Annotated in this window: 54 protein-coding genes (1 of these 54 running past the window's edge); 42 read left to right on the top strand and 12 right to left on the bottom strand. The window is 68.8% G+C overall.

The genetic code is table 11. The features are described 5' to 3' along the window. Positions 1–196: 196 nt before the first annotated feature. Positions 197–1306: a hypothetical protein gene (locus tag RZE79_RS19940; protein ID WP_319356236.1), complete on the bottom strand. Its 1110-nt coding sequence runs from the start codon at positions 1304–1306 to the stop codon at positions 197–199. 133 nt (positions 1307–1439) lie between these two features. Continuing rightward, positions 1440–2072 (bottom strand): TetR family transcriptional regulator C-terminal domain-containing protein, encoded by a 633-nt coding sequence (locus RZE79_RS19935; RefSeq protein ID WP_153286029.1) that lies wholly within the window; start codon positions 2070–2072, stop codon positions 1440–1442. Between the two features lie 201 nt (positions 2073–2273). On the opposite strand from RZE79_RS19935, the gene RZE79_RS19930 reads away from it, so the two are divergent. Beyond that, positions 2274–4646, top strand: coding sequence for a DNA polymerase II (locus RZE79_RS19930; protein ID WP_319356235.1), 2373 nt, complete (start codon positions 2274–2276; stop codon positions 4644–4646). Here RZE79_RS19930 and prpR read toward each other — a convergent pair. Beyond that, a complete protein-coding gene (gene prpR / locus RZE79_RS19925; RefSeq protein WP_319356233.1) occupies positions 4643–6601 on the bottom strand; it encodes a propionate catabolism operon regulatory protein PrpR in 1959 nt (652 codons plus the stop codon). The genes RZE79_RS19930 and prpR overlap by 4 nt on opposite strands. A 165-nt stretch (positions 6602–6766) precedes the next feature. Here prpR and RZE79_RS19920 point away from each other — a divergent pair, with 165 nt between their 5' ends. The 19 genes from RZE79_RS19920 (at position 6767) to RZE79_RS19830 (ending at position 27201) form a co-directional block, all read left to right on the top strand. After that, positions 6767–7966, top strand: a complete 1200-nt coding sequence (locus RZE79_RS19920; RefSeq protein WP_319356231.1) for a CoA transferase — start codon at positions 6767–6769, stop codon at positions 7964–7966. After that, complete coding sequence (locus tag RZE79_RS19915) at positions 7963–8904, top strand: hydroxymethylglutaryl-CoA lyase (RefSeq protein ID WP_319356230.1); 942 nt, start codon at positions 7963–7965, stop codon at positions 8902–8904. Before RZE79_RS19920 ends, RZE79_RS19915 begins: the two co-directional genes overlap by 4 nt. Then, positions 8901–9893, top strand: coding sequence for a tripartite tricarboxylate transporter substrate binding protein (locus tag RZE79_RS19910; RefSeq protein WP_319356228.1), 993 nt, complete (start codon positions 8901–8903; stop codon positions 9891–9893). The genes RZE79_RS19915 and RZE79_RS19910 overlap by 4 nt, the downstream gene beginning before the upstream one ends. Before the next feature lie 6 nt (positions 9894–9899). Continuing rightward, on the top strand, positions 9900–10763 hold the full coding sequence (locus RZE79_RS19905) for an isocitrate lyase/PEP mutase family protein (RefSeq protein WP_319356227.1): 864 nt from the start codon (positions 9900–9902) through the stop codon (positions 10761–10763). A 34-nt stretch (positions 10764–10797) separates the two neighbouring features. After that, positions 10798–11808, top strand: coding sequence for a tripartite tricarboxylate transporter substrate binding protein (locus RZE79_RS19900; protein ID WP_319356225.1), 1011 nt, complete (start codon positions 10798–10800; stop codon positions 11806–11808). A 192-nt stretch (positions 11809–12000) separates the two neighbouring features. Then, positions 12001–13098, top strand: a complete 1098-nt coding sequence (locus tag RZE79_RS19895; RefSeq protein ID WP_319356223.1) for a Gfo/Idh/MocA family oxidoreductase — start codon at positions 12001–12003, stop codon at positions 13096–13098. Between the two features lie 55 nt (positions 13099–13153). Continuing rightward, positions 13154–14065, top strand: coding sequence for a sugar phosphate isomerase/epimerase (locus RZE79_RS19890; protein WP_319356221.1), 912 nt, complete (start codon positions 13154–13156; stop codon positions 14063–14065). Further along, positions 14062–15234 (top strand): aldose 1-epimerase family protein, encoded by a 1173-nt coding sequence (locus RZE79_RS19885; RefSeq protein ID WP_319356219.1) that lies wholly within the window; start codon positions 14062–14064, stop codon positions 15232–15234. The genes RZE79_RS19890 and RZE79_RS19885 overlap by 4 nt, the downstream gene beginning before the upstream one ends. Before the next feature lie 62 nt (positions 15235–15296). After that, the gene (locus tag RZE79_RS19880) at positions 15297–16355 is read left to right on the top strand and encodes a LacI family DNA-binding transcriptional regulator (protein WP_319356217.1); all 1059 of its coding nucleotides are present in this window, start codon (positions 15297–15299) and stop codon (positions 16353–16355) included. A 39-nt stretch (positions 16356–16394) separates the two neighbouring features. Next, entirely contained in the window at positions 16395–17165 is a 771-nt protein-coding gene (locus tag RZE79_RS19875; RefSeq protein ID WP_319356215.1) for an SDR family oxidoreductase, read from the top strand. A 194-nt stretch (positions 17166–17359) separates the two neighbouring features. Further along, positions 17360–18649, top strand: a complete 1290-nt coding sequence (locus RZE79_RS19870; protein ID WP_319356214.1) for a sugar ABC transporter substrate-binding protein — start codon at positions 17360–17362, stop codon at positions 18647–18649. Between the two features lies 1 nt (position 18650). Continuing rightward, on the top strand, positions 18651–19610 hold the full coding sequence (locus tag RZE79_RS19865; RefSeq protein ID WP_319356212.1) for a sugar ABC transporter permease: 960 nt from the start codon (positions 18651–18653) through the stop codon (positions 19608–19610). Continuing rightward, positions 19607–20464 carry a carbohydrate ABC transporter permease gene (locus RZE79_RS19860; protein ID WP_319356210.1) on the top strand — a complete coding sequence of 286 codons (858 nt, stop codon included), beginning with the start codon at positions 19607–19609 and terminating at the stop codon, positions 20462–20464. Before RZE79_RS19865 ends, RZE79_RS19860 begins: the two co-directional genes overlap by 4 nt. A gap of 50 nt (positions 20465–20514) precedes the next feature. Then, positions 20515–21693, top strand: coding sequence for an ABC transporter ATP-binding protein (locus RZE79_RS19855; RefSeq protein ID WP_319356209.1), 1179 nt, complete (start codon positions 20515–20517; stop codon positions 21691–21693). Positions 21694–21722: 29 nt separating this feature from the next. Beyond that, positions 21723–22928: a CoA transferase gene (locus RZE79_RS19850; protein ID WP_319356207.1), complete on the top strand. Its 1206-nt coding sequence runs from the start codon at positions 21723–21725 to the stop codon at positions 22926–22928. Continuing rightward, positions 22925–24073: a carbohydrate ABC transporter substrate-binding protein gene (locus RZE79_RS19845; RefSeq protein ID WP_319356205.1), complete on the top strand. Its 1149-nt coding sequence runs from the start codon at positions 22925–22927 to the stop codon at positions 24071–24073. The genes RZE79_RS19850 and RZE79_RS19845 overlap by 4 nt, the downstream gene beginning before the upstream one ends. A 34-nt stretch (positions 24074–24107) precedes the next feature. Next, the gene (locus RZE79_RS19840) at positions 24108–24875 is read left to right on the top strand and encodes an enoyl-CoA hydratase/isomerase family protein (protein ID WP_319356203.1); all 768 of its coding nucleotides are present in this window, start codon (positions 24108–24110) and stop codon (positions 24873–24875) included. A gap of 1 nt (position 24876) precedes the next feature. Further along, on the top strand, positions 24877–26100 hold the full coding sequence (locus RZE79_RS19835) for a fumarylacetoacetate hydrolase family protein (protein ID WP_319356201.1): 1224 nt from the start codon (positions 24877–24879) through the stop codon (positions 26098–26100). A gap of 54 nt (positions 26101–26154) precedes the next feature. Further along, positions 26155–27201 (top strand): LacI family DNA-binding transcriptional regulator, encoded by a 1047-nt coding sequence (locus RZE79_RS19830; RefSeq protein ID WP_319356200.1) that lies wholly within the window; start codon positions 26155–26157, stop codon positions 27199–27201. 59 nt (positions 27202–27260) lie between these two features. On the opposite strand, the gene fusA is transcribed toward RZE79_RS19830, so the two are convergent. Next, positions 27261–29321, bottom strand: a complete 2061-nt coding sequence (fusA, locus tag RZE79_RS19825; protein ID WP_319356198.1) for an elongation factor G — start codon at positions 29319–29321, stop codon at positions 27261–27263. A 244-nt stretch (positions 29322–29565) separates the two neighbouring features. On the opposite strand from fusA, the gene RZE79_RS19820 reads away from it, so the two are divergent. The 7 genes from RZE79_RS19820 (at position 29566) to RZE79_RS19790 (ending at position 36795) form a co-directional block, all read left to right on the top strand. Beyond that, on the top strand, positions 29566–30975 hold the full coding sequence (locus tag RZE79_RS19820; RefSeq protein WP_319356197.1) for a DUF2130 domain-containing protein: 1410 nt from the start codon (positions 29566–29568) through the stop codon (positions 30973–30975). Between the two features lie 141 nt (positions 30976–31116). After that, a complete protein-coding gene (locus RZE79_RS19815) occupies positions 31117–31302 on the top strand; it encodes a DUF3606 domain-containing protein (RefSeq protein ID WP_153283461.1) in 186 nt (61 codons plus the stop codon). A gap of 12 nt (positions 31303–31314) precedes the next feature. After that, positions 31315–32238 carry a cation diffusion facilitator family transporter gene (locus RZE79_RS19810; protein WP_319356194.1) on the top strand — a complete coding sequence of 308 codons (924 nt, stop codon included), beginning with the start codon at positions 31315–31317 and terminating at the stop codon, positions 32236–32238. Positions 32239–32342: 104 nt separating this feature from the next. Continuing rightward, positions 32343–32531, top strand: a complete 189-nt coding sequence (locus tag RZE79_RS19805; RefSeq protein WP_319356193.1) for a hypothetical protein — start codon at positions 32343–32345, stop codon at positions 32529–32531. A 240-nt stretch (positions 32532–32771) separates the two neighbouring features. Next, entirely contained in the window at positions 32772–34226 is a 1455-nt protein-coding gene (locus tag RZE79_RS19800; RefSeq protein ID WP_319361229.1) for an ATPase domain-containing protein, read from the top strand. Positions 34227–34273: 47 nt separating this feature from the next. Then, a complete protein-coding gene (locus RZE79_RS19795) occupies positions 34274–35785 on the top strand; it encodes a hybrid sensor histidine kinase/response regulator (RefSeq protein ID WP_319356191.1) in 1512 nt (503 codons plus the stop codon). Then, entirely contained in the window at positions 35782–36795 is a 1014-nt protein-coding gene (locus RZE79_RS19790) for a lysylphosphatidylglycerol synthase domain-containing protein (RefSeq protein WP_319356189.1), read from the top strand. Before RZE79_RS19795 ends, RZE79_RS19790 begins: the two co-directional genes overlap by 4 nt. A 37-nt stretch (positions 36796–36832) precedes the next feature. Here RZE79_RS19790 and RZE79_RS19785 read toward each other — a convergent pair whose 3' ends face one another. After that, positions 36833–37342, bottom strand: coding sequence for a hypothetical protein (locus RZE79_RS19785; RefSeq protein WP_319356187.1), 510 nt, complete (start codon positions 37340–37342; stop codon positions 36833–36835). Between the two features lie 187 nt (positions 37343–37529). Beyond that, a complete protein-coding gene (locus RZE79_RS19780; protein ID WP_319356185.1) occupies positions 37530–37742 on the bottom strand; it encodes a hypothetical protein in 213 nt (70 codons plus the stop codon). A gap of 191 nt (positions 37743–37933) precedes the next feature. On the opposite strand from RZE79_RS19780, the gene RZE79_RS19775 reads away from it, so the two are divergent. Then, complete coding sequence (locus tag RZE79_RS19775) at positions 37934–38350, top strand: OsmC family protein (protein ID WP_319356183.1); 417 nt, start codon at positions 37934–37936, stop codon at positions 38348–38350. Between the two features lie 195 nt (positions 38351–38545). On the opposite strand, the gene RZE79_RS19770 is transcribed toward RZE79_RS19775, so the two are convergent. Next, a complete protein-coding gene (locus RZE79_RS19770; protein WP_153283470.1) occupies positions 38546–38944 on the bottom strand; it encodes a hypothetical protein in 399 nt (132 codons plus the stop codon). Between the two features lie 792 nt (positions 38945–39736). Between RZE79_RS19770 and RZE79_RS19765 the strand changes: the two genes are divergently transcribed. Further along, positions 39737–40234 carry a protein tyrosine phosphatase gene (locus tag RZE79_RS19765; RefSeq protein WP_319356182.1) on the top strand — a complete coding sequence of 166 codons (498 nt, stop codon included), beginning with the start codon at positions 39737–39739 and terminating at the stop codon, positions 40232–40234. A 23-nt stretch (positions 40235–40257) separates the two neighbouring features. On the opposite strand, the gene RZE79_RS19760 is transcribed toward RZE79_RS19765, so the two are convergent. Continuing rightward, a complete protein-coding gene (locus RZE79_RS19760) occupies positions 40258–40578 on the bottom strand; it encodes a hypothetical protein (protein WP_319356180.1) in 321 nt (106 codons plus the stop codon). A 241-nt stretch (positions 40579–40819) separates the two neighbouring features. Here RZE79_RS19760 and RZE79_RS19755 point away from each other — a divergent pair, with 241 nt between their 5' ends. Continuing rightward, positions 40820–41077: a hypothetical protein gene (locus tag RZE79_RS19755; protein WP_153283473.1), complete on the top strand. Its 258-nt coding sequence runs from the start codon at positions 40820–40822 to the stop codon at positions 41075–41077. A gap of 223 nt (positions 41078–41300) precedes the next feature. On the opposite strand, the gene RZE79_RS19750 is transcribed toward RZE79_RS19755, so the two are convergent. Further along, the gene (locus RZE79_RS19750; protein WP_319356178.1) at positions 41301–41666 is read right to left on the bottom strand and encodes a hypothetical protein; all 366 of its coding nucleotides are present in this window, start codon (positions 41664–41666) and stop codon (positions 41301–41303) included. Between the two features lie 492 nt (positions 41667–42158). Between RZE79_RS19750 and RZE79_RS19745 the strand changes: the two genes are divergently transcribed. The 10 genes from RZE79_RS19745 to RZE79_RS19700 all read left to right on the top strand — a co-directional run bounded on the left by RZE79_RS19745 (position 42159) and on the right by RZE79_RS19700 (position 52384). Beyond that, positions 42159–43802, top strand: a complete 1644-nt coding sequence (locus RZE79_RS19745) for a ShlB/FhaC/HecB family hemolysin secretion/activation protein (RefSeq protein WP_319356177.1) — start codon at positions 42159–42161, stop codon at positions 43800–43802. A 61-nt stretch (positions 43803–43863) separates the two neighbouring features. Then, positions 43864–45669 (top strand): DUF2341 domain-containing protein, encoded by a 1806-nt coding sequence (locus RZE79_RS19740; RefSeq protein ID WP_319356175.1) that lies wholly within the window; start codon positions 43864–43866, stop codon positions 45667–45669. Between the two features lie 12 nt (positions 45670–45681). Continuing rightward, positions 45682–46095: a biopolymer transporter ExbD gene (locus tag RZE79_RS19735; protein WP_062474100.1), complete on the top strand. Its 414-nt coding sequence runs from the start codon at positions 45682–45684 to the stop codon at positions 46093–46095. Positions 46096–46105: 10 nt separating this feature from the next. Continuing rightward, positions 46106–46852: a hypothetical protein gene (locus RZE79_RS19730; RefSeq protein ID WP_319356172.1), complete on the top strand. Its 747-nt coding sequence runs from the start codon at positions 46106–46108 to the stop codon at positions 46850–46852. Between the two features lie 71 nt (positions 46853–46923). Next, complete coding sequence (locus RZE79_RS19725; protein WP_319356171.1) at positions 46924–48720, top strand: putative porin; 1797 nt, start codon at positions 46924–46926, stop codon at positions 48718–48720. 19 nt (positions 48721–48739) lie between these two features. Next, positions 48740–49477, top strand: coding sequence for a hypothetical protein (locus RZE79_RS19720; protein WP_319356169.1), 738 nt, complete (start codon positions 48740–48742; stop codon positions 49475–49477). Next, a complete protein-coding gene (locus RZE79_RS19715; protein WP_319356167.1) occupies positions 49474–50421 on the top strand; it encodes a peptidylprolyl isomerase in 948 nt (315 codons plus the stop codon). The genes RZE79_RS19720 and RZE79_RS19715 overlap by 4 nt, the downstream gene beginning before the upstream one ends. Before the next feature lie 36 nt (positions 50422–50457). Beyond that, complete coding sequence (locus RZE79_RS19710) at positions 50458–51000, top strand: YbjN domain-containing protein (protein ID WP_319356166.1); 543 nt, start codon at positions 50458–50460, stop codon at positions 50998–51000. Continuing rightward, positions 51000–51296 (top strand): hypothetical protein, encoded by a 297-nt coding sequence (locus RZE79_RS19705; protein ID WP_319356164.1) that lies wholly within the window; start codon positions 51000–51002, stop codon positions 51294–51296. Before RZE79_RS19710 ends, RZE79_RS19705 begins: the two co-directional genes overlap by 1 nt. A 71-nt stretch (positions 51297–51367) precedes the next feature. Next, positions 51368–52384 carry a phosphotransferase gene (locus tag RZE79_RS19700; protein ID WP_319356162.1) on the top strand — a complete coding sequence of 339 codons (1017 nt, stop codon included), beginning with the start codon at positions 51368–51370 and terminating at the stop codon, positions 52382–52384. A 9-nt stretch (positions 52385–52393) separates the two neighbouring features. On the opposite strand, the gene RZE79_RS19695 is transcribed toward RZE79_RS19700, so the two are convergent. Next, positions 52394–53080: a class I SAM-dependent methyltransferase gene (locus tag RZE79_RS19695; protein ID WP_319356159.1), complete on the bottom strand. Its 687-nt coding sequence runs from the start codon at positions 53078–53080 to the stop codon at positions 52394–52396. A gap of 110 nt (positions 53081–53190) precedes the next feature. Between RZE79_RS19695 and RZE79_RS19690 the strand changes: the two genes are divergently transcribed. Continuing rightward, positions 53191–53493, top strand: coding sequence for a DUF3658 domain-containing protein (locus RZE79_RS19690; RefSeq protein ID WP_319356158.1), 303 nt, complete (start codon positions 53191–53193; stop codon positions 53491–53493). 16 nt (positions 53494–53509) lie between these two features. Here the strand turns inward: RZE79_RS19690 and RZE79_RS19685 are convergent, their stop codons facing one another. After that, positions 53510–54712, bottom strand: coding sequence for an MFS transporter (locus RZE79_RS19685; protein WP_319356156.1), 1203 nt, complete (start codon positions 54710–54712; stop codon positions 53510–53512). 259 nt (positions 54713–54971) lie between these two features. On the opposite strand from RZE79_RS19685, the gene RZE79_RS19680 reads away from it, so the two are divergent. Then, positions 54972–55379, top strand: coding sequence for a GNAT family N-acetyltransferase (locus tag RZE79_RS19680; protein ID WP_101489841.1), 408 nt, complete (start codon positions 54972–54974; stop codon positions 55377–55379). A gap of 24 nt (positions 55380–55403) precedes the next feature. On the opposite strand, the gene RZE79_RS19675 is transcribed toward RZE79_RS19680, so the two are convergent. Beyond that, positions 55404–55519 carry the 3' portion of an Lrp/AsnC family transcriptional regulator gene (locus tag RZE79_RS19675; protein WP_319356154.1) on the bottom strand. The gene runs 406 nt beyond the window's last position, so only the last 116 of its 522 coding nucleotides appear in the window; its start codon lies beyond the right edge, outside the window; the stop codon is at positions 55404–55406.

The raw sequence follows: 55519 nt of genomic DNA, 5'->3' as shown, positions 1-55519 counted from the left end.
GAAACCGCCCCGGGGGTCTACTCGAACGCGCGGTCGATCACGTAGCGCCAGCCGCCGATGCGCCGGGGGAGGCGGCGTCGGCCTTTCCGCGCACCGTGCGCTACACGCGGACGCCGCGTTCGCGCGGGCTGCTGCCGTTGCTCGACGGACTCGAGCGCTGGTCGAAGCAGCCCGGCGGAGCGGCCGTCGTCCGGCCTCAGCTGCCGTCCGAGATTTCCTTGCCGTCCGGCGTCAGGCACAGCGGCCCGGTGCAGGACAGCGAGCGCAGGAACACGGGCGTGTCGGGCAGGCCGAAGTAGCGCAGGCCGAGCGCGGTCTGGCCGTTGGCCTGCGTCGCATTGGCTTCCTGCAGGCCGAAGATGCTGTCGGGGTTGTCGAGGAACTCGTACTCGAAGCGGCTCGACTGCGTCGTGTCCTTCACGTAGAAGATGAACTGCTTCGAGTCCTCCATGAAGCGCGCCTTCAGCAGCCGGTAGCCCGCCGCGCCCTGTTCGCGGATCTGCGCCTTGACGTCGTCCTCGTCCCCGTCGACCACGCTCAGCGGGCTCAGCACGGCCTTGAGTTCGTAGCGTGCGGCACTGCTCTGGTCCTTGACGAAGAACTGCTGCGTGTGCCCGCGCAGCAGCGGCGTGACCCACGGCCTGAAGCCCTGGGCGCCCATCGCGTTCGCAAGGTTCGCGAAGTCGCCCGAGGTCGGCGGAATGTCGGCCGCCGCGAAGTCGAAGGTGGCCGACGAGCCCGCGTCCTTGCGGTAGAGCATGCCGAACTCGCCGTTGTTGTTCGAGTTGATGTCGATCATGCCGAGCAGCTTCACGAACACCATGCCCTTGGCGCCCTGCTCCTTCATCTGCTGCAGCAGGCGCGGCAGCGCGTCGCTCGACATGATGTCCACCTCGAAGCGCTTGTACTCGTAGGTGTAGGTGGTTTCGGTGTCCTTCACCATCATGAAATGGTCCTGCAGCGACACGATGTTGCCGCTCGACAGGCCGTCGACATAGCGGTAGCCCGCGGCGCCTTCGCGGTTGAGCAGGGCGATGTAGTCGTCGTAGCGCTTCTCGGCCGGCTCGGTGGCCGGGTCCCGGTCCTGCTGGAAGTTCAGGAACTTGTAGTGGGCGCTGATCGCCGCCGGTGCTGGGGCGGGCGCGGGCGCCGGGGGCGGCGGCGGTGGAGGGGGCGGCGCAGGCGGCGGTGGGACCTGATCCGGCGGCGGCGGCAGCCCGAACGACGGGCCGCCTCCGCCGCCACCCCCGCAGGCCGCCAGCGCCACGGCGACACCTGCTGCGGCCAAGAACATTCGTGTATTCATGATCCTCTTCCTCCTGTGTACGGATGCACCAGGCCGGGACATCCGGCTGGGACCGTGCGAAGGTAGAGGCGCGGCACTGCGGCGAACAGTGTCGAAAGTCACTCGCCGAACAGGTGCTCCCCAGAGGGGATGACTACGCTTCGATGCCGCAGCCGCCCAGCACGAACGCCACCAGTTCCCGCGCGATCGGTTCGCGGTCGATGGGCGCGTCCGGCGGCAGGCCGAGCATCACGCGCGTCTGGATCGCGTAGTCGGCGTAGCTCTGGGTCATGGCCCAGATGTGCATCAGCAGCAGGCGCGCATCGAGCGGGCGCATCTGCCCGCGCGCGATCCAGCCGTTGATGATGTCGACCTTCTTCTGCGTCCAGGCCTGCGCGTTGGGCCAGTAGCGGTCGAGGTTGCGGCCGCCGTCGAGCACTTCGCGCGTGAAGATGCGCGAGATCTCGGGGTTGTCGAACGCGTGGTCGAGCTTCTTGCGGATGTAGTCGCCCAGCACCGTGGCCGGGCCGCTGGCGTCCTCGAACGAGAACACCACCTTCCAGGCATGCAGCACCTGCATCAGCAGCTCTTCGTAGAGCTCTTCCTTGCCGGCGATGTAGTAGTGCAGCTGGGGCTTGGTGAGGCCGGCGCGCGCGGCGATGGCCTGGGTGGAGGTGCCCTTCAGGCCGTGCAGGCTGAACTCGGTCACCGCCGCCGTGCGGATGGCCGCCATGATGCGTTCACGCCCCGGCCGCGCACGCGACAGCGGGCCGTCGGGGGCGGGCATTTCCTGGGCGATGGCAGGGGGCACGGAAGCGGTGTCGACGTTCATGGGCATGAGAGGGGCGGCGTGGCCCGGTCGATGGTAATCCTTGGGATGCAGTCGGACGCGTGCGTTGGAAGTTGCGGCGACAGCCGCCGACACGGCCGGGTGAAAATCTCCCCACCCCAAGTCCGCTTTCCCCTCGACCCGAATCCCCAAGCTCTCGTGACATCCACCGACCTCAACGGCTTCATCCTCACGCGCCACTGGCGTGATGCACACGCCGGCACCGAGATCGCGTACTGGCTGGCCACGGAGGCAGGGCCGAGGAAAGTGGTGCTGACCTCCCGCAGCAGCGTCGCGTTCGTTGCCGTCCGCCACCGGGCGGCGGTGGAAGCCCACCTCGCGGCCATGCCGGGCGTGCAGCTGCGCGAGCTCGAGCTCCAGAGCTTCCAGCAGGAACCCGTCCTCGGTGTCTATGCGACGCACTTCCGTCAGCTCGGCCGGCTGGCACGCGCGCTGCAGGCGCAGGGCATCCCTTTGCTCGAAGCCGACGTGCGCCCGCACGACCGCTACCTGATGGAGCGCTTCATCACCGCCGGCGTGCGGGTCGAAGGCGGGCGGGCAGAGGGCGCCGCGATCGTCGATTGCAAGCTCAAGCCCGCGCCCGAGTTCCGGCCGGTGCTGAAGGTCGTGTCGCTGGACATCGAGACGAGCCAGCATGAAGGGCTCTATTCGATCGCGCTGGACGGCATGCCGGAGCGTGTCGTCTTCATGCTCGGCGAACCGCCGTCCGCACCGGACGAGCCGATGGATTTTTCGCTCGTCTACTGCCCGACCCGCAAGGCCATGATCGAGCAGCTCAACGACTGGTTCGAGCGCAACGACCCCGACGTCGTCATTGGCTGGAACGTCATCCAGTTCGACCTGCGCGTGCTGCAGAAGACCGCCGACGATTGCGGCGTGCCGTTCCTCCTGGGGCGCGAGCGCCGCCCCATCGAGTGGCGCACCCATCCGGGCAAGCAGGGCTACCTGTTCGCGCCGACGCCGGGCCGCGTCATCCTCGACGGCATCGATGCGCTCAAGGCCGCGGTGTGGAGCTTTCCGTCGTTCAGCCTCGAGTCCGTCTCGCAAGCGCTGCTCGGCGAAGGCAAGGCCATCGGCGACGCGTACGACAAGATGGCGGAGATCGAGCGGCGGTATCAGGAAGACAAGCCTGCGCTGGCGCTCTACAACATCCGCGACTGCGAGCTGGTGCTGCGCATCTTCGACAAGGCGAAGCTGCTGCAGTTCATGATGGAGCGGGCCCAGGCTACGGGCCTGCAGGCCGACCACTTCGGCGGCTCCATCGCCGCGTTCAGCCACCACTACCTGCCGCGCATGCACCGCATGGGCTACGTGGCGCCGAGCGTGGGCGAGATCGCGAGCAAGGCCTATCCCGGCGGCTACGTGATGGACTCGAAGCCGGGCTTCTACGACTCCGTCGTGGTGCTGGACTACAAGAGCCTGTACCCCTCGATCATCCGGACCTTTCTCGTCGATCCGGTGGGGCTCGTCGAGGGCTCGAACGCCGCCGACCCGAGCGGGCTCATCCAGGGACCGCAGGGCACCGTCTTCTCGCGCGACCGGCACTGCCTGCCGGAGATCGTCACCACGCTGTGGCGCGCGCGGGACGAGGCCAAGCGCACGAAGAACGAGCCGCTGTCGCAGGCGCTGAAGCTGCTCATGAACTCCTTCGCCGGCGTGCTGGGCGCGTCCGAGTGCCGGTTCTTCAACCCCAAGCTGGTGTCCGCCGTGACCCTTCGCGGGCACGAGATGATGAAGCTCACGCGCGAGTTCGTGGAGCAGCGTGGCTACGAGGCCATCTACGGCGACACCGACTCCATCTTCATCTGGCTCAAGCGCACCCACACCAACGAAGAGGCGCATGCCGTCGCGGCCCGCCTTGCGGCCGACATCAACGCGTGGTGGGCGCGCACGCTGCGCGACGAGCAGGGCCTGGAGAGCTTTCTCGAGATCGAGGTCGACACGCACTACAAGAAGTTCTTCATGCCCACCATCCGCGGCTCGGAGGTCGGCAGCAAGAAGCGCTACGCGGGCCTGAGCGTGGACGCCGCGGGCAAGGAGGAGATGGTGTACCGCGGCCTCGAGATGGCGCGCAGCGACTGGACCCCGCTGGCGCGCCAGTTCCAGGAAGGCCTGCTGTCACGCATCTTCCAGGGCGAGCCGTACAAGGCGTTCGTGGCCGACTATGCAAGGTCGACGCTGGCAGGTGCCAAGGACGACCTGCTCATCTACCGCAAGCGCCTGCGCCACCAGCTCGATGCGTACCTGGTCAACGTGCCGCCGCAGGTGCGGGCCGCGCGCATTGCCGACGACCACAACGGCCGCGTCGGCCGGCCCCAGCAGTATCAGAAGGGCGGCTGGATTCAATACGTCATGACGCAGAACGGGCCGGAGCCGCTGGAAACCCGCCGCTCGCGCATCGACTACGAGCACTACCTGACGCGGCAGCTGCAGCCGATCGCCGATGCCATCCTTCAACCGATGGGGGACAGCTTCATGGCCTTGACGACTTCGCAACGCGGACTGTTCTAGCCCGCTGCCTCGGTGCCGTGTTCACGCATCCAGCGCCACAGCGTGGAGCGGCTCACGCCGAGTTGCCGGGCTGCGGCCTGGCGGTTGCCGCCCTGGGCCTGCAGTGCCGCAGCCACGCGCGCAGCGTTCAGCCCAGTGTCGTCGGCCATCTCGGCGGCGGCATCGGCGAACAGCTCCGGCAGGTCGTGCCGCAGCTCGTCGTAGCGAACGTCCTCGAGGCGGTCGAACTGCAGGAGGAACACGGCGATGCGCTCGCCGAGGTTTTCCAGCTCGCGGATGTTGCCGGGCCAGTCGTAGGCGCGCAGGCGCGGCAGCAGCGGCGCCAGCGCGCGCACCGGGTCCAGGCGCGTGCCCAGCCGCTGCAGGCAGCGGTCGACCTGCGCTTCGGCCAGCGGCGCGATGTCTTCGCGGCGCTCGCGCAAAGGCGGCAGCGGCAGGCGCAGCGTGTTGAGGCGGTAGAACAGGTCTTGCCGGAAGCGGCGCTCGGCAATCATGTCGTTCAGCGGCTGGTGCGTGGCGGCGATCACGCGCACGTCGACCGGAATGGCGGCCGTGGCGCCGAGCCGCGTGATCTCGCGCTCCTGCAGCACGCGCAGCAGGCGCGTCTGCAGCTGCAGCGGCATGTCGCCGATCTCGTCGAGGAAGAGGGTGCCCGTGTGCGCCGCCTCGAACAGGCCGCGCTTGCCGCCGCGGCGTGAGCCGGTGAAGGCGCCTTCCTCGTAGCCGAACAGCTCGCTTTCCAGCAGCGCTTCGGGAAAGGCCGCGCAATTGACGGCGACGAAGGGCCGCCCCGCGCGCACGCTTTCGTTGTGGATCGATTGCGCGAACAGCTCCTTGCCGACGCCGCTCTCGCCGGCGATCAGCACCGTGAGGTCGGTGCGCGCGAAGCGCCGCGCGGTCTGCACCGCACGCACGAAGGCCGGGCTCTGGCCGATGAGGTTGGCGAAGCGGTGGCGCGCCGCGCTCTGGCGCCGGCCCTGCTGGATGCGCAGGCTGGTGTCGGCTTCCTGGATGGTGCGCGCGTCGTACAGCGTGAGGGCGGCGCCGACGATCTCGCCGTGCTCGCGGATCGGCGTGCGGTTGACCACCCAGTCGCGCTGCGCAAAACGCTGCACCACGGCGCGCTCGACCTGTCCGCTGTCGAGCGTCGGCTGCAGCGACAGCTCGGGCTCGATCGCCTCCAGCGACTGGCCGATGAGCCGCGCGTGCGGCGGGCCGAGCAGCTGCTGCATCGGCGGGTTGACCGCGATCACGCGGTTGTCGCGGTTCACCGCGAGCACGGCCTCCTGCAGGTTGTGCAGCACGCCGTTGAGCTGCTCGTAGCGGCCGGCTTCGAGCCGCGCCACGCGCGCGAGTTCGAGCGCGTCTTCGAAACCCTTGCGCACGCTGCCCAGCGAGTAGGCGAGCAGCCCGTGCAGGCCGGCCTGTTCCGCGAGTTCGACGACGAGGCTGGAGCCGACGATCACCTCGAAGCCCTCGCGCCGCAGCTGCTCGAAACGCTGGCGCGCGTCGTCGGGCGTCTGGTAGGCGTGCTGCACCACCTCGATGTTGAGCAGGTCCTTCACCTCGTCGAGTTCGGGAATGGTCTGGCCGTACATGACGACGCCGACGCGGCTGGACATGCGCCGCGCCTTGATGAGCGCCTGCAGCAGATCGAAGCCGCTCAGCTGGATGGTGGCGACGGGCGCTTGCAGGCCGGCGCGCAGGATGCTCGCGTTCGAGCCCGCGCTCACGAAGGCATCGACGAGGCCGCGCTCGAGGCGATCGCGCGCGATGGCGAGCGCGTCGCCGAAGGTGCCGTCGACCACCTCGATCTCGGCGCGGCCGGTGTACTCCGCCACCACCGGCATCGCGAACCCGCGGATCTGCCGGTAGCTCAGGAAGCACAGGCGCGGCAGTTCACCGCTGCGCACGGAAGCCGGGAAAAAGTGAGGGGAAGCGCGGTCGCTGGGCATGTCGCATTGAAACATAGTGATGTTTCATCGATGTCGCAATGCAACGTCGATTGACAGTCGGCGGAACGCCAATCCCTTTCAAATCAATCACTTGCGCGCGTTCCGGGCGCTGGCACGCCCCCTGCGATAGCTGGGGCATTCGCCAACCTTTCGGAGACATTGAACGTGGCACTCGAACACATCACCGTGCTGGACCTGACGCACATGCTGTCCGGCCCCTACGGCACCATGCTGCTGGCCGACCTCGGTGCGCGCACCATCAAGGTCGAGCCGCCCGGCAGCGGCGAAGGCACCCGCCGCCTGCTGGAGAACGATCCGCACTATTCGCGCGACGGCATGGGCGCGTACTACCTCACGCTCAACCGCAACAAGCAGAGCGTGTGCGTCGACCTCAAGACGCCGGCCGGCAAGGCGGTGTTTCTGGACCTCGTGCGCAAGGCCGACGTGGTGTTCGACAACTTCAGCGTCGGCGTGACCGAACGGCTGGGCATCGACCACGCGTCGCTTGCCGCCGTGAACCCGCGCATCGTCACCTGCTCGGTCACCGGCTTCGGCCAGACCGGCCCGCACACGCAGCGCCCGGCCTTCGACCAGGTGGTGCAGGCGATGGGCGGCGGCATGTCGATCACCGGCACGCCCGAGACGGGCCCGACGCGCAGCGGCATCCCGATCGGCGACCTCGGCGGCGGCATGTTCGGCGCGATGGGCGTGCTGGCTGCATTGGTGGAGCGCGACCAGACCGGCAAGGGCCAGCACGTCGACGTGTCGATGCTCGATGCGCAGATCTCGCTGCTCAACTACATGGCGACGATGCACCTGCTGTCGGGCCACGTGCCCGAAGGCATCGGCAACGGCCACTTCGTGCATGTGCCGTACAACAGCTACCCGACGGCCGACGGGCACGTGATCATTGCCTGCATCGGCGATCCGTTCTTTGATCGCTTCGTCGAGTTCATCGACCTGCCGGCGCTGCGCAAGCCCGAATACCGCCAGCAGCCGGTGCGCTTCGCGGCCAAGGCCGAGATCGATGCGGTGGTCGGCGAAGCGATGCGCAAGCAACCGACGGCCCATTGGCTCGAACGCCTGCGCGAGGCGCGCATTCCGTGCGGCCCGGTCAACAACTTCGAGCAGGCGCTCAACGATGCGCAGGTGCTGGCGCGCGACATGGTGGTCGAGGTGCCGCTGAAGACCGGTGAGCGCGTGCGCATGCCGGGCAACCCGATCAAGCTGTCGGCGGCCGACCAGGGCAGGGCGTTCACCTGCCCGCCGGCGCTCGGTGAAAACACGCGACAGGTGCTGGTCGACCTCGTCGGCTACGCACCCGACAAGCTCGAAGCGCTGCGCGCCGAAGGGGCGATTGCATGAGCGCGAAGGAAGCGATTCACATCACCGACGTCGCGCCGCGCGACGGCTTGCAGAACCAGGCGGTCCACGTCGACACCGAAGGCAAGCTGCGACTCATCGAACTGCTGGTCGAGGCCGGCCTGCGCAGCATCGAGGCGACCAGTTTCGTCTCGCCGAAGGCCGTGCCGCAGATGGCCGACGCCGCCGAGCTCGTGCCGCTGGTGCAGGCGCGCTTCGCGGCGCTGCGCACCTCGGTGCTGGTGCCCAACCTCAAGGGGCTGGAGCGCGCGCACGCGGCCGGCGCGCAAGAGATCGCCGTCGTGCTCTCGGCCACCGAGACCATGAACCGCAAGAACATCAACATGGGGCTCGACCAGGCGACCGAGGTGAGCGAGCAGACGATCGCCGCCGCGCGTGCGCTGGGCCTGCGCACGCGCGCCTATGTGGCCGTGGCCTTCGACTGTCCCTTCGAGGGCGAGACGCCGCTGGACGACGTGCTGCGCCTGTCGGCCCGCATGCATGCGGCGGCGGCCGACGAGATCGTCATCGCCGACACCATCGGCTCGGCCTCGCCGGGCCAGGTGAAGGCGCGCGTGGCGGCGCTGCGCGGCGTGGTGCCGATCGAGCGCCTCGCGGTGCACCTGCACGACACGCGCGGCATGGGCGTGGCCAATGCATGGGCGGCGCTCGAAGCCGGCGTGCGCCGCTTCGATGCGAGCGTCGGCGGCATCGGCGGCTGTCCATTTGCGCCCGGCGCAGCCGGCAATGTGGCGACGGAAGACCTCGTGCTCATGGCCGAGCGCAGCGGCTTCGCCACCGGCATCTCGCTCGCCGGCCTGCTCGCGGCGGTCGACTTCGCACAGGACGCACTGCGCAAGCCGCTCGGCGGCCGCGCCATCACCTGGCTGCGCCGCCAGCGTGAGAAAGACACACAAGACAACACCCGGAGACTTGCATGAACCCCACCTTTCACCTTCCTCATCCCAACCGGCGCCAGATGCTCGCCGGCCTCGCGTCGCTCGCCGCCATCGGCTCGGGCGGCGGCGCCTTCGCGCAAGGCGCCAAGTACCCGAGCAAGGCCGTCACCCTCGTGGTGCCGTACTCGGCAGGCGGCGGCACCGACATCGTCGGCCGCCTCATGGCGCAGCGCCTGTCGGAGCTGTGGGGCCAGTCGGTGGTGGTCGACAACCGCACCGGCGCCAACGGCGTGATCGGCTCCAGCACCGTCGCGCGCGCGGCGCCCGACGGCCACACGCTGCTGCTCGTGGTGGGCTCGCACGCGGTCAACCCGGTGCTGATGAAGTCGCTGCCCTACGACACCGACAAGGCCTTCACGCCCATCACCAACATCGCGAATTCGCCCTCGGTGCTGGTGGTGCAGGCCAACGGTCCCTACAAGACGCTGGCCGACCTGCTGGCCGCGGCGCGAAAGGACGAGCTGGGCTGCGGCTACTCGGAAGGGCAGACGCGCCTGACCGGCGAACTGATCCGCCAGGTCGGCCACCTCAAGCTGACCGGCGTGCCCTACAAGGGCGGCGCGCCGATCATGGTCGACATCATCGGCGGCCACCTGCCGATGGGCGTGACCAGCGTGCTCACGGCGCTGCCGCACGTGCGCTCGGGCGCGCTGCGCGTGGTGGGCGTCGCGGCCGATCGCCGCATGCCGCTGTTCCCCGATGCGATGACCTTCAAGGAAGCGGGCCTGAACGGTGTCGAGTCGCTGAGCTGGTACGGCCTGTTCGGCCCGGCCGGCCTGCCGGCGCCGATCGTGGCGCAGATCAACCAGGACCTGAAGAAAGTCACGGCCGACCCCGCGGTGCAAAAGCAGATGCATGACCAGGGCGCCGACATCACGCTCACGCCACCGGCCGAGTTCCGCACCTTCCTGGCGAGCGAGACGAAGAAGTGGTCGCTCGTCGCGCAGCGCGGCGGCATCACGGCGGAGTAAGCGGGCATGGCGAACCCCATCCTGCGACAGAAGCTCGACCGCGGCGAGTTCATCGTCGCGCCCGGCCTGCACGACATGATTGCCGCGACTGTGGCGAACAAGGTCGGCTTCGACATCGTCTACGGCACGGGCTACTGGCTCACCGCCTCGAGCCTGGGCTTGCCCGACGCGGGCATTGCCACCTACACGCAGATGCTCGACCGCATGGCGACGCTGGTGCGCACGAGCCAGGGGGCAGTCATCGCCGATGCCGACACCGGCTACGGCGGGCTGCTCAACGTGCACCACACGGTGCGCGGCTACGAGGCGGCCGGCGTCACGGCCATCCAGCTCGAAGACCAGGAGTTTCCGAAGAAGTGCGGCCACACGCCCAACAAGCGCTGCGTGCCCACGCAAGACATGGTCGAGAAGATCCAGGTGGCCGCCGAGGCGCGCGAGGACAAGGACAACTTCCTCATCATCGCCCGGACCGACGCGCGCGCCTCGCTCGGGGTGGACGAGGCGATGCGCCGCCTGGAGGCGTACGCCGAAGCCGGGGCCGACATCCTGTTCTTCGAGGCGCCGCAGTCCGAAGAAGAGATGCGCCAGGCCTGCGCCGCATTCGACACGCCGATGCTGGCGAACATGGCGGATGGCGGCAAGACGCCGATCCTGCCCGCGACGGTGCTGGAAGAGATCGGCTTTGCGCTGGCCATCTATCCCTCGCTCACCAGCCTGTCGGCCGCCGCCGCGATGGAGCGCGCGCTGAGCCACCTCAAGCACAGCGGCGTCAGCCAGGCGCCCGAGGTGCCGCTGTTCGATTTCAACGAGTTCTGCGGTCTCATCGGCTTTCAGGACGTGTGGGATTTCGAAAAACGCTGGGCGCGCTGAAGATTCAATCAACAAAAGAACGGAGACAAGACCCATGACGAACATCTGCAAGATTCCCCGCCGCAGCGTGCTGGCGCTGGCCATGGCGGCCACGAGCGCGCTCGCGATCGGCATTGGCATCACCGCCACGCCGGCGCACGCGCAGCAGGACTACCCGAACAAGCCGATCCGCCTCGTCGTGCCCTTCACGCCCGGCGGCGTGACCGACACCGGCGCGCGCGTCGTGGCCGAGCGCCTCGGTGCGCGGCTGGGCCAGCAGGTGCTGGTCGACAACCGGCCCGGTGCCTCAGGCAACATCGGCACGCAGATGGTTGCGGCCGCGGCGCCCGACGGCTACACGCTGGTGCTGGGCTTCGACGGCACGCTGGTCATCAACCCGCACGTGTTCGCGAAAGTGCCGTTCGACACCGTGAAAGACTTCGTGCCCGTCAGCAAGATCGGCGATGCGGTGCTCGTCATCGTCACGCACCCTTCGGTGCCCGCGAAGACCTTGCCCGAGCTGATCGCGTACTCGAAGAGCAACCCGGGCGGCCTGTCGTACGGCAGCTCCGGCACGGGTGGCACGCCCCACATCGCCGCGGAAATGCTCAAAGTGAAGACCGGCGCCAACTTCATCCACGTGCCCTACAAGGGCGGCGGCCAGGCCCTGACCGACGTGGTCGGCGGCCAGCTGCCGATGCTCTACACCGCCGTGGCCGGCGCACTGCCATTCATCGAGAAAGGGCAGGTGCGCGCCATCGCGATCTCGAGCACGCAGCGGCTGCCGTCGCTGCCCAACGTGCCGACTGTGGATGAAACCGTGCCGGGCTTCGAGGCGAGTTCGTGGATCGGTCTGCTCGCGCCCGCCAAAACCCCCAAGCCCATCGTCGATCGCATTCAGCGCGAGCTGCACGCCGTGGTGAACGAGCCGGCGGTCAAGGAGCGCCTGGCCAAGCTCGGCATCACGTCGGTGGGCAACACGTCGGCGGAATTCGGCCAGCAAATCCAGGCGGACCTGAAGAAGTACGCCGATGTGGTGAAGGCGGCGGGGATCAAGATCGATTGAGGCGCCGATCCGGCCTCACCTCAAAACACCTCATGCCGCTGCGTTGAGCCGCGCAGCACCGTCCCTTAATCTTCGTCGCAGGGCAGCACAACGACTGCCTCGATCTGCGACAAAGAAGCTGGAGACAAGCATGAAGAATCGGGCGATGTGGTTGCCGTGTCGGCAAACGACTTTCCGTGTGGAGCGCACGCAATGAGCGGGCTCGAAGGCCTGGTGCCCGACGCGCCGATCCGCTGCCGCGAGTTCCGCATCGGGGCCGTGGGGGCCGGCTTCATCATGGCGGACGTGCAGCTCGCGGCCTACCGCGAGGCTGGTTTCCCGGTGGTGGCCATCGCCTCGCGCACGCGCGCCAAGGCCGCCGAGGTGGCGCAGCGCCACGGCATTGCCACCGTGCACGACGACCCCGAGGCGTTGATCCGCGACCCGCAGGTGCAGATCGTCGACATCGCCTACCCGCCCGACCTGCAGCCCGCGCTCATCCGCCTGGCGCTGGCGCAGCCGCACGTGAAGGCGGTGCTCGCGCAGAAGCCGCTGGCGCTCGACCTCGAGACGGCCAGCGCGCTCGCTGATGAGGCGCGCCGCGCCGGCAAGCTGCTGTCGGTCAACCAGAACATGCGCTTCGACCAGTCGATGCGCGTGCTCAAGCAACTGCTCGATCGGGGTGACCTCGGCACGCCGGTGCTCGCGACGATCGAGATGCGCGCCATTCCGCACTGGCAGGAGTTCCTGCGCGGCTACGGCCGGCTCACGCTGGCCAACATGAGCGTGCACCACCTGGACGTGCTGCGCTTCCTGTTCGGCGAGCCCGAAGACATCTACACCGCGGCGCGGCCCGACCCCCGCACCGGCTTCGCGCACCGCGACGGCATCGTGTGCTCGACCTTGCGTTTTCGCAGCGGCGTGATGGCGGTGAGCCTGGAAGACGTGTGGACCGGGCCGCACGGCGACGGCTTCGAATCGGACATCTACATCAAGTGGCGCGTCGAAGGCACCGAGGGCGTGGCCGAGGGCACCATCGGCTGGCCCGACTACCCCGAGGGCAGCCCGAGCACGCTGCGCTTTGCCTCGCGCCGGAGCACCGGCGGCGCCTGGGTGCAGCCGCAATGGAGCACGCGCTGGTTCCCGCAGGCCTTCGCCGGCGTGATGGAGCAGCTGCAATGGGCGCTGCACAGCGGCGAGCCGCCGCTGCTCGACGTGGCCGACAACGTGAAGACGATGGCACTGGTCGAGGCGGGCTACCGCTCGCTCGAAGAAAAGCGCGCCGTGGCGCTGTCCGACTACGGCGTGTGAGACCCCGGGCCGCCGACGGCGGCGTTTGCAGAACAACCCACAGGAGACAAGCGACATGATTCAAGTCGGAATTTTCAGCGGCTACTTTCCCTATGCACTCGAGGAATCGGCGCGCCGCATCAAGGCCCAGGGCTTCAACACGGTGCAGCTGGACCTCGCGTTCAAGGACATGGATTTCTCCACGCCCGAGGCGATCACGCGCGAGAAGTGCCACCGCGTGCGCGACACCTTCCGCGCGCACAACCTGCCGATCAGCTGCATCTCGGCGTACACCAACATCGTTCATCCCGACGCGGCGGAGCGCAAGCGCCGCAACGATTACCTCAAGGCCACGCTGCGCCATGCGCGCGACTGCGGAACGCCCTTCGTGATCAGCGAGACCGGCACGGTCAATCCCGAGAGCGACTGGTCTTCGCACCCCGACAACAAGACCGAGCGCGCCTACGAAGACTGCGTGAAGGTGGTGCGCGAGCTGTCGCAGGAGGCGTACGACCACGGCGCGGTGTTCCTGGTCGAGACCTACGTGAACAACATCATCGGCTCGGTGGAGGAAACGCTGCGCCTGTTCGCCGACGTGAACCACCCGGGCCTGGGCCTGCTGATGGACCCGACCAACTACTTCGAGACGCACAACATCGACCGCATGGACCAGGTGCTCAACCAGATGTTCGACGCGCTCGGCGACAAGGTGCGCATTGCACACGCCAAGGACGTCAAGCGCAGCAGCGGCACCGACAAGGGCGAAAAGTTCGCCGACATCGACGCCTCCGAGGCGCACCAGTTCCGCGGCGTGGGCGAGATCGAGCTGCCGGCGCCGGGCCTGGGCGCGCTCAACTACGACCTGTACCTGAAGCGGCTGTCGCAGCACCACCCGAACATCCCGATCATCATCGAGCACCTGGACGAGTCCGACGTGCCGCGCGCCAAGCAGTTCCTCGACACGCGCCTGCTGGAGGCGGGCGCGTGACGCAGCTGTACGGACGCCGCTGGACCCGGCAGTCGCTGCGCGAGCACGCGGGCACGCTGTCGCAGTTCGCGGGCGTGCGGCTGGTCACGCTCGGCGACGGCGTGGAGCGCGGCATCCGCTGCCTGGAGTTCCGCACCGGTGCGGGCTTTGCGTTCCATGTGCTGGTCGACCGCGCGATGGATGTGGGCGCCTGCGAGTACCGCGGCGCGGCCATCGGCTGGCAGTCGCCCACGGGCTTTCGCCACCCCGGCCTGCACGAGAACGCCGACGAGGGCGGGCTGGGCTGGCTGCGTTCGTTCTCGGGCCTGCTCGTGACCTGCGGGCTGGACCACACGCTGTTCATGGACCGCGACCCCGCCGGCCACTACCACTACGGCCCGCGCGAGGCGGTGAACAGCGGGCTGCACGGCCGCGTGGCGAACATCCCGGCGCGGCTCACGGGCTACGGCGAGCGCTGGGAAGGCGACGAATGCATCCTGTGGTGCGAGGGCGTGATCCAGCAGTCGACCGTGTTCGGCGAAGACCTGCACCTGGTGCGGCGCATCGAGGCGCGTGTCGGCGATCGCGCGTTCACGCTGCACGACCGCGTGGTGAACCACGGCTTCTATCGCACGCCGCACATGTTCTGCTATCACATCAACGTCGGGCATCCGGTGCTCGACGAGGGCAGCCGCTACATCGCGCCCGTGCGCCACACGCCGTGGGCCGCGCATGCCGAGGCACTGCAGCGCCAGTCGGCCGGCTACCGCACGCAGGTAGGCCCGCGCCACGATTTTCACGAGCAGGTGTACGAGCATGCGATGGCGGCCGATGCGCAGGGCCGCATTCCGGTCGCGCTGGTGAACGACCGCTTCGACGGCGGACGCGGCATCGGCCTGTCGGTCGAGGTGAACCGCGACGAGTTTCCCTGCCAGTTCCAGTGGCAGAACTTCCAGAAGGGGCAGTACGCCATGGGCATCGAGCCCAGCACCAACCACGTGCTGGGCAAGCCCTTTGCGCGCGAGCGTGGCGAGCTGATCTGGCTGGAACACGGCGACGAACGCCGCTACACCACGCGCTTCGCCGTGCTCGACGGGCAGGGCGACATCGAGGCCTTCGACGCGCGCGTGCGCGCCATCTGCACCCAGCCCGAGGCCGAATACCCGAAGGTCACGGGCCGGTGGGACTGAGCGGCGCCGCGATGGAACTGGAACGTGTGCGCGAGACGGCCGCAGCAGGAATACTCGGTGGCATGAAAGACCCGACCCCTGCGCCCGACGAGGGTTTCGGCCGCGCGCGGCTCGAAGACGTGGCCCGCGAGGCGGGCGTGTCCAAGGCCACCGTCGACCGCGTGCTGCATGCGCGCAAGGGCGTGCGCCCGGCCACCGTGCAGCGCGTCGTCAAGGCGGCGGCGCGGCTGCAGTACCTGCCCGAAGAAAACCTGCACCGCGTGATCCGCCCACGGCCGATGGCGCTGAGCTTCGTGCTGCCTGCGGGCACCAACCAGTTCATCCGCATGCTCGGCGACCACGTGGAGATCGTCGAGAAGCAGCTCGAACCTTTCAATGTGCGCTGCCGCCGCGTGGCGATCGAGGGCTTCGACGCCGAGGTGCTCGCGGCCCGGCTGCTGCGCCAGGGCCGCCAGTGCGACGGCATTGCCTTCGTGGCGCTGGAGCACCCGCGGGTGCGCGAGGCCGTGGACACGCTGGTGGCCGAGGGCGTGCACGTGCTCACGCTGCTGTCCGACCTGCCGGGCTCGCGTCGCGCCGCCTACGTGGGCATCGACAACCGCGCCGCGGGGCGCACCGCGGGTTACCTGCTCGGGCGCATGCTGGGGCGCGAGAGCGGCAAGGTCGGCCTGATCGCCGGCAGCCTGAGCTACCGCGGCCACGAAGAGCGCGAAGTCGGCTTTTTGCAGGTGCTGGCCGAACAGTTTCCCCGCCTGCAGGTGGTGGGCCTGCGCGAAGGCCAGGACGACGCGCAGCAGAACTACCTGCAGACGCGCACGCTGCTGCGCCAGCACACCGACCTCGTGGCGCTCTACAACATCGGTGGCGCCTCCGACGGCATCGGCCGCGCGCTGAAAGAGGCGCAGCTCGAACACAAGGTGGTGTTCGTGGGCCACGAGATCACGCCCGACACGCGCGCCCTGCTGATCGACGGCACGCTCGACGCCGTCATCAACCAGAACCCGCAGACCGAGGTGATGAACTGCGTGCGCATCTTCGCCAACCTGCGCGCCGGGCGCGATGCGCTGGCCGGCGTCGACCCGGTGCGCGCCGGCATCGCGGTGCGCGAGAACCTGCCCTGAGCGGCACCTTCCAACCCAACAAGCAGACAGACAGAAGACATGACGACCATGGACATGACAGGGCGCAAGGTGCTCATCACCGGCGCGGCCGGCGGACTCGGCAGCGCGATCACCTGGGCCTTCGCACGCGCCGGCGCGCAGGTGCACGCGCTGGACATCGACACGGCCAAGGGCGAGCGGCTGCTCGCGGCCGGCAGCGACGAGGCGGCGGCGGTGCGTGAGCGCGTGCGCTTCGTGCGCGCAGACCTGTCCGACGCGCGCGGCCTGGGCCTGCAGCTGGCGGCGCTGTTCGAGGAGATCGGCGGCATCGACGTGCTCATCAACAACGCGGCCATCTACCCGTCGCGCGCCATCGAGGACTACAGCGTCGAGGAGCACCGCCAGGTGCAGTGCGTGAACGTCGATGCGGCGCTGGTCTGCGTGCAGGCCGCGCTGCCGCACATGAAGCGCCAGCAGCACGGACGCATCATCAACGTCGTGAGCATCACGATGTACGGCGGCTGGCCGCTGTTGCTGCCGTATGTGACGTCGAAGGGCGCGCTGCTGGGCATGACGCGCGCCATGGCGCGCGAGCTCGGGCCGCACGGCATCACGGTGAACGCGGTGTCGCCGGGCGCGTTTCCGACCGACGCCGAGAAGATCCATCCCGACCCGCAGGGCTACGAGCGCTTCGTGCTCGAGCACCAGTCGGTCAAGCGCCGCGGCTCGCCCGACGACATCGCGAACGCCATGCTGTTCTTCGCCGCCGACGGCAGCGGTTTCGTCACCGGGCAGACGCTGAACGTCGACGGCGGCTGGGTCATGCAGTGACCGCCGTGACCGTCGGCACGGCCTTCTTCTTCACACCTTGATTTAGGGGAAATCCCGCAGGCGCCTGCGCCGATGTGAGACTACAGTTCTCAATGTTAGCGCTAACAGTTACCGCTAACAAGCAGCGCTAATCCAACTTTCCATCAACGCACAGACGTGACCGGCAGGCCCTGCCGACCAGGAGACAGAAAGACATGAACCCTCGCCAATTTCAAAGCCGCCAAGGCCAAGGCCAAGGCCACCCAGGTCGCCGTTCGGCCCTCGCGCGTTTGTCCGGGCTCGCCGGCCTGGCCGCACTCGCCTTGTCTGGTGTCGGCACCGTCCACGCGGCCGACAAGCAGGTCGTCACCTTCGCTGCAGCCAGCTTTGCCGAGCCCGCGCGCGGCGACAAGATGCGCGCCTGGATCGGCAAGTTCAACCAGAGCCAGGACAAGGTCGAGATCCAGCCGGTGACGATTCCGTTCTCGTCGTTCGCGAGCACGATCTTCACGCAGATGGGCGGCAACGCCGGCCCCGACCTCGTGCGCTTCGACCTGCCTGAGTTCTATGCCGCGGTGAACGCCAAGCGCCTGGCGCCCATCGACGACGTGATCGCCGACGGCGCGTTTCCGCTCACCGGTCCCGACAAGTACATGAAGGTCGGCGGCGCGCGCTACGGCGTGGTGTTCGAGGTGAGCAACTACGCCATGGTCTTCAACAAGGCCCTGCTCAAGGGCAAGGCGCCGGCGAACTTCGACGAGTTCCTGGCCGCGGCCAAGGCCGCCACCGCCGCCGGCAACTACGGCTACGCCTACCGAGCCACCATGGCCGAGCGCGGCGGCTTCTGGTATGACCTGTGCAACTACGTCTACGGCTTCGGCGGTCGCTGGTCCGACGAGCAGGGCAACCCGACGATCAACAGCGCCAAGGTGATCGAGGGCGTGACCGCGTACAAGAAGATGTACGACGCCGCCGCCACGCCCAAGGGCGCCGACGCGGCCACCTACCGGCGCATGTTCGCCGAGGGCAAGATCGCGATGCAGATCGACAACGGCGGCGTCGCGGCCAACCTGGCCACGCAGGCCAAGGGCTTCGAGGTGGGCGCCGGGCCGTCGCCGTTTCCCACGCGCGCGCAGGGCATGATCCTCGCGCCGATCAGCATCAACGCCAACAGCAAGAACAAGGCGGCTGCGGGCGCCTTCCTCAAGTGGATGCTCACGCCCGAGGCGCAGCGCGAGCTGCAGCTGATCCACGGCGCGTCCAGCGTGGCGATCAACGTGCCGCGCTCCGACGAAGAGGTCGCCAAGTGGCCCTGGATCACGGTGTACGACCAGCAGACCGCCAACAGCGTGCCTGCGCTGCCGCAGGGCCTGGAAGTGAAGGCGCCCGAGATCCAGCAGGTGGTGATCGAGCAGGTCATCCGCGTGCTGCAGGGCGGCGTCGATCCCGCCAAGGCGATGAACGATGCGCAGCAGACCGTGCTGACCCGCGTGCTGAAGCGCTGACATGGCGGCCGTGCTTTCTTCCACCGACAAGCCCGGGGCCCGCAAGCAGGTCCGCGCTGGCCGTCCGCATCGCCTCGAGGGCCATCCGCTGCTGCCCTACGCGCTGGTGCTGCCGGCCACGCTCTACCTGCTCGTGTTCCAGGGCTACCCGCTGCTGCGCGAGCTGATGCTGAGCTTCACCTCGACCTCGCTGCTCTCGCCGGCGCAGGGCGAGTGGGTCGGCCTTCAGAACTACGCCGACCTCTGGAGCGACCCCGACTTCCACCGCGTGATCTGGACCACGCTGCTCTACACGGTGGCCTGCGTGGCCTCGGCCATCGGCCTGGGCCTGGCCTCGGCGCTGCTGCTCGACGGGCCGTTTCGCGGCCGCGGCATCGCACGCGCGGCGGTCACCATTCCGTGGGCCGCACCGCCGGTGGCCGTGGCGCTGATCTTCATCTGGATCTACAACGCCCAGTACGGCGTGTTCGGCCACACGCTGCGCTTCTTCGGCATCGAGTCGGGCCACGAGAACTGGCTCGACAGCATGCAGCATGCAATGCCCGCGGTGCTGCTCACCACCATCTGGCAGATCTTTCCGTTCGCCTCGGTGGTGCTGCTGGCCGCGCTGCAGGGCGTGCCCTCCGAACTGCGCGAAGCCGCGGTGATGGACGGCGCCGACCGCCTGAGCGTGTTCAAGGCGGTGGTGTGGCCCACCATCCGCCCGTCGGTGGCGCTGCTGGCGCTGTTCTCCACCATCTGGTCGCTGCGGCGCTTCGACCTCATCTGGCTGCTCACGCAGGGCGGCCCGGTGGGCGCCACGAACACGCTGGTCATCGACCTGTACCGCCGCGCCTTCGTCAACCACCACCTCGGCCAGGCCGCGGCGGTGGGCATGGTGGGCGTGGTGGTCGCGCTGGCCGTGACGCTGGTGTACTTCCGCTACACCGCACGCGCCGAGAAGCAGGGGGCACGCGGATGAGCGCCGCCACGTCCATCTCCATGCCCGCGCCGATGTCCGGGCGCCATGCGCTGCGCATGCTGGCGGTGCTGGCCCTGCTCGGGGCCGCCGCGTTTCCCATCTACTGGATGCTCGTGACCTCGCTCACGCCGTCGGAGGCGCTGTTCGGCGACCGGCCGCAGCTGCTGCCTTCGCTCTCGCGGCTGCCGGTGTACGGCGAGGTGTTCGCGATCAAGCCGGTCGCGACCTGGCTGCTCAACAGCGCCTGGGTGGCCATCGGCACCACGGTGCTGAGCATTGCGCTGGCGGTGTTCCCGGCGTATGCGCTGTCGCGCTTTCGCTTCGGCGGCAAGGGCGCCATCGGCTTCGGGCTGTTCGCCACGCAGATGCTGCCCGAGGCGATGCTGGTGGTGCCGCTGTACGCGATCTTCTCGCAGATGTCGCTGCTGAACACGCTCTCGGGCCTGATCCTGGCGAACACGGCGTTCACCGTGCCGGTGATCACCTGGATCCTGAAGGGCGCCATCGACGGCGTGCCCATCGAGGTCGAGGAAGCCGCGCGCATCGACGGCTGCTCGCGCATCGGCATCGTGCTGCAGGTGGTGGTGCCGCTGATTGCGCCCACGCTGGCGGCGGCCGCGGTGATCTCGTTCTTCCACGGCTGGAACGAGTACGTGTTCGCGCAGACCTTGATCACCGAGGAGCGGCTGCACACCGCGTCGGTCGGCCTGGCCGGCTTCATCGGCGAGCTCAGCACGCCGCTCGACGCGGTCATGGCTGTGGGCGTGATGTACACGCTGCCCGCGGTCATCTTCTACCTGGTCGTTCAGCGCCACGTCGTTTCCGGCATGACCGCCGGCAGCGTCAAGGGCTGAGCCGCGACCTCTTCACAGCACACAGACACACACAGAAAAGGAGAAGCCCCATGGCCTCCATCAAGCTCCAGGACATCACCAAGGACTTCGCCGACAAGCACGTGGTGAAGGGCGTTTCGCTCGACGTGCCCGACGGCGAGTTTCTCGTGCTGCTCGGTCCCTCGGGCTGCGGCAAGTCGACGCTGCTGCGCATGCTCGCGGGGCTCGAGAGCGTCAGCGGCGGCGAGATCCACATCAACGAACGCCGCGTGGACGCGCTGCCGCCCACCGAGCGCGACATTGCGTTCGTGTTCCAGTCGTATGCGCTGTATCCGCACATGACGGTGCGGCGCAACATCGCGTTCCCGCTCATCATGCGAAAGCACCGCTGGTGGTTCCATATTCCGCTGCTCGGCGGCATGGCCAAGCGGCGCATCGAGCGCTCGCCCGAGGTCTCGCAGTTGGTGGAGCGCACCGCCCGCACGCTGGCGCTGACCGAGTGGCTCGACAAGTTCCCGCGCACGCTCTCCGGCGGCCAGCGCCAGCGCGTGGCGCTGGGCCGCGCGATGGTGCGCGAGCCGCAGGTGTTTCTCATGGACGAGCCGCTGTCCAACCTCGACGCCAAGCTGCGCACCACCATGCGCTCCGAAATCTCCAAGCTGCACCAGCGCGTGGGCGGCACCTTCGTCTACGTGACGCATGACCAGGTCGAGGCCATGACGATGGGCACGCGCATCGCGCTGCTCAAGGATGGCGTGGTGCAGCAGTTCGGCAGCCCGCGCGACATCTACGAGCAGCCAGCCAACCTGTACGTGGCGCGCTTCATCGGCACGCCGCCCATGAACCTGCTGCGCGTGCAGGCCGATGCGCAGGTGCTCGCGGTCGGCGACGTGCGCATGGCCATGCCGGCGCAACTGCAGGGCCTGGCGAACGGGCAGGGCGGCGACGCTGTGCTCGGCGTGCGACCGAACGCCATGTCGGTGTCGCGCAGCGGACCGGGCCTGGCCGGCACGGTCTCGCTGGTCGAGCACGTGGGCGCCGAGTCGCTCGTGGCGGTGAGCCTGAGCCACGCGCAGACGCTGCACGACGAAGAAGGCAACGCCGGCGCCGACGTGATGGTGACCGTGCCCGGCTACACCGACCTGCGCGCCGGCGATGCGGTGACGGTCGACCTCGACCTCGCGCAGGCCGTGCTGTTCGACGCCGCCACCGGCCGCAACCTGGCGCAGACGCCGCGCCAGGTGCAGTGAATCGATTCCCCCAACCCGTCAACCATTCCATGACCAAACCATCCAGCATCCTCGAGGGCTTTCGCGTTCTCGACTGTTCCATCGCCATGGCCGGCCCGTTCGCCGCGCAGCGGCTGGGCGACCTCGGCGCCGACGTCATCAAGGTCGAGCCCGTCACCGGCGAATGGCAGCGCCACGTGTCGGCCGGCGGCGCGCGCGGCAACCGCATCAACGTGTCGTTCCTCTCGCTGAACCGCAACAAGCGCAGCCTGGCGGTCGACCTGAAGAACGAGGAGGGCCGCGACGCCCTGTACGAGCTGGTGCGCACGTCCGACGTGTTCCTGCAGAACTACCGCCCCGGCGTGGCGCAGCGCCTGGGCGTGGACTACGAGACGCTCTCGAAGATCAACCCGAAGCTGGTCTATGTGTCGATGTCGGGCTACGGTGAAGACGGCCCCTACAAGCTCTGGCCCGGCCAGGACCTGCTGCTGCAGGCCATGAGCGGCGCGATGCTGTCGACCGGCCGCGCCGGCGAACCGCCCACACCCGCGGGCCAGTACCTGGTGGACGCCATCACGGCCTCGACCGCCTTCGAAGCCGTGATTGCCGCGCTGCTGCACCGCGAGCGCACCGGCGAGGGCCAGCTGGTGAAGGTGAACATGCTCGACGCCATCGTGGCGTTGCAGATGCAGGAGCTGTCGGTCTTCAGCGTGGCCGGAAAGCCGCAGGAGCGCACGGCCGAGCCGCATGCGCACGTGTACATCCGCGCGCCGTACGGCGTGTTCGCCACGCAGGACGGCTTCCTGGCGCTGGCGTTCCCGAAGATGGCGGCGCTGGCGCAGGTGATCGAGGCGCCCGAACTGGCCGGCTTCGACGACGAGCGCGACACCTTCGCGCGGCGCGACGAGATCTTCGCCATCACGCGCGACCGCCTGCGCCACCGCCCGACGGCCGACTGGCTCGAGGCCTTCCGTGCGGCCGATATCTGGGCCGGCCCGGTGTACGGCTATGCCGACGTGATGAACGACCCGCAGGTCGTGCACAACGGCACCTTCGTCGAGTACGAGCATCCGACCGAGGGCAAGGTGAAGACGCCGGGCTTTCCGATCCAGTTCACGCGCACGCCCTCCAGCGTGCGCCGCGGCGCGCCGCTCGCGGGGCAGCACACGCGCGAAATCCTCGGCGAGCTGGGCTGGGGCGCTGAGCGCATCGACGCGCTGATGAGCGCCAAGGTGATCGGGGAAGACACGCTGTGAGCGCCCCCCGTGCCTACCGAGGCCTGACCTGGGACCACCCGCGCGGCTACGTCGCGCTGGAGCGCGCCGCGCAACGCGCGCGCGCCGACGGGCTCGACCTCCGCTGGGAGCGCCAGCCGCTCGAAGGTTTCGAATCGCACCCGATCGAAGACCTGGCCGAGCGCTACGACCTGATCGTGCTCGACCATCCGCACATCGGCGACGCGGTGGCCGGCGACTGCCTGCAGCCGCTCGAATCGCTGTTCGACGCTGCGACGCTCGCCGGCTGGCGCGCGCAGAGCATCGGCCGTTCATTCGAAAGCTACTGTTACGGCGGCACGCAGTGGGCGTTGCCGTTGGACGCCGCCACGCAGGTGGCCGCGGCGCGCGAAGACCGGCTCGACGGCCCGCTGCCGCAGCAGTGGAGCGAGGTGCTCGCACTCGCGCGGCGCCAGCCGGTGTGCCTGTCGCTGGCGGGGCCGCACGCCGCGCTCAGCCTGTTCAGCATGGCGGCCGCGCACGGCGACGCACCGGCGGCCAGCGAACCCGGCCGCCTGTTCGCGGGCAAGGGCGCCGTGGCCGCGTGGGAACTGCTGAGCGAACTGAATGCGCTGGCGTTTCGCGGCTGGGCGGCACTGAACCCGATCGGCATCCTCGACGCGATGGCGCGCAACGCCGAGGCGGTGTATTGCCCGCTGGTGTACGGCTACGTCAACTACGCGGTGGCGGGCGAAGGCCGGCAGCCGCTGCGCTTCGGCGATGTGCCGGCGGGGCCCGGCGGCAGCCTGGGCTCCACGCTCGGCGGCACCGGCCTGGCCGTGAGCCGCCGCGCCACGGTGGACGACACGCTGCGCGCCCATCTCGCCGCGCTCATGGGCCCGGCGATGCAGCGCGATTTCATTCCCTTTGCCGACGGCCAGCCGAGTGCGCGAGAGGCCTGGGCCGACGCGCGCGTCAACGCGGCCTGGAACGGCTTCTATGCGCAGACGCAGGCCACGCTCGAGCAGGCCATCGTGCGGCCGCGCCACCCGGGCTACATCCCGTTCCAGACCGAGGCCTCGGCGCTGGTGCGCAACGCCTTGGCCGACCGCCTGGCCGCCGCGCCGGCACTGGCCGCGCTGCAGTCGCTGTATGCGAGCCGCCGTCCCGCGGGCAGCGAAGTCTGAACGTCACCTCCTTGTTCTCTCGAAAGCATCCGCCATGAACCACATCCTGTTCGAGGTGCGCGAGCACATCGCCACGCTGACCCTCAACCGCCCCGAGAAGCTCAACGCCGTCACGCCCGAGATGGCCGATGCGCTGGTGGCGCACGTGAACGACTGCAACACCCGCGCCGACGTGCGGGCCGTGGTCATCACCGGCGCGGGCGAAAAAGCCTTCTGCGCCGGCAGCGACATCGCCGAGCTCGACGGCTACGACTCGCCCTGGACCTTCCGCAACCGGCCCGACTACTGCGACGCGATCCGCGCGCTGCGCAAGCCCGTGGTGTGCGCCATCAACGGCTATGCGCTGGGCGGCGGGCTGGAGACGGCGATGTCCTGCGACATCCGCATCGCGGCCGACCACGCCAGGCTCGGCGCACCCGAAGTCAAGCTCGGCTGGATCGGCGGCGGCGGCATGTCGTACATGCTGGCGCACAGCATCGGGCCCTCGAACGCCTCGCTCATGCTGATGGGCGGCGACCCCATCAGCGCGCGGCAGGCGCTGCAATGGGGCCTGGTGAGCGAGCTGGTGCCGGCTGCCGAGTTGCTCGCGCGCGCGCAAGCGATTGCGGCCACGCTCGCCAGCCGCCCGCCGATCGCGGTCGAAACGGCCAAGGCCAACGTGCGCGCCGCTTATGCCATGCCGCTCGAAATGGCGATCCAGTACGAACGCGACCTGCAGACCGTGTGCTTCGCCACCGACGACGCGCACGAAGGCCGCGCGGCCTTCAAGGCGCGCCGCCCCGCACAGTTCAAGGGGCGCTGAGATGCAGGCCTGGCAAGACGCTCTGAGCGTGGCGGCGACGCTGCCGCACGACGCCGACCGCGCGCTGCTGGTCGGCCGCGTGTGGGTGCCCGGCCCCGGCGGCGGGCCCACGCTGGTGACAGTGCGCGACGGGCAGCTGTTCGACATCGGCGCGCTGGCGCCCACGATGTCGGCGCTGCTCGACCGCACGGATGCTGTGCAGGCTGTGCAGGCGGCGACGGGTCGCACCCTCGGCCCGCTGTCCGACTGGCTGGCCGAGACCGCCGAGTACGGGCCGGACATCGCCCGTCGCCATCTGCTCGCTCCGAACGACCTGCAGGTGGTGAAGGCGGCCGGCGTGACCTTTGCGGCCAGCATGGTCGAGCGCGTGATCGAGGAGCAGGCGCGCGGCGACGCGGGCCGTGCCGAGGCGGTGCGCCGCCAGGTGGTGGCCGTGGTGGGCGACGACCTCTCGGGCATCCGCCCCGGCTCGCCCGCGGCCGACCGGCTCAAGGCGGTGCTGCTGGCGCAGGGCCTGTGGTCGCAGTACCTCGAGGTCGGCATCGGCCCCGACGCCGAAATCTTCACCAAGGCGGCGCCGCTGGCCTCGGTCGGCACCGGCGTGCAGGTCGGCCTGCATCCGGGCTCGACCTGGAACAACCCCGAGCCCGAGGTGGTGCTGGTGGTCGATGCGCGCGGCGCCGTGGTGGGCGCCACCCTGGGCAACGACGTCAACCTGCGCGACTTCGAAGGCCGCAGCGCGCTGCTGCTCGGCAAGGCCAAGGACAACAACGGCGCCTGCGCCATCGGCCCATTCATCCGCCTGTTCGATGCGCACTTCGGCATCGACGACGTGCGCGCCACCGTGGTGTCGCTGCGCGTGGAAGGCGAGGACGACGGCTTCGTGCTCGAAGGCGCGAGCTCCATGGCGCGCATCAGCCGCGACCCGCTGGAGCTGGTGCGCCATGCCATGGGTGCGCACCACCAGTACCCCGACGGCATCCTGCTGTTCTGCGGCACGATGTTCGCGCCCATCCAGGACCGCGACGCGCCGGGCGCGGGCTTCACCCACCACGTGGGCGACCGCGTGGCGATTCATGCCGAGCGGCTGGGCACGCTGGTCAACCGGGTCGGGCGCAGCGATGCGATCCCGCCGTGGACCTTCGGCATCGGCGCGCTGATGCACAACCTGGCCGGGCGCGCCTTGCTGGCCGCTGCGGGAACGGGCACGCGCGCCGGCGCATGACGACGCCGCCTGCCGGACAATGCGCCGGTTGACGGCAGAATGCGGAGCCTGCCCATGAACGACACCGACAAACGCCAGATCCGCCGCCGCTTCGGCACCAACTCGATCACCATGGCCGACGTGGCGCGCGTGGCCGGCGTGTCGGCGCAGACGGTTTCGCGCGTGCTGCGCGAACCCGACGGCTGTTCGCCGCAGACGGTGGAGCGCGTGCGCGAGGCGATCCGCAGCACGCAGTACGTGCAGAACCACGCGGCCAGCCACCTGGCGTCCAACCGCAGCATGACGGTGGCGGCGGTGATCCCGCAGATTGCTGCCTCCATCTTCGCGGAGACGCTGCAGGGCCTGTCGAACGTGCTGCTGCAGGCGGGCTACCAGGTCATCATCGGCCACACCGACTACAGCCACGAGCGCGAAGAGGCCGTGGTGCGCAACCTGCTCGGGCGCCGCCCCGACGCCTTCTTTCTCGTCGGCACCCACCACACCGACGCCGTGCGCGACATGCTCGTGCGCGCCGCGATCCCGGTGGTGGAAAGCTGGGCCTGGACCGACGCGCCCATCGACCAGCTCGTGGGCTTTTCGAACCAGGCGGCGCTGGCCGAAGCCGTCGCCTACGCGCGGCGACGCGGCTATGCACGCCCGACCTTCGTGGGCTCGCTGCGCGCCGGCGACGACCGCGCGCGCGAACGGATGGACGGCTACCTTGCCGGCGTGGCGCAGCACTACCCGGGCTTTGCGCCGCGCACCGTGGTGGCCGACGAACTGCCCTACACCATGGCCAGCGGCAGGGCGCTGCTGGACATCGCCCGCGCCCGCCATCCCGACAGCGACCTGCTGCTGTTCTCCAGCGACTTGCTGGCCGCGGGCGCGCTGCTGGCGTGCCAGCGCCAGGGTATCGCGGTGCCTCGGTCGCTGGCCGTCATGGGCTTCGGCGACTACGAGGTCGCCAGCGAACTGAACCCCGGCCTCACGACCATTGCCGTGCCGACCGTGCGCATGGGCGAGGAAGCGGCGCGCATCCTGGTGCGGCGCCTGCGCAACGAGACGCCCGACACGCGAACGCTCGACCTGGGCTTCGAGCTGGTCGCACGCGGCAGCGCGTGATGAGGCGCGCGGCCTGACCGTGGCGAAGCTGAAATGACGCGACACCCGCCGCGCTGATGTCAGTCCTCCTCGTGCCCCCGGTACTCACCCATCAGCGTTTTCTGAACCGCCGGCGGCACGGCCTCGTAGTGCGACAACGCGATGGTGTAGCGGCCCTGGCCGGCGGTCATCGCATGCAGCCGCGACTGGTAGTTGGCCAGCTCGACCTCGGGCACCTGCCCGCCGATGGCCACCGTGCCGCCGCCCTGGCCCGTGGTGCCGGTGACCAGGCCGCGCCGTGACGACAGGTCGCTCGTCACATCGCCCACAGAGTGCTCGGGCACGGCGATCTCGATCTGCACGATCGGCTCGAGCACCGCCGGGCGGGCCTCGCGGATTGCGGCCATGAAGGCCTTGCGGCCGGCGGTCGCGAAGGCGATGTCCTTGCTGTCGACGCTGTGGTGCTTGCCGTCGTAGACCACGACGCGCACGTCGACCACCGGGTAGCCGGCGATCGCGCCGTACGCCAGCACCTCGCGCACGCCTTTCTCGACCGCGGGGATGAACTGGTTCGGAATCGCGCCGCCCCTGACTTCGTCGGCGAACTCGAAGCCTGCGCCGCGCGCCAGCGGCTCGATGCGCAGGAAGACTTCGGCGAACTGGCCGGCACCGCCGGACTGCTTCTTGTGGCGGTGGTGGCCCTCGGCCGGCGCGGTCACGGTCTCGCGGTAGGCGATGCGCGGCGGCCGCGTCAGCACCTCGAAGTGGTACACCTCGCGCAGGCGTTCGAGCGCGATGCGCAGGTGCAGCTCGCCGAGTCCGTAGAGCACCGTCTCGTTGGTCGCGGCCACGTGCTCGATGCGCAGGCACGGGTCTTCGGCCGCGAGCTTGCCGAGGATTTCCCAGGCGCGCTGTTCGTCGCCGTGGCGCTTGGGCTCGATGGCCAGGCCGTACACCGGCACCGGGAACGGCAGCGGCGCCAGGTGCACGTGGCTGTCTTCGGCGGCATCGTGCAGCACGGCATCGAAATGGATTTCGTCGACCTTGGCCACCGCCACGATGTCGCCGGGCAGCGCGCGCGACACCTCGACATGGTCCTTGCCCTGGAGCATGAACAGGTGCCCCACCTTGAAGGGCTTGCGGCCGTCGCCGATGTAGAGCTGGCTGTCACGCGTGAGCGTGCCCTGGTGCACGCGGAAGATGCCCATCTTGCCCACATAGGGGTCGATCGTGACCTTGAACACATGCGCCAGCACGTGCAGCGACGGGTCGGGCCGGGCCTGCATGGGCTGGGCCTGCGCGCCTTCGCCGACGATGAACTCCGGCGGGTTGCCCTCGGTCGGGTCGGGCAGGAGCTTGACGATCACGTCCAGCAGCTCCGCCACGCCGGCGCCGCTGCGCGACGAGGTGAAGCACACCGGGATCAGGTGGCCTTCGCGCAGCGCCTGCTCGAGCGGCGCATGCAGCTCGGACGGGTCCACGTCGCCTTCCTCGAGGTAGCGGTCGACAAAGGCCGCATCGACCTCGACCACCTGCTCGACCAGCGCGCGGTGCGATGCTTCGACGGGGCCGAAGTCGGAGCGGCCAAAGCGGTTGAAGAAGCAGTCGATCACCTGCCGGTTGACCCCGTCGGGCAGGTTCAGCGGCAGGCATTCGCGGCCGAAGGTGGCCTGGATGTCGGCCAGCAGGCCCGCCAGCGAAACGCCCTGCGAGTCGATCTTGGTGACGACGATCATGCGGGCGAGGTGGCGCGAGGCCGCGTAGTCCATCATGCGCACCGCCATCGGCTCGATGCCGGTGGCGGCATTGATGACCACCGCCACAGTTTCGACGGCCTCCAGCGCCGGCAGGCTCTGGCCGAGGAAGTCGGGGCCGCCGGGCGTGTCGATGAGGTGGATGCGCGTGGCGGCATGCGTGAGGTGCAGCACCGACGCGTTGAGCGAATGCAGCATGCGGCGCTCGAGCGGGTCGTGGTCGCTGACGGTGCTGCCGCGCTCGATGCTGCCGCACGCCCCGATGGCACCTGCCTTGAACAACAAGGCCTCGGCGAGAGAGGTTTTGCCGGAAGCCGCGGCGCCCACGAGCGCCAGGGTTCGCACGGCTTGCACTTCGGCCGCGAGGCCGTTCGATCGGCTTGGCATGGCTGGACTCCTTTGCGCCTTCGCAAGGGCGGCCCGGCGGCCCGCAGGGGCTCGGGTGCTGCGCGTGGACGTCGGGCCAGCGTACGGGATTGACCGCGGCGATGCAAGCTGGTTGCCCCAGGCCCCCGCGCCGGGGTGCGCCCGGCAGCGCCTAACATCCCCCCAACGAAGACACATTGGAAGTTGCGCATGAGAGTTCAATCCGCCCGCCCCAGTCATCCACGCATGGCCGGAGGCAGCCGCGATGCATGAAATCATCTGCCCGCACTGCGGCAAGGCATTCAAGATCGACGAGGCCGGGTACGCGGACATCCTGAAGCAGGTGCGCGACGGCGATTTCGAGAAGCAGCTGCACGAACGGCTGGAGTTGGCCGCGCAGGACAAGCGCAACGCCGTCGAACTCGCCCGGGCCCAGGCCGCCGGCGAATTGCAGAAAGCCGCCGCAGCCAAGGACGGCGAGATCCAGGAACTCAAGGCCCGGCTCGACGCCGGCGACGTCGCGCGCAAGCTCGCCGTGAGCGAGGCCTTGAGCACCGTCGAGAGGGAGCGTGACGCGCTCGCCAACGAACTGGAGAAGGCCAGGCAGGACAAGCTGGCCGCGCAGGCCCTCGCCGAGGCCCGGCACGTGGGCGAACTGCAGAAGGGCGCCGCCGAGAAGGACGCGCAGATCCAGGAACTGAAGGCCCGGCTCGACGCCATCGAGGTGGCGAAGAAGCTCGCGATCAGCGAGGCCGTCGGAGCGGTAGAGAAGGAGCGCGACCAGCTCAAGAGCGGCCTGGAGCGGGCGGAACTCGAAAAGCAGCTGGCCGAAAAGGCGCTCAAGGACAAGTACGAGACGCAGATCAAGGACCGCGACGACGCCATCGAGCGCCTGCGGGACATGAAGGCGCGCCTGTCGACCAAGATGGTGGGCGAAACGCTGGAGCAGCACTGCGAGACCGAGTTCAACCGCATCCGCTCGATGGCGTTTCCCCGGGCCTATTTCGAGAAGGACAACGACGCGCGCACCGGCAGCAAGGGCGACTACATCTTCCGCGACGCGGACGAGGCGGGCACCGAGATCGTCTCGATCATGTTCGAGATGAAGAACGAGAGCGATCGCACCGCGACGAAGAACCGGAACGAAGACTTCCTGAAGGAGCTCGACAAGGACCGCGCCGAGAAGGGCTGCGAGTACGCGGTGCTGGTCTCGCTGCTGGAGCCCGACAACGAGCTCTACAACACCGGCATCGTCGACGTGTTCCATCGCTACCCGAAGATGTACGTGGTGCGGCCGCAGTTCTTCCTGCCGATCATCACGCTGCTGCGCAACGCGGCGATGAACTCGCTCAAGTACAAATCGGAGCTGGCGCTCGTGCGGGCGCAGAACATCGACATCACGAAGTTCGAGTCCGAGCTTGAAACCTTCAAGACCGCGTTCGCACGCAACTACGACCTCGCTTCCGGCCATTTCCAGAAGGCCATTGCAGAGATCGACAAGTCGATCGACCACCTGCAGAAGACGAAAGAAGCCCTGCTCGGTACCGACCGGAACCTGCGCCTGGCGAACGACAAGGCACAGGATGTGACGATCAAGAAACTGACGCGCGGCAACCCGACGATGGCGGCCAAGTTCGCCGATCTCAAGACGCTGGGGCCTTCCGAGACCGAATGACGCGGGCGCGGGCGGGGCAGGGGGCCGCCTGTAGCAAATGTCCTGCATCAACCGTGGCATCCGACCGGCACCATCGTGTTTGCCGGCAGCCACACTGCCGTCTCCCCCCCCCCAACTGCACAAACTGCCCGGAGGCCTGCGATGCTGGACACCATGGAGATCCGCGTTCCCCCCGATGACGACGACGAGCGCATCGACATCACCGACCCCAAGGCGGTCGACTACTGGACCCGGTGCTTCGGCGTGACCGAGGAGCGGCTGCGCATGGCGGTCGCGTCCGCGGGCACGGTGAAGGACGACCTGCGGATCTACCTTGGCCTTCCCTGAGCCCGGGCGCTGATGGCCGCCTCGAAGATCGCGATCTACGGCGCGATCGCGGCCAATGTCGCCATCGCGGTCACCAAGTTCGTGGTGGCCGGCATCACCGGCAGCTCGGCCATGCTGTCGGAGGGCATCCATTCGGCGGTCGACACGTTCAACGGCGTGCTGCTGCTGGTCGGCATCCGCCTGAGCCAGCGGCCCGCGACCGCCGAGCATCCCTTCGGACACGGCAAGGAGCTGTACTTCTGGAGCCTGATCGTCGCGGTGCTCATCTTCGGGTTGGGCGGCGGGGTGTCGTTCTACGAAGGCATCCAGCACATCCGCCACCCCGAGCCGATGCGCGATGCGACCTGGAACTACGTGGTGCTGGGCCTGGCGGCGCTGTTCGAGGGCACGAGCTTCTTCATTGCGCTGCGCGAGTTCCGGCGCGAGGCGCGGGGCCGGCCGTTCTGGCAGGCGCTCGACCAGAGCAAGGACCCCACGACCTACACGGTGCTTGCCGAGGACTCGGCCGCATTGGCCGGGCTGGGCGTGGCGGCGCTCGGCATCTGGGCGAGCCACCGCTTCGACATGCCGGCGCTGGACGGCGCCGCTTCGGTCGTCATCGGCCTGCTGCTGGCCGGCGTGGCGGTGCTGCTGATCAGCCAGGCGCGCGGGCTGCTCATCGGGGAGGGCATCCGGCCCGAGACGGCGCGGGCGATCCGCAGCCTGGCGATGCAGCAGCCCAGCGTGCAGGACGTGGGCCGCGTGCTCTCGATGTACATCGGCGCCAACGAGGTGCTGGCCATCGTCGACGTGAACTTCAAGGACGGCACCGCCACCGGCGAGGCGGCCGACGCCATCGCCGCCATCGAGCAGCAGGTGCGCGCGCGCTTCCCGATGATCCGGCGGCTCTTCATCGAAGCGAGCGAAGCGCCGGTCGACGCGGTCGCGACGGCATGAAGCGCGCCGTCGTCGGTCTTGGCTGACGACGGCTGCCGCCATTGCCTGAGCGTGCCGCGGCAACGCACGCCGCACGGTGGGAGGCTCATCCAGGAGATCGCCTCATGACCCCGAACCCCGCATCGCAGCACCAACCACGCAAGCCCGCCTCCGACGAGCCGGAGATCACGCAGGAAGAATCCGTGCCTACGGATGGCAAGGACGCCGAAGGCGAGGACCTGATGAAGAAGGTCGGCAACGACAAGCTCAAGGAGCCCGGCGACGCCGAACACAAGACGCGCGACACCTCCTGACATCCGGAGAATGCCGGCGCCGGGCGCGCCGTTCAGCGCCGGCCCGCGTGGCGCGTTGGTTTTTTCTTCTGCGCGGGAACGGCGATGCCCTACAGCCGCGGCGCCGGTCTCCCCGTCAAATCCTTCCCGTGTGCCACAACGATGGAGGAAGCAATGAAATGCGATGGCGCGGCCGACGCGGCCACGGAAGAGGAAAAGCAAGCACAGGAACAGGCGCAGGCGCAGCACGCCGAGACCCTGATGAAGGTCGGCGTGCCCGGCCTGGACGACGTGCTCGGCGGCGGCCTCACATCGAACCGGCTCTATCTCATCGAAGGCACGCCGGGTGCCGGCAAGACCACCATCGCGCTGCAGTTCCTGCTCGAAGGCGCGCGGCGCGGCGAATCGGTGCTCTACGTCACCTTGTCGGAAACCGCGGAGGAGCTCAAGGGCGTCGCGCAATCGCACGGCTGGGACCTGACGGGCATCGACGTGCGCGAGATGCTTCCGTCGGAAGCCACGCTCGAGCCCGACGAGCAGTACACGATGTTCCATCCGTCCGAGGTCGAACTCAGCGAGACGACGCTGCGCATCCTGTCCGACGTGGACGTGATCAAGCCCTCGCGGGTGGTGTTCGATTCGCTGTCCGAGCTGCGCCTGCTGGCCGGCAGTTCGCTGCGCTACCGGCGCCAGATCCTGGCGCTCAAGCAGTTCTTCTCGGGCCGCCAGTGCACCGTGCTGCTGCTGGACGACATGACCGCCATGAAGCATGACCTGCAGGTGCAGAGCATCGCGCATGCGGTGCTTCGGCTGGAGCAGACCCATTCCGACTACGGCACGGCGCGGCGCCGGCTGCTGGTGAGCAAGTACCGCGGCCAGCGCTTTCGCGGCGGCTACCACGACTACCGCATCGAGCGCGGCGGGCTGCGCGTGTTCCCGCGGCTGGTGGCGTCGGAGCATGCGGCCGCGCCCAACCAGGCGCGCATTCCGAGCGGCCTGGACGCGCTCGACATCCTGCTGGGCGGCGGCATCGAGCGCGGCACGAGCACGTTGTTCGTCGGCGCACCGGGCACCGGCAAGTCGACGGTGGCGGTGCAGTTCGCGCTGGCCGCGGCCCAGCGCGGCGAGTGCGCGGCGCTCTTCGTCTTCGACGAGAGCCTGCAGACGCTGCGCACGCGCTGCGAGAGCATGGGCATGCCGTTGTCGCAGTACATCGATTCGGGCCACATCCTGGTGCGGCAGGTCGATCCCGCCGAGCTGTCGCCGGGCGAGTTCGTGCACCTGATCCGGCTGGCGGTGACGGAGTCGAAGGCCGCGGTGGTGGTGATCGACAGCCTGAACGGCTACCTCAACGCCATGCCCGACGAGCGTTTTCTCATCGCGCAGCTGCACGAGCTGCTGTCGTACCTCGGGCAGGCCGGCGTGGCCACGCTGCTGGTGGGCGCGCAGCACGGCCTCATCGGCATGCAGATGCAGACGCCGGTGGACGCCAGCTACCTCGCGGACGCGGTGGTGCTGCTGCGCTACTTCGAACTCGACGGCGAAGTGCGCCAGGCCATCTCGGTGCTGAAGAAGCGCGGCGGTGCGCACGAGCGCAGCATCCGCGACTTCTCGATGACGGGCACCGGGCTGCAGGTGGGTGAGCCCCTGCGCAACTTCCGGGGCATCCTGACGGGCATCCCCGTGCCGATCGACGGCGTGCAGCGCGCATCGTGAGTGCGACGCCGCCCGCTGCCATCGAACAGCGCATCCTTCTGCGCACCATGACCTCGAGGGACGCCGTCATGGCCACCGCCGTGCTCGAACGCGCCCAGGTCGCTTCGCACGCCTGCCCCGATCTTTGCGCGCTCGTGCACGGCGTGCAGGAGGGGGCCGGCGCGGTGCTGCTGGCCGAGGAGGCGCTGTCCGATCCGGCCGCCGCCGCGCTGACCGAGGCGCTCGCCTCGCAGCCGCCGTGGTCCGACCTGCCGGTGCTGATCCTGGCGCGCCAGGGCGCGGACTCGGCGGTCATTGCCGATGCGATGCGCCGGCTGGCCAACGTCACGGTCATTGAACGGCCGGTGCGCGTGGCCTCGCTGGTGAGCACGGTGCGTGCGGCGCTGCGCGCGCGCAACCGCCAGTACCAGATGCGCGACCTGCTGAGCGGGCTGCGCGAGGCCGACCAGCGCAAGACCGAGTTCCTGGCCACGCTGGCGCACGAACTGCGCAATCCGCTGGCGCCGATGAGCACCGCGCTGACGCTGCTCAAGCGCAAGGCGCACGAGCCCGCCGAGGCGTTGCGCTACTACGAGCTCATGGGCCGCCAGATCGACCACATGGTGCGTCTGGTGAACGACCTCATGGAAGTCTCGCGCATCACGCGCGGCAAGATCGAACTGCGCATGGAGGCCGTGGCGCTCCCCGCGGTGATCAAGGACGCCCTTGAGCTGAGCCGGCCCATGCTCGAGGGCGCCAAGCATGCGCTGCGCATGGACCTGCCCAGCGAAGCGCTCGTGGTGCGCGGCGACGCGGTCCGGCTCACGCAGGTGTTCTCGAACCTGCTCAACAACGCCGCCAAGTACACGGCACCGGGCGGGCAGATCAACGTCGCGCTGCGGCGCGAGGCGCGCAGCGCCGTGATCGAGGTCCGCGACAACGGCGCCGGCCTGGCGCCCGACATGCTGCGCTCGATCTTCGAGATGTTCGTGCAGGTGAGCAGCACGTCGAAGGCCGCGCAGGGCGGATTGGGCATCGGGTTGACGCTGGTCAAGAGCCTGGTCGAACTGCACGGCGGCAGCGTCGAGGCCACCAGCGCGGGGCTCGGGCAAGGGGCGACGTTTTGCGTGCGCCTGCCGCTGATCGGCGACCGGGGCGGTCCGCAGCCCGTGCCGGCGCCTGCCATCGCGGGCTGGCCCGCCACGCTGCCGGGCACGGTGCTGATCGTCGACGACAACCGCGACGCGGCCGATGCGCTGGGCGACCTGCTGCGCTCGATGGGCGCCTCGCCGCGCGTGGCCTACAGCGGCGATGCCGCGCTCGCGCTGGTGGCCGAGGGGCCGCTGCCGGGGCTCGCGATCCTGGACATCGGCATGCCGGGCATGGACGGCTTCGAACTCGCGACCCGGCTGCGCGCCGACGCGGCACTGAGCGGCCTTGTGCTCGTCGCGCTGACGGGCTGGGGCCAGCAGGGCGACAAGGAGCGCATCGCCGCCGCCGGGTTCGACCACCACCTGCTCAAGCCGCTCGACCTAGCGGCGCTCCTTGCGGTGCTGCGCGGCACGGGAGGTTCCTCATGAATCGCCATGTCACCACGATCGCGTCGGGCCCCGCGGCGGGCGCGGGCAAGCCGCCGCTGTGGCACCGCTGCCGTCGCTGGGCGCTGCCGGTGCTCGGGCTCGTGGTGCTGGGCCTCCTGCTGTCGCACGCGCACAAGGTCGACTGGGCAGGTGCATGGGAGGCGCTGCAGCGCTATCCCGCGACGCTGCTGCTCGGCGTGCTCGGGGTCGCCACGCTGAGCCATGCGCTGTACGGATGCTTCGACCTGATCGGGCGGCGCCACACGCGGCATCGGCTGCCGCGCTGGCGAAGCTGGGCCATCGCGGTCGTGAGCTATGCCTTCAATCTCAACCTGGGGTCGCTGGTCGGCGGCATCGCGTTGCGTGCGCGGCTCTATGCGCGCGCCGGGCTGGACGAGGCCACGGTGGCGCAGATCGTCGGCATCAGCCTGGCGACCAACTGGCTCGGCTACGGGCTGCTGGCCGGCGGCCTGTTCGCGGCGGGCGCCATCGCGCCGCCGCGCGAGGCGCACCTGGGCGTCGACGCCTTTCGCGCGCTCGGCGTGCTGATGGTGCTGCTGGCCGTCGCCTACGTGGTGGCCTGTGTCTTCCTGCACGGCCGCCACTGGCAGGTGAAGGGACGGCGGCTCGAGCTGCCGTCGGCGCAGCTGGCGCTGGTGCAGCTCGCGCTCTCCAGCGTCAACTGGGCCGTGATGGGCGGCGCCATGTACCTGCTGCTCGGCCAGAAGGTGCCGTACGCGACCGTGCTGGGCGTGCTGCTGGCGGCGTCGATCGTCGGTGTGGTGACGCCGATCCCGGCCGGCCTCGGCGTGCTCGAGGCCGTCTACCTGGCGCTGCTCTCGGGCACCGTGCGCCAGGGCACGCTCATGGGCGCCGTGCTGGCGTACCGCGCGCTCTATTACCTGCTGCCGCTGGCCGGCGGCATCGTGCTGTACCTGCTGTTGGAGCGCTATGCGGCCCGCCATCCGGTCGGGCAGGAGGACGGGCAGGAGGACGTGCAGGGGCAGTGACCGATGGCGCGGTCCGCAGGGGCTGCCCGGTGGCTGCTCAGGGCGCCTGCGGCGGGGTGTCGTCGGGCGGCATCCGCCCCAGGCGCGAGGAGGTCGCGCGCTCGGTGCGGATCTTTCGCAGGGTGTTGGTCAACGCCTGCGGGCTCGTGTTGAGCTGCCGTGCTGCCTTGGCCGGGCGCATGCCCTCGACCAGCACGAGGCGCGCCGCCGCGAGGGACGGCGTGGCCTGCAGGTGCAGGATCCCGGCCACCTTCCAGAACTCGGCCGAGGTGAAGGTGCCGAGGTCCGGCGGCAACGAGCGCGACGGCACCGCCTGGCGCTTCTCGAAGCTGCACAGGGGCGCGGGGTCCATCTCCGCGACGCGGGCAATCATGGCCTCGATGTAGGCCTGCGTGGCGGGCGTGTTGGAAATCCAGTTCGAATGAACGACCAGCTTCGAACCGTCGTCGGGAAAGGTGTGCTCCCAGCTGACCCTCAATTCCGTCATGGCCGGCTCGCGAAACGAGCGCATCGATGGATGGCTGGCTTCGATGTGATTAATTCGCATGCGTGAAGTATGTCGCACCAACGCGAACTTCCTTTTTGTGGTGTCGCCAGTGTGACCGATTGTTGGTGTAGCGATTGTGGATTTTCGATGCGAAAGGCCGGCGCCGCAGTTGGCGCGTTGCGCTGGAAGAAGGGCGCACGCACGCACGCGCTCGCACCTTGTGCACGAACGGCGAGACGAAGACTTGTCAGCCTTGCGCCGATGCAGTCGCTGGCAGGCCCGACGCCTGTGGCAATTCCTGTGGGGTGCGAACCGGCGCAGGCGGCCCGCACTCGTCGGGCGTCTTGTGCGAGATGCCTCTCACGAGATGGCGGGGAATGTGGTGTGTCTTGATGAACTGCGCCAGCGCCTCGCTGCGCGCGGGCTCGGAGACCGGTAGAAACATGTGCAGTGCGCTCATGGTGTCGTTCCGTCGATGCCAGGCAGGAAGGCGGCGCGCCCGTGTACAGCGGCTTGGGTAACGGGTGGCTGGCGACCCCTGGCATGGCCGCCCGGCGAAGATTATGGGCGCCTGGATCAACCCCGATGGCACCGATGTCTTGGGCGTTCCGGCCGCGCCAGAATGCGTGCTTGTCAACAGGAGCACACCCCATGGCCCACGGCGTTAGCGCAACGATCGTCTCGACCGGCGTCAATTTCAATCACCGCATCCAGGTCGGCAAGTTCCAGCTCGTGGCGGACGAGCCGGCGTCGCTGGGCGGGCAGGGCGCGGGACCGGCGCCGTACGACTACTACCTGGCCGCGCTCTGCGCCTGCACCGCGATCACGCTGCGCATGTATGCCCAGCGCAAGGGCTGGGAGCTCGGCGAGTTCAAGGCCGAGCTGAGCTTCACGAAGGATGCGGACGGCAAGGCGCACATCCATCGCGTGCTGCACGCCAGCGGGCCGCTGACCGATGTGCAGTGGAGCCGTTTGCTCGAGGTGGTGGCCAACACGCCGGTCACGAAGACCATGCGTGAAGGCGCCGAGATCACGAGCGAGCGCGGGGCGGCGGCGGCCGTGGCCTGAGTAGGGCTCGCGACGGTTCTTGTGCTGGAAAGGTGAGTTCGGACGGAAGGTCCGTGGCTGACGCGGAAGCTTGCAGTCCGGCGGGCCTGGATGGTGCCGTCCGCTGTGGGGACGGCGCCTCCTCGTCGCGGACGAGGAGGTGTGTGTCGCGTCGCACGGCGAGGGTGGCCTCGCCGGCGTCAGCGACTCAGCGCATCAGCACTTCATGGCCGTGGCTTGTGCGGCGAAGGCGTCGGAAGCGGCCTTGCAGGCAGCGCCGAGTTGTGCGGCGTTGGCGCCGTAGCTGGCCCAGGTGGCCTTGGTCTGCTCGAGGCTGCCCTTGAGCGCGTCGGCGGCGGCACCGCTTTGCTTGCCCACGCAGGCGCTCACCTTGTCCAGGTATTCCTGGCATTCCTTGGGCACGTCGGCCGATGCCGTGGTGGTGGCAGCGGGCGCTGCGGCGGCCGGTGCGCTGGCGGCCGGAGCGGGTGCCGGCGTGGCCGGTGCCGTGGCCGCAGGTGCTGCGGGTGCGGCTGGTGCTGCGGGCGTGGACTCTTGCTTGGAGCAAGCGGTGATGGCAGCAGCCACGATGACGAGTGCGAGCAGTTTGTTCATTTCTTCTTACATGAGCGAGTTGGATGATGTGCCTCACGTCGTGTCCCCCGGCGCGCAGTTGCCGCGCAAGGAACGCAAGCATTGAGGCGGAAACAGTATCGTCGTGCCGTGTCCGGAAGGCCGCACGAATGCAACAGACGTGCATCTGCAACGACACAAAGAGCGTAACAATCGTTGCTTTGCGTTAAATATTGCCGGGTGTGGGGCGCGTTGCGGTGAGTGCCCGCGCGAGGGCACCTGTCCGGGGCGAAACAGGGGCGCTCACAGGCGGTGCGCAGGTCGCGCAAGGCGGCTAATCATTTGGTGTTACCTCGTCGTCGCAAGCGATGCGACAGCGGACCGGGGGTTGACGCAGGCCGACAAACTTGCATCCGGAGCAGGCTTGGCAGGTGGCGTGCAACGCTCGACGGGACGGCACGGCGGCACGGCCCGCGGCGCTCAAAAACAAGCGCGCCCGCTTACACCGGCCGGTGCAGTGCTGGAGGCAGAGGGCCTCGGGTTCTGCGTCTTACCGCCGCGTGCGCTCGGAGGGCGGGAGATCCTGGTCGGAACGCAGGACCGCCAGCATGCTCATGAGCGTCACGCCCGCAGCAAGACCGACCAGGAAGGCGAGGGCAACAAGGGAAGGGTCGGATGTCCACATTCGGTTCTAACGCCGGGCATCTCCCCACGGTTTACCAGTGTTTACACTAATTTGTCATGCCCGCATTGCCAAAGGTAAACAGACGAGCGCAAGAGGGTCGGCGCGCCCCGGCACACACCTGCCACACCCCGTGGCTATAGTCGTTCGACATGCAGCAACGGATCGAAGTCGTTTTTGTCTCGCGGCGCAATTCGCTGCGCAGCGTGCTGGCCGAGGCCTGCCTCGCTCACCTGGATTCGAAGCGTTTCGCGGTGCGCTCGTGCGGGCAGCCCGGGCGGCTCGCGGCGGACGTGCACCCCGCCGCCGTCGAGGCGCTGGGCAGCGCCGGCATGGCCTTGCCGACATCGCCGCCGCGCGGCTGGGATCTGTTCGCGCGCGCGGGGTCGCCCCGGGTGGATTTCGTCATCACGCTCGATCCGGCGCTCGAACCGCTGCAGCCGCGCTGGCCCGGCCAGCCTGATGCGGCGCTGTGGCCTTATCCGGACGTGGCGGGCGCCGATACCGGCCCGGACGACGCCGCGCACGGCGCGATCCAGGTGCTGTATTCGCTGCGTCGGCGGCTCGAATTGCTGATCAACCTGCCGCTTCTGGGCGCCGACCGCAGCGCACTGCGCGCCGACATCCGCGACATGGCGCACATGCGCTGACGCGCAGCGTCAGGGGTCAGAGGTCAGGGAATGGCGAGCCGGAGCACGAAGGTCTTGGTGTGCGGCTCGGTGAGAAACACCTGCGCGACCTGCCAGGCCTGTTCGTGCGCGTCGCGCCAGGCGGTCGCGTACTTGATGTCCAGGCGGGTCATGGGCGGCTCGTCGGGCTGCTCGAGCCGGCGCCAGAGCCGGTAGCAGTGCACGACCTGTCGGGGGGAGCCCAGCAGTTCCTCGAGTTTGATGCGGTAGGTGAACGCCGCCACCATCACGTCCCGCACCGTGACGTTGCGCCCCTCGACTTCGACGGTGTAGAGGTGTTCGGCGGTGTGCGTCTCATCCTTCATGCGGCGGCGGGGGAGGCAGGCAGATCGGGCGGACGCGCGGAAAGGGAGAGACGGATCACGGCCGCTCCATCCTAGACGGCGCGGCGCTTCGGTTCGAGTGCCGAAAGTCATGCCGGTGTTTACACATGAGGTCCCTTTTCTCGCGCTGGGCGTGAAATTGTTATCAAAAGAAATTAAATGCTAATACCTAGGGACTATTTGCTCGGCTGGCGTCGGTAGTAGCCCTAGGATTCACTCCGTCATGAGCGCCACACAGCAACATCTTTTCGTCGAACTGCCCGACGGTTGGTCCAGCAAGATCGACATCCGCCAGACCGCAGCTGGCCGTTATGCGGGCGTCGCCGAACTCAGCTTGCGCGGGCTCAAGCGCGGCGTGGTCGTCTTCATGCAGCAGCCTTCGATGGACGCCGCGGTGGCGCGCGTGCGCCTGCGCGCCAGCCAGTTCGCCCGCGAGCGCCTGTCGCTCGCCGAAACCCGCACGGCCCTGCAGCCGGGCTGACCGGACGCATCGCCTGGCGGTTGAAGTTTTTCTATTCCAGCCATCGGGATTGCCAAATCCGCTGCGCCCGTCGGCGGGGCACCATCGGGTGCTACCGATGGAGTGCATGCCATGTTGAAGAATTTCAGGAAAGCCGCAGGCGCCGCCATTTCGCTGGCCGGGCTCGTCGTGCTGGTGACCCAGCAACTCTGAACGCCCGTCCCTTCTTTGCGCATGGCGTCGCTCAGCGGCGGGGCGACAGCAGCGGCGACGTCGGCACCACCGGCGGCGGACGCTGCGGATGCACCGAGGTGCCGAAGGTGTTGCCCATGCGATGCCCGGTCGCCGCGCGATTGAACAACCCCAGCTGATTGCCCGGGCGCTGCGTGATCGCTTCCGAGGCGAGCCCGGGCGCCGCGTCGTCCGGCCCGCGTGCCGGCAGGGTGGGCGAGAGCTTGCGGGTCAGGCAGTCGTAGGCGGGCGTGCGCTCGCCGTTCACCACCACTTCAACGCAGCTGCTGTCGCCGTCGTCGGCCGACGATGGCTGCGCAGCCGCGCCGACGCAAGCCACGCCGAGCGCCACACCCCACAGCCACACACCGACGTGCATCGTCGTCCCCTGAAGAAAAGATGAAGGATCGCCGAGCGGATGCGGCGATCGACCGCGCAGTCTGGACTGCTTGCAAGACAGGAAGAAGACGGTTGTCGAAGGGCTGACCGTCGTTGTGGTGAAGGCCGTCGTGCCCCCACCCCGACCCTCCCCCGGGAGGGGAGGGAGAAATACAAACACAGGCAAGCGATGGCCTGGCGGTCTTGCTCCTTCCCCTCCCGGGGGAAGGCCGGGATGGAGGCAAGCGGCCGTCGATGAAGCACCGCTTCACGACCAAAAACAAACAAGGGCCTCCCACGCCGAGGCCCTTCTTCTTATCCGCGCGAACCCCACCGCGCCGGACCTCCTCCCGATTTCTTGATGAAGTTTTCGTGACAAACGGCAGTCGCCGCGCGCGCCGTGCGTCTAGGTATCGGTACGCAGCAGCGACATGAAGGCTCTCCACCATGAGCCGCTGCCACGCGAGCTTCATCCTTGAGAACCGAGCTGTAAATGCATGACATGAAGAACAACGCGCCGCCGACCTGCTGGAGAGCGGTGTGGCTGGCAGTGATGGCGATCGGTGCCCCGATGGGCGCCTTCGCACAAGCACCTGCCGCTGTCTCCACGCCGGCGCCGGCCGCGGCCGCGGCCACCGAGCCGGCCCGCAAGGTCGACATCGCCGAATACATCGTGCGCGGCAACACCGTGCTCGACGCCCGCGCCATCGAAAACGCGGTCACGCCGTTCCTCGGCCCCGAGCGCACGCTGAAGGACGTGGAGGGCGCACGCGACGCGCTGCTCGCGGCCTACCAGGCGGCGGGCTACCAGTCGGTGTACGTCGACCTGCCTGAACAACAGGTCACCCAGGGCGTGGTGTTCCTGCAGGTCAACGAGACCCGCGTGGGCCGCGTGCGCGTGGTGGGCGCCGAGTACAACTCGCCCCTCGACGTGCGCGACCAGGTGCCGGCGCTGAAGGAGGGCGGCGTGCCCAACTTCAACACCGCGCAGGCCGAGCTCACCGCGCTCAACCGCGGCCCCAAGCGCCAGGTGATGCCGCTGGTGCGACCCGGTGCGATGCCGGGCACGATGGACGTCGACCTGAAGGTCGAAGACCAGAGCCCGTGGCGCGGCAGCGTCGGCCTCAACAACGACTACAGCGCCGACACGCGCAAGCTGCGCGCCAGCGCTTCGCTGGGCCACGACAACCTCTGGCAGATGGGCCACAGCGCTTCCATCAGCTTCTTCGGCGCGCCGCAGGACCTGAACCAGACGCAGGTGTTCTCGGCCTCGTACAACGCGCCGCTCAAGGGCACGAACTGGAGCCTCGAAGCCAACGCCTTCGTGTCCGACAGCAACGTGGCCACCGTCGGCGGCACCACCGTGCTGGGCAAGGGCCACTCGATCGGCCTGAAGGCGACCTACACGGTGCCGAACAGCGGCAACTGGTGGCACGCCTTCAGCGTGGGCATCGACTTCAAGAACAACAAGGAAGCGCTGACGCTCAAGGGCAGCGGCGACACGGTGCCGCTCAAGTACGCGCCGATCACGCTGTCGTACTCGGGCTTCCGCCAGACCGACAAGAGCCAGTACGGCGTGGGCGTGTCGCTGGTGGCGGGCACGAGCAGTTCGTTCAAGTACGGCAGCGACTGGGAGGCCTTCGACTACAAGCGCTACAAGGCCTCGCCCAGCTTCATGGTGCTGAAGACCGACCTCAACGGCGCGCACAGCTTCGAAGGCGGCACGCAGGTGGCGTTCCGCGTCAACGCGCAGATGACCGACTCGCCGCTCGTCTCGAGCGAGCAGATCGCCGCGGGCGGCATGAACTCGGTGCGCGGCTATCTCTCGGCCGAAGCCACGGGTGACTATGGCGTGGTCGGCTCGGTCGAACTGCGCAGCAAGCCGCTCACCTTCCTGGGCAGCACCGTCGAGAACTGGCGCGTGTACGCCTTCGTCGATGCGGCGCGGCTGCGCCTGAAGAGCCCGCTGCCCGAGCAGGCCGAGCGCTTCTCGCTGTATTCGGTGGGCGTGGGCACGACCTTCAAGGTCGGCACCTATTTCTCGGGCCGCGTCGACATCGGCTATCCGCTGGTCGACGGGCCGCGCACCAAGAAACACGACCCGCAGGTGAATTTCAGCATCACTGCGAGCTACTGACGGCCTTTCCTCTTTCATTCGATTTTTTTCTCATTCCACGAGCTTTCCGGAGAACCCTGTCATGCGACGACTTCTTTTCATCGCGCTCACGCTGTTGAGCACGCTCCTGCCGGGCCTGGCCCATGCCTGGTGGCAGGCCGAGTGGGCCTACCGCAAACCCGTCACCATCGACGGCGGCCCGCAGGCCGGCGCCATCGGCAGCGATGCCGGCCGCGTGCCGGTGCTGGTGCGCCTGCACACGGGCAACTTCAAGTTCGAAGGCGTGAGCGAGACCGGCGCCGACCTGCGCTTTGTCGCGGGTGACGACAAGACCGTGCTCAACCACCAGATCGAACAGTTCGATCCGCTGCTGGGCATGGCGCTGATCTGGGTCGACGTGCCCAACGTCTCGGCCGGCACGCCGCAAAAGCTCTGGATGTACTACGGCAACCCCAAGGCCCCGGCCTCGGGCAACGGCCAGCGCAGCTTCGACCCCGACTACACGCTGGTCTATCACTTCGCCGAAGGCGCGGTGCCGCCGCGCGACACCACGGCCTACGGCAACAACGGCCAGACTGCGGCGGTGCCCGTCGAAGGCACGGTCATCGGCAAGGGCGCGCAACTCGGCAGCGGCGCGCTGATGCTGCCCGCCACGCCGTCGCTGGCCGTGACGGCCGGCGGCACGCTGACCTTCTCCGCCTGGGTGAAGCCCGATTCGCTCGGCGCGCGCCAGGCGATCTATGCGCGCCGCGACGGCGCCGGCGAACTCGTGGTCGGCATCGACCAGGGCGTGCCCTTCGTGCAGGTGAACGGCCAGCGCAGCACACCGGGCCAGCCGATGCAGGCCGGCCAGTGGTCGCACCTTGCGGTGAAGGCCGAAGGCGACAGCGTCGCGCTGTATGTGGGCGGCCGTCCGGCCGTGTCGCTGGCGGCCAAGCTGCCTGCGTTGAACACCGCCGCCGCGATTGGCGCCGATGCACCGGCCGCAGCCGCTGCGTCGGGCACTGCGCCCGCCGAAGGCTTCGCCCCGTTCACCGGCGCGATCGACGAAGTGCGCCTGTCGAAGGTTGCTCGCCCCGACGCGCTCCTGCTGGCCGACGCCGTGTCGCAAGGCGCCGAGTCGCGCCTGGCCGCTTTCGGTGCCGACGAGCAGCAGGCGGGCAAGAGCCACTTCGGCTTCATCCTGGCCGCGATGCCGCTGGACGCGTGGATCGTCGTCGGCCTGCTGGGCCTGATGATGGTGCTGTCGTGGGCCATCATGATCGGCAAGGGCCGCAACTTCGGCGCCACCTCGCGCGCCAACGCGACCTTCATCGAGCACTTCCGCGAAGCGGCCGGCGCGCCGCTCGACCGCCTGGCCACCAACAACACCGTGCCGCAAGAGGTGCGTACCGATTCTTCGCTGTGGCGCCTGTATGAAGTGGCCATCGAAGAGATGCGCCGCCGCCACGACCGCGGCTACGACCTGAACGCCGTGTCGGCCTCCACCATCGGCGCCATCCGCGCCGCGATGGACGGCGTGATGGTGCGCGAGACCGAGCGCATGTCCAAGCGCATGAACTGGCTCTCGACCACCATCGAAGGCGCACCGTACGTGGGCCTGTTCGGTACCGTGATCGGCATCATGCTGGTGTTCGTGGTGGCGGCCATGGCCGGCGCCGTGGACATCAACTCGGTCGCGCCCGGCATGGCCGCCGCGCTGCTGTGTACCGCTGCCGGCCTGGGCGTCGCGATTCCCGCGCTGTTCGGCTACAACTGGCTGGCCTCGCGCTCGGACGCCATCGGCGCCGACATGGCCGTGTTCGTCGACGAGTTCGTCACGCGCCTGGCCGAAGAGCAGGGCGAGGGCCGCTCGCTGCCGGTGGCCGTGCAGGCGCGCCGCGCCTGAGGACCGCGCACCATGGCAAACACAGCCGCGAAGTTCGCCGTGCGCAAGCGCACGGGCGGCATCAATATCACGCCCTTCGTCGACGTGCTGCTGGTGGTGCTGGTGATCTTCATCCTCACCAGCAACGCCAGCATCCCGGGCATCAAGGTCGACCTGCCGAAGGCCAGCGCCTCGGTGGCGCTTGAGAAGCCCAAGACCAAGGCCATCACGATCGACAACGCGGGCAACGTGTTCCTCGACGCGTATCCGGTCACGCTGCCCGAGCTCGAGGAGCGCCTGCGCACAGAGAAGGCGCTGTCGCCCGACTTTCCCGTGATCGTGCGCGGCGATGCCAGCGTGCAGTACGCGAAGGTGGTCGACGTGCTCGACCTGCTGCGCCGCATCGAGCTGAACCAGATCGGCCTCGTGACCGGCAAGCAGAAGTGAGGACCGCAGCGTGAACCCTCGCGACCCGATTTCTTCTTCTGCCTCGCCTGCGCCGCGCTCCAGCGGCGCAGGTGGCACGGCCGCGCTCTGGCGCCGCTGGGGCGGGATGGTCATCGGCCTGGTGATCGTCGTGGCGCTGGCGCTGCTCGTGTGGCGGCTGTTGTCCGACACCGCGAGCCAGAAGCGCGTGGTGGCCGATGCGCCCACGCTGATGCTGCCGCCGCCCCCGCCACCGCCGCCCGAACCCGAGAAGCTGCCCGAGCCCGAGCCGGAAAAGATCAAGCCCGAAGTGGTCGAGCCCGAGCCCAAGCCGGTCGAGCCGCTCGAAGCCCCGAAGGACGACGCACCGCCCAGCCCGTCGAAAGACCTGGGCGACCCCGTGACCATGGACAGCGCCGGCCAGGCTGGCAACGACGCCTTCGGCATCCAGGCCGGCAGCGGCGGCGGCATGAGCGGCACCGGCGGTGGCGGCGGTCTGGGCAGCGGCTCGTATGCGCGCTACGTGTCGAGCATGTTGCAGCAGGCGCTGTCGCGCGATCCGCGCACGCGCCAGCTGGTGTTCGACGACATCCAGATCGACCTGTGGCTCGGCGCCGACGGCAAGACCACGCGCGCCCAGCTGGTGCGCGGCACCGGCACCGAGGACATCGACGAAGCCGTGCTGGCGCTGCTGCGCGGGCTCGACCGCATCGAAGAACGTCCGCCGGCGTCGATGCGCTTTCCGATGCGCGTGTCCATGAAGGGACGCCGGCCGTGATCCGCATGACTTTCCATCTTTCTACGGCCGACGCCCGGCCCGACGACTCCTTCCCTCCAGTGAACGAAGCGATGAACACCCTCCACAACACCCTCCCGCGCCGGGGCGCGATGCCGGCCCTGCGCCAGTGCGCGCTCGCGGCGGCCGTGGCCTCCGCCTTCGTGCTGTCGGCCGGCACCGCCATGGCCCAGACCGCCGCCGCACCCGCCGGCGAATCCGCGATGGTCAAGCTGATCCGCGGCCTCATCCAGAGCGGCACGCTCGCCAAGGACGTCGGCGAAGCGCTGCTGGCGCAGGCCCAGACCGAAGCCATCGCCGCGCAGCAGGCGCAGCGCCAGGCGGCCGTGTCGGCCACCGCGGCATCGGCCACGGTCGCAGGCGGCATGCGCCTCGAAGCCGGCGACGTGCGCGTGCCCTACATCTCGCAGACCGTGCGCGACCAGATCCGCGACGAGGTCAAGGCGCAGGTCATGGCGCAGGCCAAGGACGAAGGCTGGGCCGCGCCCAACGAGACGCCCGAGTGGAGCAAGCGCATCCGCTTCGAAGGCGACGTGCGCGTGCGCAACGAATCGCGCAGCTACGCCGGCAACAACAGCGACATCGAGATCAACTGGCCCTCGCTCAACCAGGGCAGCGGCTACGACGTCAACCCGAACACCAACCTGTCGCTGCCGTCGATCCTGAACACCCGCCAGGACCGCCGCAACCTGTTCCGCGCCCGCGCCCGCGTCGGCCTGCTGGCCGACCTGTCGGAGAACACCAAGGCCGGCGTGCGCCTGGCCTCGGGCAGCGACGAGAGCCCCGTCTCGACCACCACCACGCTGGGCGGCGGCCTGGGCAAGAAGAGCGTGTGGCTCGACCAGATGTGGATCTCGCACAAGCCGACCGACTGGCTCACCGTGACTGGCGGGCGCTTCGGCAACCCCTTCATGTCGACCGACCTGCTGTATTCGAGCGACTTGAACTTCGACGGCATTGCCGCGCAGTTCGACAAGAAGCTCTCGGCGAACCGCGACCTCTCGCTGTTCGGCACGCTGGGCCTCATTCCGCTCGAGTACTCGGCCGACGGCTCGCCCACGCGCAGCCAGCGCAAGATGAAGAGCGAGAACAAGTGGCTGCTCGGCGCGCAGGTGGGCGCCGACTGGAAGATCAACGAAGACAACCGCGTGCGCGGTGCGCTGGCGTACTACAACTTCCGCAACATCAGCGGCCAGGTCTCCGAGCCCTGCGCGCTGTATGCGGGCGCCGACGGCTGCAGCACCGACTGGTCGCGCCCGGCCTTCATGCAGAAGGGCAACACGCTCATGCTGCTGCGCGACATCTCGCTGGACCCGCTCAACCCGGCCGGCACGCCGCAGCCGCAGTACGTGGGCCTGGCCTCGAAGTTCCGCCTGATCGACCTGAACCTGCGCTGGGACACCCAGGTGGCCGGCAACAACCTGCGCCTGGACGCCAACTTCGTGCGCAACAACGCCTACGACGCCAACGGCATCTGGGCCCGCGGCGGCCTTCGCGGCGCCATCGTGAACAACTTCGGCCCGACCGGCGGCACCACGCAGTCCGACTTCAAGAGCGGCGGCAATGCCTACATGGTGCAGGCCACCTACGGCAAGCCGGCACCGGCCGCGCGCGGCGACTGGAACGTGCTCGCGGGCTACAAGCGCATCGAGCCCGATGCCATGCCCGACGGCTACAACGATTCGAGCTTCCATGGTGGCGGCACCAACGCGCGCGGCTACTTCCTGGGCGGCTCGTACGCGATCGACAAGAACATGTGGTTCACCGGCCGCTGGATCTCGACCAAGGAGGTCTACGGCCCGCCGCTGTCGATCGACACCTTGCAGCTTGAATTCAATGCGCGTTTCTAAGCAAAAGAAGGAGTTCGCCGTGTCCCGAACGATCTTTCCGGCGCTGGCCCTCGCCGCACTGGCCGCCACCGCCGGTGTGGCGCAGGCCCAGCAGGCGCAAGGCGCGAGCATGGAGGAGCGGCTGCGCGCGCAGCTGCGCACCACCACCACGCAGTTGCAGCAGGCGCAGAACGAGCTGGCCGCGCTCAAGGCCGGTCAGCCTGCGGGTAAGGCGCCCGCGTCATCTGGCGCGGCACCGGCCGCTTCCGAGTTCGAGACGCTGAAGAAGGAACTGGCCGCCAGCCAGGCCCAGCTCGCGTCCGAGCGCCATGCACGCGGGCAGGCCAGTGCCGGCAACGCGCAGCTGCGCGAGCAAGCCCAGGCCGCGAGCGAGAAGGCGGGCGCGCAGATCGCGCAATACCGCGGCGCCTACGACGAACTGCTGAAGATGGCGCGCGCCTCCGAGGCCGAACGCCAGCGCCTGGCCGGCGAGGCTGCGCTGCAACGCACCGCGCTCACGCAGTGCGAAGCGAAGAACACGCAGCTGTACGCCGTCGGGCAGGAAGTGCTGCGCGCCTACGAAACCATGGATGTGGGCAGCGTGCTCGCCTCGCGCCAGCCCTTCGCGGCGCAAAGCCGCGTCAAGTACGAACAGATCGCGCAGCAGTACGGCGACAAGCTCTACGAGAGCCGCTTCGACGTGCGCGCCGTGAGCGCGCCGGCACCGGCGGCCGCTGCTGCCGCGTCTGCACCCACCACGCAAGGAAAGCCGCAATGACCCACCCACAAGCAACCCCCGCAGCCGTGATCGGCCGGCGCTTGCGCGCCGCCGCCGGCGTGCTGCTCGTCTCGTCGGTCGGCGTGGCCGCCGCGCAGCAACCCGTCGCGCCCGGCCCCGCCGTGGTCGCGCGCATCGGCGAGGTCACCATCGGCCAGGACGAAATCGAGAAGCTGCTGCAGACCCTGCCCGAGGCCGAACGCGCTGCTGTCAAGGCCGACCGCGCGAGCCTCGACGGCTGGCTGCGCCAGCGCCTCGTGAGCGAAGCGCTGCTGCGCGACGCCCGCGCCAAGGGCTGGGCCGACCGGCCCGACGTGAAGGCGAAGATCGACGCCGCCACGCGTGAGATCACTGCGCGCATCGTCGCCACCAGCTACCTCGAGTCCGTGAGCCAGGTGCCCGCCAACTTTCCGTCGGACGCCGAGGTGAAGGCCGCCTACGACCAGGGCAAGACCGGCTTCAACCTGCCGGCCGCCTACCGCGTGGCGCAGATCTACCTGGCCACACCCGACCGCGACCCGGCCGCCATCGCCAAGGTGCGCGACGAAGCGAACCGCCTGGCGAAGCAGGCCCGCACCGGCGACTTCGCCGCGGTGGCGCGCGCCAGCTCGCAGGACCGCCGCAGCGCCGAGCGCGGTGGCGAGGTCGACACGCTGCCGCTCGCGCGCATCCTCCCCGAACTGCGCGACACCGTGGCCAAGCTCAAGCAGGGCCAGGTCAGCGAACCGGTGCAGGCCGAGGCCGGCTTTCACATCGTCAAGGTGCTCGACACCCAGCCCGCGCGCACCGCCACGCTCGAGGAGATGAAGCCCCAACTGCAGGCCGCGTTGCGCCAGCAGCGGCAACAGCAGCTGGTGCAGGCCTACATGGCCCAGCTGGCGCCGCCCGCGCAAGTGAGCATCGACAGCGCCGCGCTCGACGCCGCGCTCAAGAAAACCAACTGAACCCATTTCCCCTTTTTCCGAAAGAAGAACCACACCATGAACACCACCGCCACGACCCCGGAAGCCGACGACATCGCCGCCACGCCGGCCCCGTTCGACATGCTCGACGCCGTCACGCCCGACCAGGTGTCGGACGCCATCAAGGCCGCCGGCGGCGCCGTCACCGCCATCGAACAGGATGGCGTGGTGCGCCTGCACAGCGCCAGCCACGGCATCGGCTTCCAGGTGCTGTGGGGCAACGCCGTCACCACCACCCAGTACACCGACTTCACCCTGAGCTGCCCGCTGCGCGTGCAGGGCGGCACGCTGCCCGAGGCCGTGCTTGCCGCATGGCACCGCAGTAAGCGCTTCGCGCGCGTGGCACAGCACGGTGATTTCGTCGTGCTCGAGATGGACGTCGTCGTGGCCGGCGGCGTCAGCCCCGCCTACCTGGCCTTTGCCGTGCGCCTGTGGATGCAGATGATGGGCGAGTTCTTCCTGCACCTGCGCAACTACGGCCCCGCTGCTGAAACGCGCGGCGATGCGGCCAACGGCGAAGCTGCTGCTGCTGCCCTCCAGGGTGTGCCCGCCGCCGCGTGATGCTGCCCATGCGCGCCGCACCCGGCCTGTCGGTGGACGACCACCACAGCCATCCCACGCACGACTCGCCCACGGGCCGCGCCATCCAGGCCGCGGCCCGCCAGGCCCAGCGCGCGCGCCGCGCCGAGACCGTGCGGCTGCGCCAACGCGCCGCGCTGCTCGAACTGCTGGTGCAGACCATGGCGGAGCTGCACATCTCGATGGCCGAGCTCAATGCGGCGCGCAAGGCGCTGGCGCCTGCGTGGCGGCAGGTGGGGGAGGAGGGCGCTTTGCTCAATCGCGATCCGGGGCGCTGACGCAACGCGGCAAGGCGGCGGGAGGGTAGGGCAGAATCGCCCGCCGCCCACGTTCCCGAAAGGCCGCACCCGTGACGACGCCCACCCGCTACGCCCAGATCGCCCAGACCACGCCCACGGGCGCCGCCATCGCAGAGAAGGTGGCGCAGGCCTACGACCTCGGCGAGGTCCGGTCGTGCGAGTTGCTGCGGCGCAGCTTCAACCATGTCTACGGTCTGCAGTTTGCCGACGGCCGCCGCGCCGTTGCACGCCTGAGTGCCGATCGTCCGCGCGGCGCCCCCAACATCGGCTACGAAACGGCGCTGCTCGCGCACCTGAAGGCCAAGGGCGTGCCCGTGGCCGGCGCGCTGGCTGCACGCGATGGCGCACATGCTGTCGCGATGGACTTGCCCGAGGGCGAGCGCCCGTTGATCCTGTTCGAGCACCTCGATGGCGACATCCCCGGCGACATGCTGCCCGACGTGGAGGCCACCGGCCGCGGCCTGGCGCTGTTGCACGAAGCCGCGCAGGACTACCACGGCCCCGCCAGCCGCTACACGCTGGAATTGCCCGACCTGCTGCACGCGTCGCTGGAGCGCTTGCAAGCCGCGCCCACGATGACCGACGCGCTGCGTCCGGAGTTCAGCGCCATCGCGCGCACGCTCGAAGCCCGCATCACCGCGATGCCGGTCCTGACGCGTGTCCATGGGCACGGCGATTGCCACGGCATGAACAACTTTGTGACGGAAGGCCTGGACGGAACGCGCGTTGCCTCGTTCTTCGACTTCGATGACGCGGGCCCTGGCTGGTTGGCCTACGACCTGTGCGTGTACCTGTGGGCGATGCATCCACGTACCGTGGGCGGAACGCTCGATGCGACATTGCTGGCGCGTTGGCGCAGCTATCTGGCGGGCTACCGCAGCGCGCGCCCGCTGCCTTCGGCGGATGTCGAGGCCATCGCCGCATTTCTCGCGGTGCGGCAGTTCTGGCTCATGGGGGAACACGCGGGCCGCATCGCGGTGTGGGGCACGCAGTCGATGTCGACGAGCTGGCTGCGCACGCAGGTGAAGATGTTGACGGCGTGGGCGGAGTTGCAGACGCCGGAGTGAGAGGGCGGGTCAGGCTGCTTGCGCGACCCAGCCTCTGAACGCCATGCCCGCATAGAACAAGCGGATGTTGGTGAAACCCGTCTCTTCCAGCAATGCTTCTTCCTGTTCCGGGCTGAGCAGCGACAGCGTCGAACCGATGGCTGTTGCCGCCTTGCGCGCGTTGTCCGGATCGACACCGGAAGCTGCCGCGAAAGCGACATAACGCGAGAGCCACAACTCCCGCTCTCCCTCCGCCTGAGGAAAGCTGAGATGCGCCATGACGAACGGCGCACCGGGTTTCAGGCGGCGACGAATTTCCATCAACGTCGACCTGCGTTCATCGAGCGTCAGGAAGTGCATCGTCAGCAGGCAGGTCGCTGCATCGAAAGGGCCTTCGGGGGCGGTGTCTGTGTAGCCATGGTGCAGCGCGACACGCTCGGCAAGCGGGCCGAGCGTTTCCGCAGCGAGATCGAGCATGGGCTGTGACGGATCGACGCCGACGAAATGCCATCGGGGATGCGCCTGCGCGAGCACCTTCAACTCCATGCCGCCACCGGCGCCGATGACCAGCACGTTCGCCGCATCCGGTGCCCGTTCGGCGACGAGCAGGGCCGCCATCGTCTGCAGGTCGTGCAGGCCTGGTACTAGGCGGGCGGTTTTCTCGGCGTAGTTGTTGGTGGCGGATGGAGCGCTGAAGGTGGGCGTGGGCTGGGACATTTCGCCAGTCTATGTGGGCGTTGCGTGCTTCGCAGGCGTGGGGTATCTAGCAGAATCTGGCCCGGAAGCGAATGCCCATCCGGGTGCACGCGTCACGGGGTTTCAGAACAATGACTGACGACGACACCTTCGACACAGAACTCTCACCCGCTGAGCGTGAGCGGGTAGCCAAGCTACCAGAGCCGGACCTGGCGCTCATCGATGCGGCGCTTCTGTCGCAAGCGTCCAGTCAATGGCGGAAGGTGGCGCGCGTGGTTGGCATGGCGATGCTGTCGATGCCCGATCACCTGGAGGATGTTCCTGATGCCTTCTTCGCGAAACGGGTCGCGCTGCTCGTCGCGTCGGGGCGATTGGAGTCGCAGGGCGACCTTCGGCGCATGCGGTTCAGCGAGGTGCGGTTGGGTTCGGTCTGATCAACCTGCAACAGCCTCAAGCCAACGTCGATACGCGCTCAGCGCGAGACACCCTCGCAAGCCGCCACGTCATCCCGATCCCGACAACCGTCGCGATCAACCCCACCAGGAACACACTCGAGTGACCGTAGTGGTCGGCAATCAGGCCCGCCATCGGGCCGGTGACGCCGTACGCCAGATCCTGGAACGCCGCGAAGCCGCCGATGGCCGTTCCGCGCAGATGGGCGGGCACGCGCTTGACGGCCTCCAGTCCCATGGCGGGGAACACCATCGAGCATCCCATGCCGGTCAGCAATGCGCCCACCATGGCCACGACGGGATGGGGCGCCAGCCAGAGCAGCGCCTGGCCCACAGCCTCGATCGCCAACGAGACCAGCGCCACCTGGGTGCCGCCGATGCGGTCGGGCAGGCGACCCGCCAGCAGTCGCACCAGGACGAAGCCAACGCCGAAGCAGGTCAGTCCATAGCCGGCACCCTGCCAGCCATGGGCCAGGAAGTACAAGGGAAAGAACGCGCCCAAAGCCGCAAAGCCGACGCCTTGCAAACCCACGACCGCGCCTTGCTTCCAGATGAGTCCCAGCACATCGGAGAACGGTGCGCGGCGCCCTTGTGCAGACACGGCGGGGGCAATGGACCAGAGCATCGCGCCACTGACGAGCGGCAGGGCGATGCTGCCCGCCATCAGGCCGGCGAAGCCGAGCCTTTCCAACAGCCAGAGGCCCAGAGGACCGCCGACCGCAAACGCGCCATACATGCCGGTGCCGACAAGCGCCATGACCTGGCCCGAACGCGCGGGGCCCATGGCCGCCATCGCCCAGCCCAGCATGCCGACGAGCGCGAAGCTTTCGCCGAGGCCCAGCACGAGACGCCCGATCAGCAGAACCAGGTACGCGCCGACGCCATGGCCCAGCACCGGCAGCGAGGAGGCCCAGCACAGGAGCGACGCAGCCGCATAGAGGACAAGGCCCCGGAACATGGCGAACTTGCCGCCGCGTTCATCGGCCAGCCGGCCCGCCCAGCCGCGACTCAGGATGGTGGACAAGAACGCAATGCCGACGCCCAGGCCGGACGCGACATTGCCCATGCCCAGCGTCTGCGACACATGGAGCGTTACCGCCGGCATCGACATGGCGACGGACAGGTAGGCGAAAAAAAGCGCGAGGGTCATCCAGACCAGGGTGCGCAGGGAAGAAGAGTTTGTTTTTTGGACGTTCGTCATTGAGCGCCGCTCCTTGAATTTTCAAAGGCGGCACCGGCCGGTCGAATGAGCGGGGACGATGAGTGCCGAAGCGACCAACGCACACCGCCAGTCGGCCGCGGGTGCCACTGGTGATGCGTTGGTTGACGTAAACGCTTACGGCTGGATGGAGCTCTGAAGAGATCAGAGTCGATTTTTGCAGCGCCGATTCTAGCCACGCGAGATCGAGATCGCGCTTCCTGTCCGGCTAAAGTCGGATGGACTCCACGTGTTTGATCTCATGAACCACATCACCATCGACTACCGTCACAACGTTCCTCTTGATCCCGTCGACGTCGCCCGCGTCTTCGATCAGTCCGGCATCAAGCGTCCCACCACCGATCTCGCCCGCATCGCGCGCATGTTCGCCGCGCCCAGCCTCTTGCTGTCGGCATGGGTCGGCGACGAACTGGTGGGGCTGTCGCGCTCGCTGACCGACCATGCGTACTGCTGCTACCTGTCGGACCTGGCGGTCGACAAGAAGTACCAAGGCCATGGCATCGGCACGGAACTCGTGAAGCGCACGCAGGCGATCATCGGCGACGAGGTGTCGTTGATCTTGCTGTCGGCCCCCGACGCGATGTCTTACTACCCGACGCTCGGCTTCGAGCTCGCGCAGAACGCGTACGTCATCCGGCGGAAGAAGTAAGCAGGGCCGCTGTTCAGCGGCTCACTATGTCCGTCGTGACCCCGGCAGGCCGGCCTTCGCATCCAGCAGGTGCCCCAGCGGCAGCGCCGCCTCCGACTTGATCTCGCGCAGCACGATGCTCGAACGCACGTGCGTCACGC

Origin of the sequence: Variovorax sp. EBFNA2, from assembly GCF_033802765.1 — a bacterium.
Classification (GTDB): domain Bacteria; phylum Pseudomonadota; class Gammaproteobacteria; order Burkholderiales; family Burkholderiaceae_C; genus Variovorax; species Variovorax paradoxus_H.
The sequence above is the reverse complement of the archived record's forward strand: the minus strand, read 5'-3'. Positions and strand labels throughout refer to the sequence as shown.

What these genes read in the sequence shown, in the direction of transcription:
- RZE79_RS19900 (WP_319356225.1), top strand. Translation starts at nt 10,798, where the DNA reads ATGACGAACATCTGCAAGATTCCCCGCCGCAGCGTGCTGGCGCTGGCC.
- RZE79_RS19940 (WP_319356236.1), bottom strand. Translation starts at nt 1,306, where the DNA reads ATGAATACACGAATGTTCTTGGCCGCAGCAGGTGTCGCCGTGGCGCTG.
- fusA (WP_319356198.1), bottom strand. Translation starts at nt 29,321, where the DNA reads ATGCCAAGCCGATCGAACGGCCTCGCGGCCGAAGTGCAAGCCGTGCGA.
- RZE79_RS19815 (WP_153283461.1), top strand. Translation starts at nt 31,117, where the DNA reads ATGCTGGACACCATGGAGATCCGCGTTCCCCCCGATGACGACGACGAG.
- RZE79_RS19695 (WP_319356159.1), bottom strand. Translation starts at nt 53,080, where the DNA reads ATGTCCCAGCCCACGCCCACCTTCAGCGCTCCATCCGCCACCAACAAC.
- RZE79_RS19725 (WP_319356171.1), top strand. Translation starts at nt 46,924, where the DNA reads ATGAACACCCTCCACAACACCCTCCCGCGCCGGGGCGCGATGCCGGCC.
- RZE79_RS19880 (WP_319356217.1), top strand. Translation starts at nt 15,297, where the DNA reads ATGAAAGACCCGACCCCTGCGCCCGACGAGGGTTTCGGCCGCGCGCGG.
- RZE79_RS19770 (WP_153283470.1), bottom strand. Translation starts at nt 38,944, where the DNA reads ATGAACAAACTGCTCGCACTCGTCATCGTGGCTGCTGCCATCACCGCT.
- RZE79_RS19775 (WP_319356183.1), top strand. Translation starts at nt 37,934, where the DNA reads ATGGCCCACGGCGTTAGCGCAACGATCGTCTCGACCGGCGTCAATTTC.
- RZE79_RS19860 (WP_319356210.1), top strand. Translation starts at nt 19,607, where the DNA reads ATGAGCGCCGCCACGTCCATCTCCATGCCCGCGCCGATGTCCGGGCGC.
- RZE79_RS19915 (WP_319356230.1), top strand. Translation starts at nt 7,963, where the DNA reads ATGAGCGCGAAGGAAGCGATTCACATCACCGACGTCGCGCCGCGCGAC.
- RZE79_RS19895 (WP_319356223.1), top strand. Translation starts at nt 12,001, where the DNA reads ATGAGCGGGCTCGAAGGCCTGGTGCCCGACGCGCCGATCCGCTGCCGC.
- RZE79_RS19710 (WP_319356166.1), top strand. Translation starts at nt 50,458, where the DNA reads ATGAACACCACCGCCACGACCCCGGAAGCCGACGACATCGCCGCCACG.
- RZE79_RS19910 (WP_319356228.1), top strand. Translation starts at nt 8,901, where the DNA reads ATGAACCCCACCTTTCACCTTCCTCATCCCAACCGGCGCCAGATGCTC.
- RZE79_RS19870 (WP_319356214.1), top strand. Translation starts at nt 17,360, where the DNA reads ATGAACCCTCGCCAATTTCAAAGCCGCCAAGGCCAAGGCCAAGGCCAC.
- RZE79_RS19875 (WP_319356215.1), top strand. Translation starts at nt 16,395, where the DNA reads ATGACGACCATGGACATGACAGGGCGCAAGGTGCTCATCACCGGCGCG.
- RZE79_RS19755 (WP_153283473.1), top strand. Translation starts at nt 40,820, where the DNA reads ATGAGCGCCACACAGCAACATCTTTTCGTCGAACTGCCCGACGGTTGG.
- RZE79_RS19820 (WP_319356197.1), top strand. Translation starts at nt 29,566, where the DNA reads ATGCATGAAATCATCTGCCCGCACTGCGGCAAGGCATTCAAGATCGAC.
- RZE79_RS19715 (WP_319356167.1), top strand. Translation starts at nt 49,474, where the DNA reads ATGACCCACCCACAAGCAACCCCCGCAGCCGTGATCGGCCGGCGCTTG.
- RZE79_RS19835 (WP_319356201.1), top strand. Translation starts at nt 24,877, where the DNA reads ATGCAGGCCTGGCAAGACGCTCTGAGCGTGGCGGCGACGCTGCCGCAC.
- RZE79_RS19735 (WP_062474100.1), top strand. Translation starts at nt 45,682, where the DNA reads ATGGCAAACACAGCCGCGAAGTTCGCCGTGCGCAAGCGCACGGGCGGC.
- RZE79_RS19750 (WP_319356178.1), bottom strand. Translation starts at nt 41,666, where the DNA reads ATGCACGTCGGTGTGTGGCTGTGGGGTGTGGCGCTCGGCGTGGCTTGC.
- RZE79_RS19690 (WP_319356158.1), top strand. Translation starts at nt 53,191, where the DNA reads ATGACTGACGACGACACCTTCGACACAGAACTCTCACCCGCTGAGCGT.
- RZE79_RS19840 (WP_319356203.1), top strand. Translation starts at nt 24,108, where the DNA reads ATGAACCACATCCTGTTCGAGGTGCGCGAGCACATCGCCACGCTGACC.
- RZE79_RS19855 (WP_319356209.1), top strand. Translation starts at nt 20,515, where the DNA reads ATGGCCTCCATCAAGCTCCAGGACATCACCAAGGACTTCGCCGACAAG.
- RZE79_RS19740 (WP_319356175.1), top strand. Translation starts at nt 43,864, where the DNA reads ATGCGACGACTTCTTTTCATCGCGCTCACGCTGTTGAGCACGCTCCTG.
- RZE79_RS19685 (WP_319356156.1), bottom strand. Translation starts at nt 54,712, where the DNA reads ATGACGAACGTCCAAAAAACAAACTCTTCTTCCCTGCGCACCCTGGTC.
- RZE79_RS19935 (WP_153286029.1), bottom strand. Translation starts at nt 2,072, where the DNA reads ATGCCCGCCCCCGACGGCCCGCTGTCGCGTGCGCGGCCGGGGCGTGAA.
- RZE79_RS19800 (WP_319361229.1), top strand. Translation starts at nt 32,772, where the DNA reads ATGAAGGTCGGCGTGCCCGGCCTGGACGACGTGCTCGGCGGCGGCCTC.
- RZE79_RS19810 (WP_319356194.1), top strand. Translation starts at nt 31,315, where the DNA reads ATGGCCGCCTCGAAGATCGCGATCTACGGCGCGATCGCGGCCAATGTC.
- RZE79_RS19865 (WP_319356212.1), top strand. Translation starts at nt 18,651, where the DNA reads ATGGCGGCCGTGCTTTCTTCCACCGACAAGCCCGGGGCCCGCAAGCAG.
- RZE79_RS19760 (WP_319356180.1), bottom strand. Translation starts at nt 40,578, where the DNA reads ATGAAGGATGAGACGCACACCGCCGAACACCTCTACACCGTCGAAGTC.
- RZE79_RS19785 (WP_319356187.1), bottom strand. Translation starts at nt 37,342, where the DNA reads ATGCGAATTAATCACATCGAAGCCAGCCATCCATCGATGCGCTCGTTT.
- RZE79_RS19905 (WP_319356227.1), top strand. Translation starts at nt 9,900, where the DNA reads ATGGCGAACCCCATCCTGCGACAGAAGCTCGACCGCGGCGAGTTCATC.
- RZE79_RS19780 (WP_319356185.1), bottom strand. Translation starts at nt 37,742, where the DNA reads ATGAGCGCACTGCACATGTTTCTACCGGTCTCCGAGCCCGCGCGCAGC.
- RZE79_RS19805 (WP_319356193.1), top strand. Translation starts at nt 32,343, where the DNA reads ATGACCCCGAACCCCGCATCGCAGCACCAACCACGCAAGCCCGCCTCC.
- RZE79_RS19790 (WP_319356189.1), top strand. Translation starts at nt 35,782, where the DNA reads ATGAATCGCCATGTCACCACGATCGCGTCGGGCCCCGCGGCGGGCGCG.
- RZE79_RS19765 (WP_319356182.1), top strand. Translation starts at nt 39,737, where the DNA reads ATGCAGCAACGGATCGAAGTCGTTTTTGTCTCGCGGCGCAATTCGCTG.
- RZE79_RS19795 (WP_319356191.1), top strand. Translation starts at nt 34,274, where the DNA reads ATGACCTCGAGGGACGCCGTCATGGCCACCGCCGTGCTCGAACGCGCC.
- prpR (WP_319356233.1), bottom strand. Translation starts at nt 6,601, where the DNA reads ATGCCCAGCGACCGCGCTTCCCCTCACTTTTTCCCGGCTTCCGTGCGC.
- RZE79_RS19745 (WP_319356177.1), top strand. Translation starts at nt 42,159, where the DNA reads ATGCATGACATGAAGAACAACGCGCCGCCGACCTGCTGGAGAGCGGTG.
- RZE79_RS19850 (WP_319356207.1), top strand. Translation starts at nt 21,723, where the DNA reads ATGACCAAACCATCCAGCATCCTCGAGGGCTTTCGCGTTCTCGACTGT.
- RZE79_RS19890 (WP_319356221.1), top strand. Translation starts at nt 13,154, where the DNA reads ATGATTCAAGTCGGAATTTTCAGCGGCTACTTTCCCTATGCACTCGAG.
- RZE79_RS19705 (WP_319356164.1), top strand. Translation starts at nt 51,000, where the DNA reads ATGCTGCCCATGCGCGCCGCACCCGGCCTGTCGGTGGACGACCACCAC.
- RZE79_RS19830 (WP_319356200.1), top strand. Translation starts at nt 26,155, where the DNA reads ATGAACGACACCGACAAACGCCAGATCCGCCGCCGCTTCGGCACCAAC.
- RZE79_RS19680 (WP_101489841.1), top strand. Translation starts at nt 54,972, where the DNA reads ATGAACCACATCACCATCGACTACCGTCACAACGTTCCTCTTGATCCC.